Source organism: Aquidulcibacter sp. (genome assembly GCF_049239865.1).
In the GTDB taxonomy this organism is placed as follows: domain Bacteria; phylum Pseudomonadota; class Alphaproteobacteria; order Caulobacterales; family Aquidulcibacteraceae; genus Aquidulcibacter.
The window spans coordinates 1-57,671 of the sequence record NZ_JBMLTR010000224.1 but is presented as its reverse complement, the minus strand read 5'-3'; the positions used below and the strand labels follow the sequence as shown (position 1 = coordinate 57,671).

At 55.9% G+C, this 57,671-nt stretch carries 49 protein-coding genes and 1 tRNA gene (1 of these 50 running past the window's edge); 20 read left to right on the top strand and 30 right to left on the bottom strand.

Annotation, left to right across the window (positions count from 1 at the left end; translation table 11 throughout):
* Nucleotides 1-789: the 3' portion of a CaiB/BaiF CoA transferase family protein gene (locus tag ACOVRA_RS16920; protein WP_421721312.1), read on the top strand. The gene continues 417 nt to the left of window position 1, outside the view; the window shows 789 of its 1,206 coding nt (coding positions 418-1,206); its start codon lies beyond the left edge, outside the window; it ends in the stop codon at nt 787-789.
* Here the strand turns inward: ACOVRA_RS16920 and ACOVRA_RS16915 are convergent.
* The 3 genes from ACOVRA_RS16915 to ACOVRA_RS16905 all read right to left on the bottom strand — a co-directional run bounded on the left by ACOVRA_RS16915 (nt 786) and on the right by ACOVRA_RS16905 (nt 2,523).
* The gene (locus tag ACOVRA_RS16915) at nt 786-1,223 is read right to left on the bottom strand and encodes a hypothetical protein (RefSeq protein WP_421721311.1); all 438 of its coding nucleotides are present in this window, start codon (nt 1,221-1,223) and stop codon (nt 786-788) included. The two genes, ACOVRA_RS16920 and ACOVRA_RS16915, sit on opposite strands and share 4 nt — an antisense overlap.
* 5 nt (nt 1,224-1,228) lie before the next feature.
* A complete protein-coding gene (locus tag ACOVRA_RS16910; RefSeq protein WP_421721310.1) occupies nt 1,229-1,618 on the bottom strand; it encodes a limonene-1,2-epoxide hydrolase family protein in 390 nt (129 codons plus the stop codon).
* Between the two features lie 68 nt (nt 1,619-1,686).
* Nucleotides 1,687-2,523 carry a helix-turn-helix domain-containing protein gene (locus ACOVRA_RS16905; RefSeq protein WP_421721309.1) on the bottom strand — a complete coding sequence of 279 codons (837 nt, stop codon included), beginning with the start codon at nt 2,521-2,523 and terminating at the stop codon, nt 1,687-1,689.
* Between the two features lie 125 nt (nt 2,524-2,648).
* Between ACOVRA_RS16905 and ACOVRA_RS16900 the strand changes: the two genes are divergently transcribed.
* Together ACOVRA_RS16900 and ACOVRA_RS16895 are read left to right on the top strand one after the other, a co-directional pair.
* Complete coding sequence (locus ACOVRA_RS16900; protein ID WP_421721308.1) at nt 2,649-3,068, top strand: hypothetical protein; 420 nt, start codon at nt 2,649-2,651, stop codon at nt 3,066-3,068.
* A 37-nt stretch (nt 3,069-3,105) separates the two neighbouring features.
* On the top strand, nt 3,106-4,023 hold the full coding sequence (locus ACOVRA_RS16895) for a haloalkane dehalogenase (RefSeq protein WP_421721307.1): 918 nt from the start codon (nt 3,106-3,108) through the stop codon (nt 4,021-4,023).
* Here ACOVRA_RS16895 and ACOVRA_RS16890 read toward each other — a convergent pair.
* The 3 genes from ACOVRA_RS16890 to ACOVRA_RS16880 all read right to left on the bottom strand — a co-directional run bounded on the left by ACOVRA_RS16890 (nt 4,020) and on the right by ACOVRA_RS16880 (nt 8,013).
* Nucleotides 4,020-4,775, bottom strand: coding sequence for a class I SAM-dependent methyltransferase (locus ACOVRA_RS16890; RefSeq protein WP_421721306.1), 756 nt, complete (start codon nt 4,773-4,775; stop codon nt 4,020-4,022). The two genes, ACOVRA_RS16895 and ACOVRA_RS16890, sit on opposite strands and share 4 nt — an antisense overlap.
* Before the next feature lie 105 nt (nt 4,776-4,880).
* Entirely contained in the window at nt 4,881-6,548 is a 1,668-nt protein-coding gene (locus ACOVRA_RS16885) for an MFS transporter (protein ID WP_421721322.1), read from the bottom strand.
* A gap of 43 nt (nt 6,549-6,591) precedes the next feature.
* Complete coding sequence (locus tag ACOVRA_RS16880; protein ID WP_421721305.1) at nt 6,592-8,013, bottom strand: DcaP family trimeric outer membrane transporter; 1,422 nt, start codon at nt 8,011-8,013, stop codon at nt 6,592-6,594.
* Between the two features lie 206 nt (nt 8,014-8,219).
* On the opposite strand from ACOVRA_RS16880, the gene acs reads away from it, so the two are divergent.
* Nucleotides 8,220-10,145 carry an acetate--CoA ligase gene (acs, locus tag ACOVRA_RS16875; RefSeq protein ID WP_421721304.1) on the top strand — a complete coding sequence of 642 codons (1,926 nt, stop codon included), beginning with the start codon at nt 8,220-8,222 and terminating at the stop codon, nt 10,143-10,145.
* 5 nt (nt 10,146-10,150) lie between these two features.
* Nucleotides 10,151-10,771, top strand: coding sequence for a response regulator (locus ACOVRA_RS16870; RefSeq protein WP_421721303.1), 621 nt, complete (start codon nt 10,151-10,153; stop codon nt 10,769-10,771).
* Here ACOVRA_RS16870 and ACOVRA_RS16865 read toward each other — a convergent pair.
* The 17 genes from ACOVRA_RS16865 to ACOVRA_RS16785 form a co-directional block, all read right to left on the bottom strand.
* Nucleotides 10,706-14,122: a PAS domain-containing hybrid sensor histidine kinase/response regulator gene (locus tag ACOVRA_RS16865; protein ID WP_421721302.1), complete on the bottom strand. Its 3,417-nt coding sequence runs from the start codon at nt 14,120-14,122 to the stop codon at nt 10,706-10,708. The two genes, ACOVRA_RS16870 and ACOVRA_RS16865, sit on opposite strands and share 66 nt — an antisense overlap.
* A 55-nt stretch (nt 14,123-14,177) precedes the next feature.
* Nucleotides 14,178-14,978 (bottom strand): DUF2189 domain-containing protein, encoded by an 801-nt coding sequence (locus ACOVRA_RS16860; protein ID WP_421721301.1) that lies wholly within the window; start codon nt 14,976-14,978, stop codon nt 14,178-14,180.
* Between the two features lie 20 nt (nt 14,979-14,998).
* Nucleotides 14,999-15,151 carry a cbb3-type cytochrome oxidase assembly protein CcoS gene (gene ccoS / locus ACOVRA_RS16855; RefSeq protein WP_421721300.1) on the bottom strand — a complete coding sequence of 51 codons (153 nt, stop codon included), beginning with the start codon at nt 15,149-15,151 and terminating at the stop codon, nt 14,999-15,001.
* Between the two features lie 4 nt (nt 15,152-15,155).
* Nucleotides 15,156-17,267, bottom strand: a complete 2,112-nt coding sequence (locus tag ACOVRA_RS16850; protein WP_421721299.1) for a heavy metal translocating P-type ATPase — start codon at nt 17,265-17,267, stop codon at nt 15,156-15,158.
* A 122-nt stretch (nt 17,268-17,389) separates the two neighbouring features.
* The gene (locus ACOVRA_RS16845; RefSeq protein WP_298230251.1) at nt 17,390-17,893 is read right to left on the bottom strand and encodes a FixH family protein; all 504 of its coding nucleotides are present in this window, start codon (nt 17,891-17,893) and stop codon (nt 17,390-17,392) included.
* Nucleotides 17,886-19,424 (bottom strand): cytochrome c oxidase accessory protein CcoG, encoded by a 1,539-nt coding sequence (gene ccoG / locus ACOVRA_RS16840; protein ID WP_421721298.1) that lies wholly within the window; start codon nt 19,422-19,424, stop codon nt 17,886-17,888. Before ccoG ends, ACOVRA_RS16845 begins: the two co-directional genes overlap by 8 nt.
* A gap of 25 nt (nt 19,425-19,449) precedes the next feature.
* Complete coding sequence (gene ccoP / locus ACOVRA_RS16835) at nt 19,450-20,319, bottom strand: cytochrome-c oxidase, cbb3-type subunit III (protein ID WP_421721297.1); 870 nt, start codon at nt 20,317-20,319, stop codon at nt 19,450-19,452.
* On the bottom strand, nt 20,309-20,476 hold the full coding sequence (locus ACOVRA_RS16830) for a cbb3-type cytochrome c oxidase subunit 3 (protein ID WP_290810605.1): 168 nt from the start codon (nt 20,474-20,476) through the stop codon (nt 20,309-20,311). Before ACOVRA_RS16830 ends, ccoP begins: the two co-directional genes overlap by 11 nt.
* A 10-nt stretch (nt 20,477-20,486) precedes the next feature.
* On the bottom strand, nt 20,487-21,227 hold the full coding sequence (gene ccoO, locus ACOVRA_RS16825; protein WP_421721296.1) for a cytochrome-c oxidase, cbb3-type subunit II: 741 nt from the start codon (nt 21,225-21,227) through the stop codon (nt 20,487-20,489).
* 11 nt (nt 21,228-21,238) lie between these two features.
* The gene (ccoN, locus tag ACOVRA_RS16820; RefSeq protein WP_421721295.1) at nt 21,239-22,771 is read right to left on the bottom strand and encodes a cytochrome-c oxidase, cbb3-type subunit I; all 1,533 of its coding nucleotides are present in this window, start codon (nt 22,769-22,771) and stop codon (nt 21,239-21,241) included.
* Between the two features lie 457 nt (nt 22,772-23,228).
* Nucleotides 23,229-23,387, bottom strand: a complete 159-nt coding sequence (locus ACOVRA_RS16815; RefSeq protein WP_421721294.1) for a hypothetical protein — start codon at nt 23,385-23,387, stop codon at nt 23,229-23,231.
* A gap of 16 nt (nt 23,388-23,403) precedes the next feature.
* Nucleotides 23,404-24,408, bottom strand: a complete 1,005-nt coding sequence (locus tag ACOVRA_RS16810) for a hypothetical protein (protein WP_421721293.1) — start codon at nt 24,406-24,408, stop codon at nt 23,404-23,406.
* Between the two features lie 110 nt (nt 24,409-24,518).
* The gene (locus tag ACOVRA_RS16805; protein ID WP_421721292.1) at nt 24,519-25,688 is read right to left on the bottom strand and encodes an acyl-CoA dehydrogenase family protein; all 1,170 of its coding nucleotides are present in this window, start codon (nt 25,686-25,688) and stop codon (nt 24,519-24,521) included.
* 46 nt (nt 25,689-25,734) lie between these two features.
* Nucleotides 25,735-26,793, bottom strand: a complete 1,059-nt coding sequence (locus ACOVRA_RS16800; protein WP_421721291.1) for an NAD(P)/FAD-dependent oxidoreductase — start codon at nt 26,791-26,793, stop codon at nt 25,735-25,737.
* Between the two features lie 107 nt (nt 26,794-26,900).
* Nucleotides 26,901-26,977: transfer RNA gene (locus ACOVRA_RS16795), tRNA-His, on the bottom strand.
* An 87-nt stretch (nt 26,978-27,064) separates the two neighbouring features.
* On the bottom strand, nt 27,065-27,628 hold the full coding sequence (locus ACOVRA_RS16790; RefSeq protein ID WP_421721290.1) for a hypothetical protein: 564 nt from the start codon (nt 27,626-27,628) through the stop codon (nt 27,065-27,067).
* Between the two features lie 123 nt (nt 27,629-27,751).
* Nucleotides 27,752-30,697: a M16 family metallopeptidase gene (locus ACOVRA_RS16785; protein WP_421721289.1), complete on the bottom strand. Its 2,946-nt coding sequence runs from the start codon at nt 30,695-30,697 to the stop codon at nt 27,752-27,754.
* A gap of 113 nt (nt 30,698-30,810) precedes the next feature.
* Between ACOVRA_RS16785 and ggt the strand changes: the two genes are divergently transcribed.
* Both ggt and ACOVRA_RS16775 read left to right on the top strand, forming a co-directional pair.
* Nucleotides 30,811-32,619: a gamma-glutamyltransferase gene (gene ggt, locus ACOVRA_RS16780; RefSeq protein WP_421721288.1), complete on the top strand. Its 1,809-nt coding sequence runs from the start codon at nt 30,811-30,813 to the stop codon at nt 32,617-32,619.
* A gap of 187 nt (nt 32,620-32,806) precedes the next feature.
* A complete protein-coding gene (locus ACOVRA_RS16775; RefSeq protein ID WP_421721287.1) occupies nt 32,807-33,442 on the top strand; it encodes a beta/gamma crystallin-related protein in 636 nt (211 codons plus the stop codon).
* Between the two features lie 74 nt (nt 33,443-33,516).
* On the opposite strand, the gene ACOVRA_RS16770 is transcribed toward ACOVRA_RS16775, so the two are convergent.
* Nucleotides 33,517-36,042 carry a TonB-dependent receptor plug domain-containing protein gene (locus ACOVRA_RS16770; protein WP_421721286.1) on the bottom strand — a complete coding sequence of 842 codons (2,526 nt, stop codon included), beginning with the start codon at nt 36,040-36,042 and terminating at the stop codon, nt 33,517-33,519.
* 245 nt (nt 36,043-36,287) lie between these two features.
* Between ACOVRA_RS16770 and ACOVRA_RS16765 the strand changes: the two genes are divergently transcribed.
* Both ACOVRA_RS16765 and ACOVRA_RS16760 read left to right on the top strand, forming a co-directional pair.
* On the top strand, nt 36,288-37,829 hold the full coding sequence (locus tag ACOVRA_RS16765; RefSeq protein ID WP_421721285.1) for an acyl-CoA synthetase: 1,542 nt from the start codon (nt 36,288-36,290) through the stop codon (nt 37,827-37,829).
* Nucleotides 37,822-38,664 (top strand): class I SAM-dependent methyltransferase, encoded by an 843-nt coding sequence (locus tag ACOVRA_RS16760; RefSeq protein ID WP_421721284.1) that lies wholly within the window; start codon nt 37,822-37,824, stop codon nt 38,662-38,664. Before ACOVRA_RS16765 ends, ACOVRA_RS16760 begins: the two co-directional genes overlap by 8 nt.
* An 11-nt stretch (nt 38,665-38,675) precedes the next feature.
* Here ACOVRA_RS16760 and ACOVRA_RS16755 read toward each other — a convergent pair whose 3' ends face one another.
* Together ACOVRA_RS16755 and ACOVRA_RS16750 are read right to left on the bottom strand one after the other, a co-directional pair.
* Complete coding sequence (locus ACOVRA_RS16755; protein WP_421721283.1) at nt 38,676-40,346, bottom strand: NAD+ synthase; 1,671 nt, start codon at nt 40,344-40,346, stop codon at nt 38,676-38,678.
* 31 nt (nt 40,347-40,377) lie between these two features.
* Nucleotides 40,378-41,274, bottom strand: a complete 897-nt coding sequence (locus ACOVRA_RS16750) for a Gfo/Idh/MocA family protein (RefSeq protein WP_421721321.1) — start codon at nt 41,272-41,274, stop codon at nt 40,378-40,380.
* Nucleotides 41,275-41,586: 312 nt separating this feature from the next.
* Between ACOVRA_RS16750 and ACOVRA_RS16745 the strand changes: the two genes are divergently transcribed.
* Both ACOVRA_RS16745 and ACOVRA_RS16740 read left to right on the top strand, forming a co-directional pair.
* Nucleotides 41,587-42,594 (top strand): NADP-dependent oxidoreductase, encoded by a 1,008-nt coding sequence (locus tag ACOVRA_RS16745; protein WP_421721282.1) that lies wholly within the window; start codon nt 41,587-41,589, stop codon nt 42,592-42,594.
* 145 nt (nt 42,595-42,739) lie between these two features.
* The gene (locus ACOVRA_RS16740; protein ID WP_421721281.1) at nt 42,740-43,630 is read left to right on the top strand and encodes a cobalamin biosynthesis protein CbiG; all 891 of its coding nucleotides are present in this window, start codon (nt 42,740-42,742) and stop codon (nt 43,628-43,630) included.
* Nucleotides 43,631-43,645: 15 nt separating this feature from the next.
* On the opposite strand, the gene ACOVRA_RS16735 is transcribed toward ACOVRA_RS16740, so the two are convergent.
* The 3 genes from ACOVRA_RS16735 to ACOVRA_RS16725 form a co-directional block, all read right to left on the bottom strand.
* On the bottom strand, nt 43,646-43,840 hold the full coding sequence (locus ACOVRA_RS16735; RefSeq protein WP_298230904.1) for a hypothetical protein: 195 nt from the start codon (nt 43,838-43,840) through the stop codon (nt 43,646-43,648).
* Between the two features lie 84 nt (nt 43,841-43,924).
* Nucleotides 43,925-45,316 carry an MATE family efflux transporter gene (locus ACOVRA_RS16730; RefSeq protein ID WP_421721280.1) on the bottom strand — a complete coding sequence of 464 codons (1,392 nt, stop codon included), beginning with the start codon at nt 45,314-45,316 and terminating at the stop codon, nt 43,925-43,927.
* Nucleotides 45,317-45,319: 3 nt separating this feature from the next.
* Nucleotides 45,320-45,613 (bottom strand): hypothetical protein, encoded by a 294-nt coding sequence (locus ACOVRA_RS16725; RefSeq protein ID WP_290802507.1) that lies wholly within the window; start codon nt 45,611-45,613, stop codon nt 45,320-45,322.
* 71 nt (nt 45,614-45,684) lie between these two features.
* On the opposite strand from ACOVRA_RS16725, the gene ACOVRA_RS16720 reads away from it, so the two are divergent.
* From ACOVRA_RS16720 to ACOVRA_RS16705, 4 genes are all read left to right on the top strand, one after another.
* Entirely contained in the window at nt 45,685-46,350 is a 666-nt protein-coding gene (locus tag ACOVRA_RS16720) for a ribonuclease HII (RefSeq protein ID WP_421721320.1), read from the top strand.
* Nucleotides 46,351-46,439: 89 nt separating this feature from the next.
* Nucleotides 46,440-46,862 (top strand): hypothetical protein, encoded by a 423-nt coding sequence (locus tag ACOVRA_RS16715; protein ID WP_421721279.1) that lies wholly within the window; start codon nt 46,440-46,442, stop codon nt 46,860-46,862.
* Between the two features lie 221 nt (nt 46,863-47,083).
* Nucleotides 47,084-48,166 (top strand): site-specific DNA-methyltransferase, encoded by a 1,083-nt coding sequence (locus ACOVRA_RS16710; RefSeq protein WP_421721278.1) that lies wholly within the window; start codon nt 47,084-47,086, stop codon nt 48,164-48,166.
* Between the two features lie 114 nt (nt 48,167-48,280).
* A complete protein-coding gene (locus ACOVRA_RS16705) occupies nt 48,281-50,206 on the top strand; it encodes an ATP-binding protein (RefSeq protein ID WP_421721277.1) in 1,926 nt (641 codons plus the stop codon).
* 4 nt (nt 50,207-50,210) lie between these two features.
* Here the strand turns inward: ACOVRA_RS16705 and ACOVRA_RS16700 are convergent, their stop codons facing one another.
* Nucleotides 50,211-51,296: an A/G-specific adenine glycosylase gene (locus ACOVRA_RS16700; protein WP_421721276.1), complete on the bottom strand. Its 1,086-nt coding sequence runs from the start codon at nt 51,294-51,296 to the stop codon at nt 50,211-50,213.
* Between the two features lie 77 nt (nt 51,297-51,373).
* Between ACOVRA_RS16700 and ACOVRA_RS16695 the strand changes: the two genes are divergently transcribed.
* From ACOVRA_RS16695 to ACOVRA_RS16675, 5 genes are all read left to right on the top strand, one after another.
* Nucleotides 51,374-51,916 (top strand): DciA family protein, encoded by a 543-nt coding sequence (locus ACOVRA_RS16695; RefSeq protein WP_290808565.1) that lies wholly within the window; start codon nt 51,374-51,376, stop codon nt 51,914-51,916.
* A gap of 83 nt (nt 51,917-51,999) precedes the next feature.
* Nucleotides 52,000-52,680: a DsbA family protein gene (locus ACOVRA_RS16690; RefSeq protein ID WP_421721275.1), complete on the top strand. Its 681-nt coding sequence runs from the start codon at nt 52,000-52,002 to the stop codon at nt 52,678-52,680.
* An 84-nt stretch (nt 52,681-52,764) separates the two neighbouring features.
* Nucleotides 52,765-53,496 (top strand): thioredoxin domain-containing protein, encoded by a 732-nt coding sequence (locus ACOVRA_RS16685; protein WP_421721274.1) that lies wholly within the window; start codon nt 52,765-52,767, stop codon nt 53,494-53,496.
* Complete coding sequence (smc, locus tag ACOVRA_RS16680) at nt 53,493-56,945, top strand: chromosome segregation protein SMC (protein ID WP_421721273.1); 3,453 nt, start codon at nt 53,493-53,495, stop codon at nt 56,943-56,945. The genes ACOVRA_RS16685 and smc overlap by 4 nt, the downstream gene beginning before the upstream one ends.
* A 239-nt stretch (nt 56,946-57,184) precedes the next feature.
* Nucleotides 57,185-57,671, top strand: a 487-nt coding sequence (locus ACOVRA_RS16675) for a TonB-dependent receptor plug domain-containing protein (RefSeq protein ID WP_421721272.1), incomplete at its 3' end; no start/stop codon positions are given.

Genomic DNA, 57,671 nt, shown 5'->3' with positions numbered 1-57,671 from the left:
GTGGCTGCGTTCTGGTCGCGCTCTGGCTGGGCTCGGCTGACGGCGCCGAAAGGCGTTGAGCCCTTTCCGATCCGCACCGGTGTCGGAGATCACATCTGCTCGCTTTCAACCGTTGCCGGCATTTTGGCGGCAGTACATAGCCGTCACAGCACGGGTAAGGGGCAGCATGTTGATGCATCCCTCCTGCGCGCCGGCACATATACATTGGGCTCGGATATGTCGATCCAGATGCGTTTTGGCCGGCTGGCGTCGACTCGCCCTCGCCCTGAGGCCGTCAATCCACTGGCCAACTTCTTTCAATGCCGCGATGGTCGCTGGCTGACTCTCCTGCCCCGGCAAGGAACCGCCGATTGGCCGGGCTTCTGCAAAGCCCTGAGCCTTGAAGACCTGCAAAACGATCCCCGTTTTGCCACTTCGAAAGCACGACGAGAGAATGGGCCAACCTTGGTTGCCTTGATGGATGAGGTTTTCGCGTCCCGCGACTTCGCCGATATTGCGACCCGATTAGACGCCCACGATCTCGTCTGGGCTCCCGTGCAAAGCCCCGCTGAAACCGTCGCCGACCCGCAATTCTTGGCCGCCGGTGGCATGACCCAGATTGAGGATGGGCAAGGCGGTTCTAAGGCTTCTCCCTCAGGGCCAATTCGCTTCCCCGGCATCCCAGAGGCGACCAAGCGGCCGGTGCCCACACCCGGCAAGGATGCACGCGCGGTCTTGGCCGAGGCAGGCTTTAGCGAGAACGAAATCGAAGTCCTTCTGGCGAAGAATACAGTCGCTGAGAAGCTCTAGCCCCCTGTGGTCGCCTGTTCACGGACAGGCCACCATAAGGGGCCAACGGCGACTAGCAGCACCAGCATATTGAACAGAGCATTGGACGGATTGCCCGAGGCAATCGACCCAGCACTGTCTAAACAAAACCACGTCAGAATGCCCGCCAGTGCGGTACGTCGGACGGCCTCTGGCGCATGATCATAGACCCAAACTGATAAGCACCAGATCATCACGCCCCAGCCTGCCAAAAATCCCCCCGTGAGCGCTGAAAGAAAGCGGGTATCGGGAGAGGTGTAGGTTGTCCCGCCATCCAATGGCCAACTGAGCAGATCCAAGGTCCATCTGGCAGGCTCAAGCGTCGCCGCCATGGTTCCTAAAAAGAACACCGGACCAAATGAGCCCACGACCACAGCCGTGACTTTCAGCCAGAATTTATGGAAGGCGTGGCTCATCGCCCTCACCCGGTTGGCCATTGCGCGAGGATAGTTGCTGCATCGAAATAGTCCCGCCAATAGGTGATCAAGCCATCTTTGACTTCAAAGACCCCAGTCACCGGCAACTCGACCCATTTGTCTTTCAGACGATGGCGATCCAGCCGCTCTAAAAACACAATCCCGCCGCTGGCAGACTCCCGCAGAATTCTGAATTCATTCTCCAGAGTTGGCGAAAAGAAGGGCTCAAGCACGGCGCGAATGCCCTCAGGCCCCGTGACTTCGCCAATGGGCGGGGGATTAATATAGACACAAGTTGGCGAGACGAGAGCTAAGGCAGTGTTATAGTCCAAAGGCTCCATCGTCTTTAAGAAGCGGCGGACAATATCGAGCGCTTGGGTGCTTGTATCTGTCATAATGTTCTCCTCTCGGGTGCGAACCACAACTTCACCGAGATCGGCAGCGCGTGCAATTACGTCGGGGGTTATTGCGAGCGAGCTTGCGCCGCGGCGCGGAACATGGCCTCGGTTTCTGAGTCTGCTGGAAACAAAGTCTCGAGTCGCAATTCATCGGCCGTAATGTCCTGCGCTGTCCCAAAGGTGGCTACAACAGCAAACATCGAGACCTTGAGACCGTGAATGTCCATATTGAACGGGATAACGGGCACCAGCGAGGCCTCTGCTGCAGACCATAAAATATGTGGATCTTGATAGGGGGCGAGCTCCTCCAAGACTGCCTTCATGTCTGTCCCTGCCAAGGCTTCCGCCTCGCGCTGTGCACGTTGCCACATCAATGGGCCAACTGCCGCCCAATTGGTGACGAAGGGCCGAATGCCGTCTGGATGAAAAAACAAGCGCAACAGATTGCGACCCTCACCACCGACCCGTGACCAGATGTCATCGCCCAACATGGCATTTAACTGATCGAAAGATTGGTTGGACAAACGGACATTCCAAGCCCGGTCCAACGCAATCGCGGGAAAAGGCTCATGCGCTGTCAGCATCATCCGGATAGCAGCCATGACTTGCCCCATTTGCGGGTCATCCAATTCACGGGTCTTAAAGATGGGCGCAAAGCCGGCGGCGGTCAGCCAAGCATTTCGGTCGCGTAGCGGGACTTCCAATGTCTCGCTCAATTGTAGGATCATATTGCGACTAGGATTGGCCCGGCGCGATTCTAGAAAACTGACGTGTCGTTGCGAAACACCAGACATAAGTGCCAGATCTAATTGGGATAAGCGGCGCTTTTGTCGCCAGTCGCGTAAAAGCTTGGCGAAGTTGCCATCGGCCTCGGCCTGTCGGGTTTGAACAGTGATTGTCATCGAATATCTCCCGCCTGCCCGCTGAAACTGACATGACCGTGCAGGCAATTCAATGATGTGAGAGGTAATTGCCCGCTAGCAGAAACGGGATCAATCTGCCGCCCATCTGTTTGGGGAGGTTTTTCATGTCTGCTTTCTGGCGCGCCTATTTCGGCGCATTTTGTGCATCCTTGGTGTTGTTCGGCGCAGTCTTGTGTGCCGGTGCATTCGCGCCGACAAACGGGCCGGTCTCCCTGCTCATCAAGACTCTTTCTGGAGGCAATGCAGCAAACTTTGAGCCTGCCCTGCGCTTTAGCTTGGGTCTTATGGGCGCGCTGACGATTGGCTGGGCAGTTATGATTTATGGCGTGATGCGGGTGGCCTTCACATTGGGCCCGCAGGGCCGACCGCTATGGGACGCGATTACCGCTGGCCTGATCAGTTGGTATGTCATAGACGGAATCTGCTCGATCGCGACAGGCTTTGCCCTCAACATCATCCCCAATACCGCTCTGGCAGCCATGTATCTGGTCGGCCTTACCCAAAGTGGGGCAATGAAGCGCTGAATGGCTCTTCTGCTTCAGTCACAACATAGGACATCCAATGAACGCGCTCAGAACCCCCGAAGACCGCTTCGAGTCCCTGGTCGATTTTCCCTACAGGCCACAGTATGTGACTGACCTTGCAGGCTATGAAGGCTTGCGCGCGGCTTATGTGGACGAAGGCTCAGTTGAGGCAAATCAAGTCTTCTTATGTCTCCATGGCCAACCGACTTGGAGTTATCTCTACCGGAAAATGATCCCGGTGTTTGTGGCCTCGGGTGGCCGTGTGGTTGCGCCTGACCTTTTAGGCTTTGGACGATCCGATAAGCCTGAAGACGAAGAAATCTATGGCTTTGATTTCCATCGTAACTTCCTGATCGCATTGATCGAACGGCTTGATTTGCGCAATATTACCTTGGTCGTGCAAGACTGGGGCGGGCTGCTGGGCTTGACGCTGCCGGTAGTGCCACGTGTGGCCGCGCGCATTTCACGCCTCATCATCATGAACACGACGTTAGCAACAGGCCATCCGCCCAGCGACGGGTTTATGGCTTGGCGCGCCTATTCCGGTTCCCGTCCAGATTTGGCGGTCGGTGCGCTCATGCAGCGTTCGACCCCGCAATTGAGCACAGATGAAGCGGCTGCCTATGACGCACCCTTCCCTGATGCCAGCTTCAAAGCGGGGGTGAGAGCGTTTCCCAAGCGCGTCATGACCGACCCAGATATGGCTGGCGTTGACGTTTCGCTGGCCGCTAGGACATTCTGGGCCGAACACTGGCAAGGCCAAAGTTTCATGGCTTGGGGCGCGGCGGACCCCGTCTTTGGGCTCGACATCATGAACGACATGCAGCAACTGATCCGGGCCTGCCCGACCCCAATGATCATTCGCGACGGCGGTCATTTTTTGCAAGAATGGGGTCAGGAGATAGCTGAAGCAGCGCTGAGGAGCTTTGACGCTGGCCTTGGTCGGGCTGGCTAAGGACGCGATACAATCAGCCGCAATTGACAGGTGATAAAGGCTTGGTCACGCAAGTGGCCATATTTTGTATCCCAAGTGCCATCTTCAAGGTCGGCAGAAAGCTGGGCAACAAAACGGTCTTCAACACCGTCGGCTAAGAAGTTCCAAGCACTTTGAGAGCGCCGCACAGCCTCCACCAGAAAAGCCTCGGGTCGCCCATAAAGCGCAACCTGAAAACGATCGGTGCAATCAAGCGCCACGGGCAAGTGGATGACTTGGCACGCCCCGCCAAAACCCGCTTCGATCCGCTCAAGGCTGGGATAGCGCCTTTGTTCAACGAAGCGCATTTCCGGCACATAATCAAACATCCAGAAGTCAGTATGGGCCTCGGGATCAAAACTCATCACCAAGCAGGGCCCCCGCGTCACGCGGCGCATTTCGACCAAGCCTTTCGCGAGATCAGGCCAATGATGGATAGTCAACATCGCCATACTTGCTTCAAATGATAGGTCATCAAATGGGATGGAGTCGGCTGTCCCTATGAGCGCTGGGGCTAAATTTAGCGAACGTTGGCTGCGCATTGTCGCCGAAGGCTCGATCGCAACCACATAGCGATCCACTGGCTCATACGATCCCGTGCCAGCTCCTAGGTTTAGCACCGTGCGCGCATCGCCCAACGCTTGATGGACTAAAGCCTCGATCCGTGGATCAGACTTTCTAATTTGGCTGTAGGCTTGGGCCTGACGGTCATAATCGGCAATTGTATCGCGCATACAACGTTCAAAGCGCAGACCAATCCAGAAGGCAAGAGGCCTATAAAATCGAAAGACCGGCCACCCTCGGCAGCCGGTCTTCCAAATTAGGAATGATCTCTAACTCTACTCGTCCAAGCGGCGCTTAAACGTCTCCGGCAAGAAGAATAGCCCAAGGATTGCTGTCAATCCGGCAATCAGAACGGGGTACCAAAGGCCGTAATAAATGTCCCCTGTTGCCGCAACCATGGCGAAGGCCGTGGTGGGAAGGAAGCCGCCGAACCAACCATTGCCGATGTGATAAGGCAAAGACATGGAGGTGTAACGGATCCGGCTTGGGAAAATCTCCACCAAGAGGGCCGCGATTGGTCCATAGACGGCGGTTACCAACAGCACCAGATAAACCAAGATGGCGATCACCATTGGCTTATTCATGGCAGCTGGATCGGCTTTGGCGGGATAGCCTGCTTTGGCCAAAGCAGCTTTCACACTATCCTGATAGGCTGCAATAGCCGCCTTCTTATCGGCCCCTGTCACTAAAGCTGGATCAGGTGCCGTGAAGGTTTCACTGCCGATCTTGATCGAGGCAATTGTGCCTGCAGGTGCATCGACCTTCGAATAGCTGACACCGCTTTTGGCCAAGTAGGATTTGGCAATGTCGCAGCTCTTGGTGTCGAACTTATTCTTGCCCACAGGGTCGAACTGAACCGAGCAATCGGCATTATTGACGACCACGGTTACTGGCGCACTCGCCTGTGCCTGTGCCAAAGCTGGGTTGGCGGCTTTGGTCAAGGCATGGAAGGTTGGGAAATAGGTCAGCGCTGCCAACGCACAACCAACCAAGACGATAGGCTTGCGACCAATCTTATCAGACAACCAGCCAAAGAACACAAAGCCCGGGGTCCCAGTCATCAAAGCGATGGCGATCAGGATATTGGTGCTAGCCCCATCGACTTTCAGCATCTTTTCCAAGAAGAATAGTGCGTAGAATTGGCCTGTGTACCAGACGACTGCTTGACCTGCGACCGCGCCAAAAAGGACGATGATCACCCACTTCAGATTGCCCCATTTGGCAAACGCTTCGGTCAAAGGTGCTTTCGATGTTTTGCCTTCGTCCTTCATCTTTTGATAGACAGGGCTTTCGTTCAGTTGCATGCGGATCCACATGGATACAGCCAGCAGGATCATCGAGACGAGGAAAGGCACACGCCAGCCCCAAGCCTTGAAGACTTCCTCACCCAGCAATGTGCGGGTGCCAATCACGATCAAAAGGGCAGCAAATAGGCCCAAGGTCGCTGTGGTCTGGATCCAGCTGGTATAGAGGCCACGTTTTCCTTCTGGCGCATGTTCGGCGACATAGGTAGCTGCACCACCATATTCGCCGCCCATTGCGAGGCCCTGCAAGAGGCGCAGGCCGATCAAGATGATGGGAGCTGCGACGCCGATGGTGGCATAGGAAGGCAAAAGACCGACCGAAAAGGTTGCCAGGCCCATCAAGCCCATGGTCACCAAGAAAGTGTTTTTCCGGCCAACCATGTCGCCAATTCGGCCAAACACAAGCGCCCCAAATGGGCGGACAGCAAAACCAGCCGCGAAAGCACCAAGAGCGAAGATGAAGCCCGTTGTTTCATTCACGCCCGAAAAGAATTGGGCGGAAATATAGGTAGCCAGCAGGCCATACAGGTAAAAATCATACCACTCGAAGACGGTGCCGAGCGAGGATGCCGCAATCACCAGCTTCTCATTCTGCCCCTTCGCCGGAATAGCCGCTTGGCCTCCAGCAGTTTTAGGCATGGGTTCTATGTTAGCCATGTCTCTCTCCCTCCATTTTTTCCAGTTAGAAACTATACTTCGCCAATAACTCGAGCCTGTCGAGTGAGCCGTCCGCGCCGCTAACGACTTCTCGAACGCCGTGGCGATACTCTGCTCCCAAATCCACGCCTTTGACGGGGGAGTAGAATAGATTGGCCGAGACGCTCCAAGCCTGCTTGTTGAAATTGGCTAGGCTGGCCAAAGCCAGTCCACTGTCATAATCGACCGTTTGGATACTGCCGGTCAGCGTGGAGCGTAGTTTGGGTGTCCAATTGACCTTAAGGGCCGAGTACCCACCCAGAATATCGACATTTTTGAGCTGGCCAGTCGCAGGCACAAAGACGGCATCCGGGGCAAAATTTAGGCCGACATAGCGACCAATGCCGGTGCCATAGGTGGCCATGAACTTCCACTCATAGCGCTTCGCAGCATCCAAATTGACCTTACCGGTGACGCTAACCCCATAGCCTGAAGACGTGTCGCCAATCGCACCATTGTCGACTGACAAACGCCGCGCGATCCCTGCGACCGAGATCTCACCAGCAGCAAAGCTATGGTTCAATCGAACGATGAAGTCTGGCACCGAGTCATCGTCATTCTCAATCAGGGCGGGCGAACCAAGATTAGCACTTGCGGTTTCAGGGTTTTCCACCGCGACATGCAACGTAGTGGTTTTGCTCAACGGATAAGAATAACGCACCAATGCCTGCCGGGCGAAGACAATGCCTTCTGTCGGGCCAATATAGTCGGTGGATTCCGGCAAGGTCGCCACATTCTGGAAGGTCGTCCAATCCTCGCCAAAGGTGAAGCGGTCATATTGTATATAGGCGCGGCGCAGCGCGAAGTTATAGCCATTGGTGGTGCGCTCATTGCCCTGGGTACCAGGTGAAGTTTGGAAATCGCCTTCGACATAGCCCTTTAACGTGTGACCACTGATCGCAGTTTCGGTGGTCAGCCATAGGCGGGTCTGCTTGGCATTAAAGTCATTGTCTAGGCTTTCTCGCTGGCCGCCAATAGGCGTGGACTGGGGCAAATAGAAGTCTCGCCCCAAATTGCCGGTCGCCACATCGCCATCATTCCAACGCGTGAAATCCACGGTCGTCTTAAAGAACCCGCCCAATTTCACCGTCGTTGCGCCAACTTTAAAACCGTCAGCCGTAGCAGTTGGTCCGACAGGAGCAGCCGCTGGCGTGACATGAATTGCGGCAACGCTATTTGCCAACTCTGCCGTTTTGGCCTGGGCGAGTGCCGCATCTGCGCGCAGTTTCTGATTCTCTGCCTGCGCACTGGCAAGCTCTGTTTGGACGGTGCCAAACATCCGCTCTAAAGCTGCAATTCGCGCCTCAAGCTCTTGTTCCTTTGGTGTATCCGCTTGCGCGGAAGTGGCTGCAAGGGCAAAAAGGGCAATGCCTGACAGCAAGTGATGACGCCGTTTGATCGTAAGCATGGTGGTTCCCTCGGTCGTTGTTTTGACAGGCCGCAACCGTTACAAAGCGGGCCCTTGGGTCTAACCTCTCAGGTCACAGCTCCAGGCGATAGCTAGACTTTAGTCGTAGTCCCGATAGACTTTGGTCTAGGGTGCGGTGCGCGCGAAAAGACTTTAAAAAAGACCGAAACATCGCCCAGTCAGATGGGCCGACGAGGGAGACGACCATGGTAGCTGTTTATCCAGTTCCAGCCGAATGGGCTGAAAAAGCACGCATTACGGAACAAGGTTATCGTGAGGCCTATGCTGCATCTATCGATAATCCCGATGCGTTCTGGACCACGGAAGCCCAACGCCTCACGTGGATAAAGCCCTTTACCAAAGTCAAAAATACCAGCTTCAACGAAGCCGACTTCGGCATCAAATGGTTTGAAGATGGTGTGCTCAATGTTTCCGAGAATTGTCTCGATCGCCATCTAAAGGATCGCGCAGACCAGGTGGCGATCATCTGGGAAGGTGACGAACCGAGCCAATCACGCAAGATCACCTATCGCGAGTTGCATAGCGGTGTATGCCGGCTGGCCAATGCAATGAAAAATCTCGGCGTAAAAAAGGGCGATCGCATCACGCTTTATCTGCCCATGATTCCCGAGGCTGCAATGGCCATGCTGGCCTGTACGCGGTTGGGCGCGATTCACACCATCGTCTTTGGTGGCTTCTCTCCTGAAGCATTGGCAGGACGCATTCAAGATTGCGATTCCAGCATTGTGATTACGGCCGACGCCGGAATGCGCGGCGGCAAGACGGTGCCTCTCAAAGCCAATGTCGACGCAGCCCTCACCCATTGCACATCGGTTAAGCATGTGCTGGTTATTCAGCACGTCGGCAATGAGATCACGATGCAAGGTGATCGCGACCATTGGTATCATGAGGCAATTGCAGGCGTTTCAGATGTCTGCGCACCTGAGCCCATGAGCGCCGAGGATCCTATGTTCATCCTCTATACCTCTGGCAGCACGGGCAAGCCGAAGGGCGTTTTGCATACAACAGGCGGCTACCTCGTCTGGGTAGCCATGACTTTCTCCTACATCTTCAACTATCAAGATGGGGAAGTCTTCTGGTGCGCTGCCGATATCGGTTGGGTGACGGGCCATTCCTATGTCGTCTACGGCCCACTGGCGAACGGCGCGACAACGTTGATGTTTGAGGGCGTGCCAAATTATCCAGACTTCAGCCGCTTTTGGAAGATTGTCGACAAATATGAGGTCAACATCTTCTATGGTGCCCCGACAGCGCTGCGCTCGCTGATGCGCGAGGGCAATAGCTATGTCACCGCCACCTCGCGCAAATCCTTGCGCCTTTTGGGCAGTGTGGGTGAGCCGATCAATCCTGAAGCTTGGGAATGGTATTATCACGTCGTCGGCGAAGGCCGCTGCCCGATTGTCGATACTTGGTGGCAGACCGAAACGGGCGGCGCGATGATTTCGCCCTTGCCCGGCGCGATTGCCCTTAAACCTGGCTCCGCCACTTTGCCCATGTTTGGCGTGAAAACGGTATTGCTCGATAGCGAGGGCAAAGTCCTCGAGGGGGCAACCGAAGGCAATCTGTGCATCACCGACAGCTGGCCCGGCCAAATGCGGACCGTTTGGGGTGATCATGACCGTTTCTTCCAAACTTATTTCTCAGCCTATCCGGGCTATTATTTCACGGGCGACGGCTGCCGCCGCGATGAGGATGGCTATCACTGGATTACAGGTCGGGTCGACGACGTTATCAATGTTTCGGGCCACCGCATGGGCACCGCAGAGGTGGAAAGCGCTCTTGTCGCCCATGCCAATGTGGCAGAAGCCGCTGTGGTCGGCTTCCCGCATGATATCAAGGGTCAGGGCATCTATGCCTATGTGACCTTAAATGCCGATGCGACCGAGAGTGACGAGGTGCGCAAAGCCTTGATCCAATGGGTACGCAAGGAGATCGGTCCCATTGCAACGCCTGACGTGATCCACTTCGCGCCGGGGCTGCCCAAAACCCGTAGCGGAAAAATCATGCGACGGATCTTGCGTAAGATTGCCGAAGGCGATGTGTCCAGCTTGGGCGATACCTCCACCTTAGCCGATCCTTCAGTCGTTGATGCGCTGATCGCCTCGCGGTAGCGATCATGACACGCACTATCTTGATCGCTGACGACCACCCCCTATTCCGCCAAGCGCTAGCTATGGCGGCAGGCAATGTCGCCAAGGATGCGCGTCTGGTTGAGGGCGCCACTTTGGCTTCCGCTTTGCGAGAGGCCCAAGCTGCCGACGACTTGGCGCTCATCCTTTTGGACCTTAAAATGCCGGGGGCAGAGGGCTTTTCAGGGGTGGCGCTTCTCCATGCTGAAAAGCCGGAGGTGCCGATCCTTGTGGTTTCAAGCGAAGCAGCGGCAGGAACGGCACAAAATGCGCTTCGCTTTGGGGCAGTAGGCTTCATCGGCAAGGATTCGGACTTATCCGTGATAGAGGCGGCCATTGCCGACGCTTTGATTGGCAAACGTTTGGCTGCTCCGGTCGATCCGCTGCTCGACCCCGTTGCGGCTCAGATTGCGAGCCTGACCCCGACGCAATTGAAAGTAATGCTAGGCGTCATGCAAGGCCGTCTCAACAAACAAATCGCATTTGACCTTGGATTGAGTGAAGCGACGATCAAAGCCCATATGACCTCAATCTTAAAGAAACTAGACGTGCAGAACCGGACCCAAGCGGTCTTGGTTGCCAAGGCTCTCGGACTCGCGCCCGCCTAGATCGGGCGAAACCTGTGCCAGCCAGAGATCGAGTGCTGCTGGATCAACCGGCTTACGGAAAACCTCCACCTGCATCGCCTGCGCACGCTCCAGAAAATCCTGAGGCGAGGCTGCTGTCGTGAGCGCAAAGCGGGCTTGGGGATGGTGCGGACGCAGGGCCTCAATGACATCGAGCCCAGTCTGATCGCTGCCCAAATGAAAATCGACCAATGCACAATCAAATGCCGCTCTGAATTGCATGGCTGAAGTTGCATCACCAGCACATTGATAGGCATAACCCCGACTGTCCAGAAAAGCGCGCATCGCTTCCTGATTGGCTGGATCATCTTCCACCACCAGAATTTTCAAAGACGGACTGACCTTATGCGGCTGGGGCGCAGATCGCGGGCTAGCAAGGGGTACCTCAGTTTGGGTTTGGGTCGCCGCATCCAAAGTCACACTGAACCGGCTGCCTTGTCCTAAATTGGAGGAGAGCGAGATTTGTGCATCCAGCACGCGCGCCGTGCGCTCAACAATGGCGAGGCCAAGGCCGATCCCGCCACCATCGGCGTGTGGTAAACGCTCAAACTCACGGAAAATACGGCCATGATCGGCCGGCGCAATACCGGGGCCGGTATCAATGACATCGAGGCGAATGGACTGCCCACGCGACCGCATCGCCACCACAATGCCGCCTTCACGGGTATAACGAATGGCATTGGATAAGAAATTTTGCAGGATAGAGCGCAACAAAATCGGGTCGGTTTCGACTTGGCGATCGCGCCCAAAAAGCCTGAGTTGCAGCCCTTTCTCCTGCGCCAAAGGCATCATCGTATCGACAAGATCACGCAAAAGCGGCTTCAAATTGATGCGCTCAATCGAAGCGACCACCCCACCTGCATCTAGTTTGGAGATATCCAGCAAGGACCGCAGCAATGTATCCGCTGACTGGATCGATAGATCCAGTTTACGCAACAAATCTTGATCGCCACCGCCAATTTGTCGCGCCAACGCCGATGAAAAAAGCCGTGCGGCGTGAATAGGTTGCAAGAGGTCATGACTGGCTGCTGCAAGGAATCGCGTTTTTTCGGCATCTGCCGTTGCAAGCGCCTGATTAGCTTCGCGCAAATCTTGCGTGCGCTCTTCCACACGGGCTTCCAATTCAGCGCGCGCACGCCTTAAGCCTGCCAATGCCTCCGCTTCGGCAGTGATATCGGAAAAGCACATGACATAGCCGCCACTGGGCATCGGGCCACCGACGGTCTTTATCACTCGGCCATCGGGGCGTACGCGCTCAAAGCTATGCGCTTGCCCACGGCGCATATGGGTAAGACGGCGCTCGACGTGACTTTCAATTTCTCCGGGACCACATTCCCCGCGTTCAGCATTGAATCGAATGAGTCTGGCAACCGGGGCACCAACAAAGACCATCCCATCAGGATAATTGAAGAGAGACAGATAGCGGCTGTTCCATGCGACGATATTAAGGTCGCGGTCGACCACGCTGACGCCGGGATCGATATGTTCTAGCGTGGCGGCCAATAGGTCTTTTGAGAAACGCAGACTCTGGCCCGTTTCATCCAATAGCCGAGAAACTTCATCGGCAGACAAGCGCGCGCCAAAAAGCCGCGAGCCTATAAGCGCGCGCGCCGAGGGCAAGCCCACTACGCCAGCAATCAAGCGCTCGGCCTTGCGTGCACTGGCTTGGCTGACCCCTGCCCCATCTTTAAGATTGGCAAAAGCTTCTTGGGCCAGATTCGGACCAACAAATCTTGCCACTAAGGCCTTCAGATCCTCAATGCGTGCTGATTGCAGGGAAGAATCCGGTGTCGGCGAGCGCAGAAGACCGGGAAGCGCACTGGTCTGGACCCGGCGTGCAGTCACCAACAGATAGACGGCTAGGTTAAGGCCCAAGCTCCACATCGCTCCATGGCTGATGGGGCTCAAATTACCGATGCCAAATAAATGATAGGGATTGAAAAGACTGGTCGATATTTGGGCCAGAATTTGGGGACCCAGAAGCTGTGGCAGGGCCAAGGTGTAAAACCAGACAATTAGGCCTGCGATCAAACTATATCGTGCGGCAATGGCGTCCCGGTTACCGCGGTACACCGCCAGTATTAGGACCGGCACAAACTGCGCCATCGCGGCAAAGGCCACCAAACCAATCGATGCCAGTCTTTGATTATCGGGTATGGCGAGCGCCCACAGGAGCGCAAACACCATGATGGCGGCGATGGCCGCGCGCCGAACCAGCAGCATCAATTTGCCGAAATTGCGCGGCCCATCGCGGCCATCGCGCCCCAACAAAGCGGGTGCCACCAAGTCGTTGGATACCATCGTGGATAAAGCAATCGTCTCGACTAAAACCATGGCAGTCGCCGCCGAAAAACCGCCCAAAAAAACAATCATTGCAAGCACATGCGCGCCTTCGCTCATAGGCAATTGCAAAACATAGAGATCGGGCCGCGCTGTATTGGGCAAAAGCGCAATGCCGGCGGTCGCCAATGGTACGACCACCACCAGCGTCGCCACCATGTAAAACACAAATGGCCAACGCGCTTGATCCACGTCACGGCTCGATTGGGCGGCAATCACCATGAAATAGAATTGGCGCGGCAAGGCGATGATTGCCGCCATCGACAAGAGGGTGATGATCAAAAAGTCCGCATTAATGGCTCGCGGGCTAAATGTTGTCGCGAGGGTGTGTTGCGTTCGGGCAAGCACGTCGGGCGGCGCTTGCAGCAGTAATGCCAATGCAAATCCCGCAACTGCCAGCAGTGCGGCCAGCTTAAAGAAGGATTCAAACCCTGCAGCAAATAGGACGGCATCGTTGCGGGCCGAGGCTTCATAGCGGCGAGTGCCATAGAGCATCGCCCAGCCTGCCAACAAAATTGCCGCGCAAACGAGGATCAAGGGCGAATTCTGCGCGCCCGACACCAAGACATAAGTACTGCTCAAAGACTTCAACTGGAGCGCGATATAAGGGACCGCTCCCAATAGGGCCAAAAGCGTGACTAACGCAGCCACGCTCCGGCTGGAGCCAAACCGCCCACCAATGAATTCAGAAATGGAGTTTGCACCATCTGCTTTCACGGCCTCAACCATGCGCACCAGAAACTTGCGGCCAAGGATGAAAACGAGGATCGGACCAAGATATATGGGCAAATAGGCCCATCCGTCGGCAACGGCACTGCCAACCGCACCGTAAAAGGTCCAGCTGGTGCAATAGACACCCAAAGCGAGGACATAGGTCGGTCGGCGCAAGTGCGCCTTCAAGCGCTGGCCGCCCCGCCCTTCAGCCCAAGCCGCACAGGCAAATAGAAGCGCTGCATAGCTTAGGATGATGATTAGCGGCAGTGAGCCTTCCATGATCCCCCCAGATCCACAGGCCTTTGGACTTTGTGTTTGTTTAGGCGCGACCGTTTCAGGCCGCTTTTTGGACAGTTTCTCCGGTTATCGCTTGATAGCAATGGTAGGTTGCATGTCCGAGCCACGGAAACACAATGATGAGACCGACAAAGCCTGTGGCGAGCGATAGAGCAACCAACATTGCGATATTAAACGCGAAAGAGGCCATAGCGCCTTTGTTGCGGGACACCGCAATCACGGAAACCAGCATGGCCGTCATGGCGTCAACAGGGCGGTTGGCTGCGAGCGGAATCGAGACCACGGAGACCACATAGCCGATGGTGGCAAGGGCACCGCCAACGACAGTACCGATCGTGACCATGATTAGGCCTTCTGGTGTCTGCAAGGCAAAATCCAAAAAGTCCAAATGCATCGCGGGCTCTCGCGCGCTCGACGCAAAGGCGTAGAGGAAGCTGGCCAGTCGCGCCCAGACCATCAAGATCAACATAAGTACAAAGGCGACAATTGCCACTTGGCCCGGCGAGACGATGCGCGGTCTAAAGGTTGCCCTCAGCGTGATCGGCTGACCTAGTACCCGCAACCGCGAAATCTCATAGCAGCCAATGGCTAGAATCGGCCCTACCAACGCAAAGCCACCGCAAACAGCGGGCAAGAACCCCAGCATATCGGCCTGCCAAAGTACCAGAGTCATCACCCACGCCACCACAACGGGGACGAGGCCAATCAACATGCCATAGCGCCACGTCGCTTTAAAGTCGACCCAACCTTTGGCAAGCCATAACCAATGCGCGTCGGGCATCAGACGGACAATTTGCACCCGTTCGTCTTCCCCAAGCGTGATCTCAAACTGGCTCATGTCGGCCTCCGGTCTTGGCTCTAGGGTAAAGGAAAATCATCGTCATTCAGGATGCGCATTGCTGCCCCCTTAGGGTCGTCATATTGCCGGTTCTTGAGGTTCCACAGGAAAGCGAGAAGGCCGATAAAGCCCATGAGCAAGGCAATGGGGATCAAAAACATCATACCATCCATAATCTTAGCCCCCCTTTCTGCGATCTGATGCGAGGCGAAGCGCATTCAAGGTCACGATAATGGAAGACGAAGACATGGCAATGGCGGCAATAAAGGGGGTTACTAGACCCAGCATGGCAATCGGGGCAGCGATAAAGTTGTAAAGGGCTGCAAACCAGAAATTCTCCATGACGCGCTTTTTCGCTGCGCGCGCCACTTCAATTGCCTCCAGCACAGAGCCTAGTTGCTCGCCTTGGAACACGAGGTCTGCCGCCGATTGACTGGCATCGGCTGCAGTACCGGGCGCAATCGACACAAAGGCCTTGGCCAAAGCAGGCGCATCGTTCAAGCCGTCTCCCACCATCAGCACGCGGTGTCCCTGCGCTTTCAAACCATCCAGATGGGCGGCCTTCTCAAAGGGGGTCAGCTCACCCCAATAGGTTTCAATGCCTGTTGCCAAAGCGGCACGTGCGACGGCCCCGTTCCGGTCACCCGAGAGTATGATTGGCTGGAACCCGCGTGCCTTTAAGGCATGGATGGTTTGTATCGCATCAGGTCGCAAGGTGTCTTCAAAGCAGAAGCGCACAGGGGCTTGGCCTTGAATGGCAAAATAGAGTTCCGTCTCTTCTGACTGGGCGTCCTCGACGCCAACCCAGGACGCACGGCCCAAGCGCGCCCGTAGCCCGTCGATCTGGCCTTCCACGCCACAACCGGGCACTTCGCGGGCATTTTCGATTGCGGACCCGGGTCCTGCAGCGCGCGTCATGGCGCGGGCCAAAGGATGGCGAGACGCGCGCGCCAAAAGGGCAGCTTGAGCGAGTGCGGTTTCGGAGATAGCCTCTTGCCCGCTCAGGCGTGGCTGACCCAATGTCAAAACACCTGTTTTGTCAAAGGCGATGAAGTCAATCTCGGCCAAGCGCTCTAAGGCATCACCAGACTTCAGCAAAATCCCCCGCTTAAACAAACGCCCAGATGCCACCACTTGCACAGCGGGGACCGCAAGGCCGAGCGCGCAGGGACAGGTTATAATCAGGACAGCACAGGCATTGAGAATGGCTATGCGCGGCTCGACCCCTAAAAGCAGCCACGTCACGGCGGTCAAGAAAGCAGCCGCGTGAACAACAGGCACATAGAGTTTCGCAGCTCTATCAGCCCAGCGCACATAAATACTTTTGCTTTGCTCCCCCATTTCAACAAGGCGGGCAATCTCGGCTAGAAAGCTATCGTCGCTGCGCGCACTGGCTCCCAGAACCAAGCGCCCCGATAGATTCAATGCCCCGGCCCGCACCTTTTGGCCTTGTCCCAATGCCACAGGAGCTGTTTCACCTGTCAACAATGAGAAGTCAGCTTCCGACACGCCCTCAAGGATGGTGCCGTCAACGGGGATGCGGTCACCCGGCAGGATAATGACATGATCGCCTGGACGGATTTCGCTGACTGCGACACTGATGGCTGTACCGTCCGGTTCAAGCCGCGAAGCCGTAACAGCCTGCAGCGCCAAAAGATCGCGTGCGGCTTGGCGGGCCTTCTGGCGTAAGGCATGGTCAAGATAGCGGCCGATCAACAAGAAGAAGAGCAACATGGCAACGGCATCAAAATAGGCGTGCTCGCCACCGCGTACAGTCTCTACGACGGACAGGCTCGACGCTAACAAAACGCCTAGGGAGATAGGCACGTCCATATTGGCGCGCCCCTTTTTCAAAGCGTTCCACGCGCTTTTGAAAAAAGGCATGCCCGCATAAGCAGCCGTCGGCAGCGCGATACAGGCCGAAATCCAATGGAACATGGTCCTTGTACCCTCTTCCATTTCACCATTGAAATGGGCCGACCAAATGGGCACCGAAAACATCATGATGTTCATGGCGGCAAAGGCCGCTACGGCCATACAGATCAAGAGGTGACGGCCTTCTTGATCGATCACCGCTTGGGCTTTGCTGGGATCAAAGGGCTGGGCTTGATAGCCGAGATCAATCACCCGTTGAACAATGGCGCGCGGATCGATGCGGTCATCCTGCCACGTGACACTTAAGCGCCCGGTGGTTAGATTGAGGCGCGCGTTAGAAACGCCGGGAAGTGCCGTCACACCGGTTTCAATCTTGCGCAAGCACCCTGCACAACGTGCACCGCGAACAAGCAATTCAAGCGACAGCCCGCTGGCACGGTCTTGCTGGACAAAGGCACGCGGGTCCGCCGCCGCAGCGGCCGATGCCGGTGGCTCTAGCCCCGAAGGACAACCAAGAGCGGGCTCGGTGGTGGGGTTTAGCGTAGTGATAGCGTTGTCTCCGTCGAAAATTGGGGCGCGCCGTCAAGCTTGGCAGAGGCGCTAAACTTCCAGCGCCCGGGTCGAATTTGGTGGATCACTGCACGATAAATGCCAGGTGCTGTCTCTGTGAAGCTTAATACTTGGTCCTCGTTCGCATCTGTCGTGCGACCGATCGTGCCCTGCAAGCGTGCGCCAGTGAGCGGCTGCTGAGAACGGTCAGTTAAGCGCGCTTCAAGAACCGCGCCGCCACCCGTTGGCCGCTCCAAGCCCAAAGTCATAGTCCAGCCAAGCTCGGCTTGGCGCGCATTGGCGGCCAAAGTCTCGTTGAATTTCAAACCACTGATATAGGCGTGATCGGTTTCACCCGAGAAAGTCTTAAGCGCCAAAACGACGAACAGAATATTGACAGCCAACATCACAGCGAACAGACCGCCAAACATCGCCAAAACATGCCAGCCGGTTAGACGAAAGGGCTTAGACGGAACGGTAAGGTCAGTCATCGTCGTCTCTCTCCTCAGATTGATCTCCACGAATGAAGACAGATTTGGATTTCGCGATCTCGCCATCCTTGGGAGATGTCACTTCGATCATCACGGGCACCGAACGATGTTCAAGGCGCTCTGGGTCAGCGACAATAAACAAACGGACTTGGGCGACGCGATCAGGTCCGGCAGTCAAAACAACGCTATTGTCGACGACAGGCATCTCATTGGCCTGTAATTGCCCGCCTTCCACGCCTTGGATGCGAATTCTGACCTCGCGTGTATGGTCAGCCTTGTTGAGAACTTTGACGGTATAAGCATTGCGCACTTGGCCGGTTGAGAGCGGCACAAACAAGGGTGCGCGGTCCCGCTGAACATTGACGTCCAAGGTCGTGCGCAAAAACAGGCTGCCGAGCATCAGGCCGCTGATGCCGACAAACAAAACCCCATAAAACAGCGTGCGCCCACGAATAAAACGATAGCCGGACTTTTCCCCGGCCTGTCGACGTTCAATATTCTGGATGGTGTCGTAAGCGATCAGGCCCTTGGGCCGATCAATTTTCACCATGATCTCGTCGCACGCGTCGATGCACAGCGCGCAATTGATACACTCAATTTGTAAGCCATCGCGGATATCAATCCCGGCAGGGCAAGCGGCAACGCATTGGCGACAATCGATACAATCGCCGCGGCCTTCCCAACTATCATTCTTCTTATGGGGGCCACGTGGGTCGCCGCGGTCATAGCGATAGGTAACCGATAGGGCTTCCTGATCGAGCATGGCGGCCTGAATGCGCGGCCAAGGGCACATATAGGTGCAGACCTGCTCCCGCAGGGTACCGGCAAAAACATAAGTCGTTGCCGACAGAAGGCCAGCAAACACATAGGCCGACATCGGGGCCTTTAAAGTAAAAAAGCCAGCAAACAAAGTTGGCGCATCGTGGAAATAGGCCACAAACCAGCCGCCCGTCGCAAGCGAGATCATCAGCCATACCATATGCTTGCCGACTTTCCGCCAGGCCTTGTTGAAGTCCCAAGGCTGTTTGTCGAGCCGAATGCGCTGGTTGCGATCGCCCTCAAACCAATGTTCGACTGCGATGAAGAGGTCCGTCCAGACCGTCTGCGGGCAGGCATAGCCACACCAGATGCGACCAAATAGGGCTGAGGCCAGAAACAGACCAATCGCGCCCAAAATCAAGAGCCCGGTTACGTAGTAAAGTTCTTGAGGCCAAATCTCGATTGGGCCGAAGTAAAATCGCCGCCCCGTGAAATCAAATAACAGGAATTGGTCTGGCGCGGCCCCGGGTCGGTCCCAACGCAGGAATGGCACTAAATAATAGATTCCTAGCAACAGGCCCACGATCAGCCATTTGGTTCGCCGCCAAAACCCGTGCACTGCCTTGGGATAGATCTGCTGGCGCTTCTCATACAGCTCCCGTTGCTGCGCGTTGTTCACCGCAACAGCATCAGAGCGCGCCACACCGTGCGCGGCCTCACCACTCGCAAGAGCGGCAGGGCCTGCAACGTCTAGAGTGTCAATGATCTTCATTTGACCTCAGGGGGAAATGACACGTTTAGGTGCCACCGCCGAGTGAATGGACATAGACCGCCAGGGCATCCAAAGTCGCTGGATCAAGGCGTTGCGACATCGTGGGCATGACCCCACCGCGTCCGAGATTGATCTGGGTGGTGATCTCTTGGGCCGTTCCACCATAGAGCCATTCTTTGTCGGTCAGGTTAGGGGCACCTTGGAGTGGATCTCCCTTCCCTTCGGCACCGTGGCAAGCCACACAATTCGTCGCAAACACCTGTGCCCCCCGTGCGGCGGCATTAGCGTCAGCGGGCTGGCGCGACAGCGTCAACACAAATTGGGTAACATCAGCAATCTGTTGGGGTTCCAACAATTTGTCGCGACCAAAGGAAGGCATTTGGCTGAAACGTGCATCTGGATGATCTGTCCGGATCCCGGTTTGCAAGGTCGAACGAATGCCTTGGATCGACCCGTCCCACAGCCAGACGTCATCGACGAGGCTTGGATAGCCTTTGGCGCCTTGGCCACCCGCCCCATGGCAGGTTGAACAATTTTGGGCAAAGGCAACGCGCCCCGATTCTTGGGCAAACTGGAACAATTCCTTGTTCTTGCTAACTAATTCAATCGGGGTTGCATGGAGTTGGGCAAATTGGGGTGCACGAGAGCTGACGAGCTTTGCCACTTCTTGATCGACTTGGCGCCGGTCCGACATACCCAATAGGCCTTTTGTATTGCCTGAGATGGTTGGCCAAGCGGGCATGGCAATCCAATAGACCACGGCCCAGGCGATACAGGCATAGAAGGTCAGCACCCACCAACGCGGCAGAGGATTATTCAATTCCGTGATGCCATCCCAGGAGTGGCCGGTGGTCTCCACGCCGGTGATGTCGTCCTTTGGTTTCTTATCGGACATGGTCAATATCCTCATTCTCAAGTGGCATACGGGCAGCCTTATCGAATTTGGCGCGATTACTAGGCCAGAAGACGTACAGGCAAACGGCAGCGAAGATGGCCATGAAGTAAATCATGCCCGAGGTTTGTGCGAAGGCAGACAATTGTTCGTATGACATGGACGCCTCCCTAGCGTAGGTTTTCAGCCTTCATGGGCTCATAGGTTTTGAAATCGACCATGGTGCCAAGGACCTGAAGATAGGCCACCAAGGCGTCCATTTCGGTCACTTTGGATGGATCACCGTCAAAGTCGCGAACCGTGACCTTGCCGCCATAGCGGGCCTGCAAGCCCTCGCTATCCGCGTTGGGATCGGCCTGAGCCATCAAGTCCGTCTTGGCATTGTCGATATCGGCTTGCGTATAAGGCACACCGACCCGGGTTTGGGCGACGATATGTTTGTCGACCACATCCTTGATGCCGATTTCGCGGCCTTCCAAGAAGGCGTAAGGCGGCATGATGGATTCAGGCACGACCGAGCGAGGATTGATCAGATGCTGGACGTGCCACGCATCGGAATATTTTGCGCCCACCCGAGCGAGGTCCGGCCCCGTCCGCTTGGAACCCCATTGGAAGGGGTGATCATACATGCTCTCAGCGGCGAGACTATAATGGCCATAGCGCTCAATCTCGTCGCGCAAAGGCCGGATCATTTGGCTATGACATGTGTAGCAGCCTTCGCGGATATAGACCCCACGCCCCGCTAACTCGAGCGGTGTATAGGGGCGCACTCCGTCGACTTTCTCAATGGTTTGTTCGATGCGGAACAAAGGCGCGATCTGGACGATCCCACCAATCGAGACCACCAATAGAATCCCGACCAGAAGGATCATTGAGTTACGCTCGATAATGCCGTGATTTTTGAAAAGCATGATCGTTGCTCCTACTCAGCGGGGACAAGGTTAGGATTGGTGAGGACAAGCGGCTCTTTCTTGGCGACGGCCCCATCGATCGTCCGCCATAGATTATAGGCCATTATGCAGGTGCCAATGAGGTAGAGGAGGCCGCCAATTGCCCGGACGATATAGGGCAGGTGCATGGCTTTGACGGTTTCCACAAAGGAATAGGTCAAGAAGCCAAACTCATTATAGGAGCGCCACATGAGACCCTGTTGAATACCCGACACCCACATGGAGGAAATGTAGAACAAGATACCAATGGTGGAGAGCCAGAAGTGCATCTCAACGAGCTTCAAGGAATAAAGTCGCTCGCGCTTCCACAGCCAAGGCGTCAGGGCATAAAGGGCACCAAACGATACCATGCCGACCCAACCCAAAGCACCTGAATGCACATGGCCGATGGTCCAATCGGTGTAGTGGGAGAGCGAGTTGACCGCCCGCACCGACATCACTGGGCCTTCAAACGTACTCATGCCGTAGAAAGCCAGCGAGGCCACAAACATCCGCAGCACGGGGTCTGTCCGCAACTTGTCCCAAGCGCCAGACAAGGTCATCAAGCCGTTGATCATGCCACCCCAGCTGGGCATCCAGAGGATGATCGAGAAGGTCATCCCCAAGGTCTGTGCCCATTGTGGCAAAGCCGTATAGTGCAAGTGGTGCGGGCCAGCCCAGATATAGATAAAGATCAGGGCCCAGAAGTGCACGATCGACAATTGATAGGAATAAACCGGCCGATTCACTTGCTTGGGAATGAAATAATACATGATGGCGAGGAAGCCCGCCGTCAGGAAGAAGCCCACGGCATTATGGCCATACCACCATTGGGTCAGCGCGTTTTGCACGCCACCGAACAAAGGATAAGACGTGGTGGCAAAGGGTGAGGTTGGCACAGCCAAATTATTCACCACATGCAGCATGGCAATGGTGACGATGAAGGCCAGATAGAACCAATTAGCCACGTAGATATGTGGCTCTTTCCGCTTCCACAGCGTGCCTAGGAACACCAGAAGATAGGCGACCCAAACGACCGTCAACCACAAGTCCACGTGCCAGGTGGGTTCGGCATATTCTTGGCCGGAAGTAACGCCCATCAAATAGCCGGTTGCGGCCAGAACGATGAAGAGCTGATAGCCCCAGAACACAAACCAAGGCAGCATACCGCCGAACAATCTGGCGCGACAGGTGCGCTGAACCACATAAAAGCTAGTTGCGAGCAGCACATTGCCTCCAAAGGCGAAGATGACTGCCGACGTATGCAAGGGCCGTAAGCGCCCGAAGTTCAAAAACCCAAAGTCTTTGAAGTACAGCAATTCCGGAAAGGCCAATTGCGAGGCGATTACCACCCCAACCAGCATCCCAACGATGCCCCAAAAGGTGGAGGCTATCACTCCGAACCGGATCACCCCATCGCTATAGGTGGACTGATCGTTTTGAAGTGCGGTGCCATGGGCCGTAAAAACTAAGCCCAGCGCGGCCGTTATGGCAGCGCCGAGGAAAATCCAGCCATGGACAGTCATGCCCACATCTTCGGCATGCGACGTGGCGAAGATAGCCCAGAGAGCGACTAGGAATGCGACGCCACAGGTAAAAATAATATCGAAGCGAGGCAACGCTTTCGATTTGAGTAGGTTTGGTTCCATCGTAAGACAGGCCCCCCAGAAGCCAGCACGGTTCATCCGTGCCCCGGTCACAGATCCGTGATACGCCCTATTTCCACACAAATAAAAGGGTTATTTTGTCGCAGGGTCTGCGCGCCATTTTTGCTGGATATTATCAGGCCTTTCAGGCATGGTGACAGTATCACAAACACGTGAAGAGGCTTTTGGTTCCATGCGCACTTTTAAGGCTATTACCGATCAAGCCACTGAAGAATCGCCTATTTTGCACGATAATCGCATTATAGCGCTCGCGTTGATAAGTGTCGGCGCTCTCTTAATCGCTTTAGGACCTTGGTTAGCCGGTACGTCCCAGACTTTAGGCAGCTGGTGCCATCATGCCGTTGGCATAAGTGCGCAAAGCCTTCTGCGAGAGCTTATTTGGATCGCCAGCGAGCACTGTGGCTATTGTTATATAGGCGCAATGATGATCGGCACGGGCATCGCCACTGGCGTGCGACGCGGCTTCTAGTGCCATGTCAAAAGGCAAGGGCCTAGATCGGCGCTTTTAGATCAAAGCCAAGTGCAGAATCATCGCCAGAGCCACCACTAGATGCGCCATCTGGCGACAGAATTTGTGCGATAGACTTCATGCTCAGAATCGACTGGATGACATCTAGGCCTGCCTCTTCCTGCTTCCGATCCCCTGCCCCGTAAAGTTGAGCCAGCATGGTCGGATTTAGCCCTGCCAAGGACTTGTCCTCCCCATCGGCAACTTGGCCTAGCATGCGCATGAAGTCATTGGGTTGGCCGTTGAAATAGTCATTTTCAAGTAGGTTCGCCATCAAGCGGCTTGCGAGCGCCCGATCAATCGTCCCAGCGGCATAGGTTTTTGGGCCAAACAAATGCGCAGGCTCGTCGCCTAATTCATGCTGGCTCACAGCGGGTGCTTGCCGGTTAGCAGTCGCGCGCAGATTGTCCAAGACTTCTGCAACCGTGCGCTCGGCCCCCCCATTTTTATAAAAGATCGGACGGTTCGCAGCTGCTGCACTCGGAAACAAGTCGGCAGCGCTGGCCCATGGCCGGTCGCGCGCGGCATTGACCAATTCAGCAGCCCCGCCTGCCCCGAGAAAGTGCGCAGCATAAAGGTCGCCGGCTTCAGGCTCTTGACCGGTGCGACCGCGCAAATAATCTGCATTGTCGCTGGCAAATTCTGCCGCCATCAGGGATGAAATTTTGGGGTCATAGCGCATGTCCAAGATTGCTCGACGCAGCCCAGGGTCCGACACATTTGGGCGGCCATTGGCCCCCATTTCAATCATCGACGCTTCCGCGCCCAAGCCGTGCTTGGCCCCGTGCCGCTTGACCGTTGTGAGCCATGTTGCGTCAAGAAACTGAAACAGGCCCGTGGCGCTAGACGTTTTGGCTTCAGCCTTAGGATTGAGCGAGCTCTCACGGACAGCGGTCGACAACAGAAACTGGAAACTCATGCCCGTGGTGCGCGAGGCGTGGGCAATAGCTTGGCGTACGGGTGAGCCGCCAATGGCTTCAGGTGTCACTTGCTTGTCTCCTACAGCGCTTCAGCCGCACTTCGGGCGACCGGTTCCACAGGTGCAGGATCAACCAAACATGGTTAAGACTCTGTTAGCGTAATTCTAACATGCAGAAATCAATAAGATTTTGGTAGACCCAAAACCTTCTCCGCCACGAAATTGAGAATCATTTCGCGCGAAACCGGTGCGATCCGAGCAATCATTGATTCGCGGAACATGCGTTCGACCTGATATTCCTTGGCATAACCCATCCCGCCATGCGCCAGCACGGCTGCCTCGCAGGCATGGTAACCAGCTTCTGCCCCAAGATATTTGGCGGCATTGGCTTCTGCGCCACAATCAAGGCCAGCATCAAACAAGGCGGCTGCCTTCATGGCCAAAAGTTCTGCGGCTTCCAACTCGCACCAGGACTTCGCCAGAGGATGTGCGACGCCTTGATTCATGCCGATGGGGCGGCCAAACACCACACGCTCCTTGGCATATTGGGCGGCGCGCCCAAGTGCAGCGCGGCCCAAGCCAATGGCTTCAACGGCGAACAACACCCGCTCTGGGTTCAGGCCCGAGAGAATATATTTGAAGCCCTTGCCTTCTTCGCCAATCAGAGCGTCGTGCGGAACTTTCAGATCCTCGATAAACAGCATATTACATTCAACCGCCTTACGACCCATTTTTGGGATGGGCTTGGCATCAATCGCGGTGCGGTCGAAGTCGCAATAAAACAGGCTGAGGCCATCGGTTGGGCGAGCGGCCTCTTCGCGCGGCGTGGTGCGCGCCAAAATCAGGATCTTGTCAGCGCGCTGGGCAGACGTGGTCCAAATCTTTCGGCCCGTAATCGTATAGCCCTCATTGGTGCGCACAGCGCGCGTGGTGATTGCAGCGGTCTCAAGGCCTGCATTCGGCTCGGTCACGGCAAAGCACATCTTATGTTCACCGGTAATAAGTTTAGGCAAAAAGGCCTGTTTTTGGGCCTCGGTCCCGAATTTCTCAATCGGCTTTGGACCAAAGATGTTTAGATGGATTGCCGAAGCGCCTGAAAAACCAGCACCGGACTGTGCCACCGTCTTCATCACAAGTGCTGCTTCAACCAAGCCAAGTCCTGCCCCGCCATAGGCCTCTGGGAAGGCACAGCCTAACCAACCGCCATCTGCCATATCGGCGACAAAAGGCTCTGGGAAACGGCCCGTCTCGTCGGTTTCAGACCAAAAGGCATCATCATATTTGGCGCAGATGCGGCCCACGGCTTCTTCAATCGCACGGTGCTCTTCACTCATTTCAAAGTCGCTCATTCTACTCGTCTCCCGTGCATTTGTCCGGACATTTATGACCCGCCTTTTAGCTGGAAAAGCGCTCGGGTGCAAAGAGGTTCATCAAAACCCCATCCAGTGTTTTGCCAGATATAAGCTGGCTTAAATAGGCACCAATAGCGGGTGCCAGCAGCCAGCCATTCCGATAGGTCCCTGTAGCGAGATAGATACCAGCTGCTCCACTTGCCCCGACCAGGGGCAGATGGTCCGGCGTATTGGGGCGCAGCCCTGCCCACGCCTCGACGACAGGAGACGCATCCAATGATGGGAGGATGGCTTTGGCTTCGGCCAGCAGTGCCAACACTGGATCGATGTCGACGCTAATTGTGGGGGCTGCCAGCGGGTCAGAGGACGCGCCAATGATGAGGCTCCCACCCCGCGACAACAGATAAATCCGGCCAGCACGCACTATAGGGCTAGCCATTCCTGGATGCGCCACGCGCACCATCTGGCCCTTGACTGGGCTTAAGGCTCTTAAGGTCGAGATAGATTGACCCATACTTGCCGCGCCATAGCCATGGGCAAGCACAATTGCTTCCGCTTCAAGGGTACGTCCATCCAAAAGGTGAACACGATGCGGGGCGAGTGTCTCGGCTTGGCCGATGACAAGGTCGCCACCGAGCACTTGAAACTGGTTCAGCAGGCTCTTAAGGGCCGCACGGGGCTCCAACGCGCGCTCGCCTAGCGCTCTAAAGGCCGCCTGTGCGGTTAGGCCGTTTGGCACAGAAACAGGTTCGAGGTCCAAGCCGAGTGTAGCGGCCCGGCGCTGTAAGGCTGAAAGCGCCCCCTCTTCATCTTGTGTGCGAGCTAGGAAAAGGCTGGGTGCTTGCAAATCGATCGCGCAAGTCTGCGCCAATTGTTGCCATTGTTCAGCGCTCTTCAAGGCGAATTGGACATAAGAGTCCGGACAGGCTGGATCAGCTGCCATCTCATAAAGCGGTGCCAGCATGCCGCCAGAGGCCCAACCAGCGCCACGCACGCCTGAATCAACAATCGCAACGCGATAGCCATCCCGGAGAAGCGCGATGCCAGTACAAAGGCCGACAGGTCCTGCCCCGACGATCACAATGGATGATTGACTCGGCATTGTCATTGGATCGGCTGTGTCATGGGGAAGGCTCAACCCTCAGCCAAAAGAATGAAATGTCGAAAGAGCCATCTGGGGCCATAAATGGCCAAAGGGCAAAACTCGCATGGTACCGTGAAGTGGAATTGAACCGCTGACCTCCAGAGCCACAATCTGGCGCTCTAACCAACTGAGCTACCACGGCACACATGCGAGGGGGCGGGAGATATACTGTCCGCCCTTTTTCTTCAAGTCCCCTAGTGTTCAAATCCATGTTTTGCTTCAGCTTGCGCTAGAACAAATAGCCTAATTTTTCGATTTGGACGCGCAATTTGCCGAGCCGGACGCTCGTTCGCGGGATGTCTGTGAACCGGCTAGAATTGCGCAATTTTTTTGAAGACGCCCAGCGGGTCCAGAGCGCCAGAGTCGCGCGGGGGTCATAGCCTGAAGCAAGATGGGCCTTTAGAGCATTGCGGTCCAATTCCTCACCACGGACATTGGTTTGGAGCGCAAGAGCACGTTGGCAAAACCAAGCAGCCACTTCCACTTCTGACTGACAGGCCGCCAGAAACCCAGTCGTCACCCAAGCTTTGCCACCAATCAAAACCTCTGCAGCCACCGCATCGGTTTCGAAAAGGCCGACTTCAAGTGCCTGACTTTTTTGGCCAAGCGTCGACCAAACTAGATTGGTTACTTTGAGAAAACGCTCATGATCTGGCCCAGCTTGACGGAAATTGGCCAATGCCTTCAGCTGTGACCAGTCATTAGCTCTGTATGCACGCGCCCCTGCGTGACTTGTAAAGCCAACCAATCCAATAGCCGCTGCGCCTAGGATGGTACGGCGCTTCAGTGCCACTCCTGTGCCCCGCCTGCGACCTTGACTTTCCGGCACGCTCTCGCCCACGTCACACAACCCTCGCCTCTATCCAGCCAAGGCCGCTACGCCGCCTAGAGGCGCAAATCAAGCCTAGCTACCCCGTCAGGGCTTTGCTGCGGTAGCTTTAGAGTCGGACGGTGCAGGCTTTTCCGGCACAACCTGAATACGGATCGAGTTTTGCGGCACGAGATAGCGCTTGGCGATCTCGTGCAATTGCGCGGGGGTGATCGCAAGAAGGCGGGCCTCGGTTCCTGCTTCGCGGTCGCGAACAAAGCCCTTTTGTGATCCAGGTAGTTTTGGCGCATCCAATTCTGACAAGATGAATGACCAGAAACTATTGCTCTGGCGGGCGCGCGGGCGACCTTTGACGGCAGGCTCTATCACACGTGTAAGCTCGTCTTGGGTGACGCCATTTTTTACCAAGTCTGCCGCGATCCCATCAATTATGGCTTCCACTGGTTTGACTTGATCGGGTGTTACTGAAGCTTGGGCGTAGAAACGCCCAAGGTCGGCGAGATTTGAATATGTCCAACCGCCGTCGGGTGAATAGGATTGACCGGCAGCCTCACGAACTTTGTCAGTTAACCGCAACTGAAGGATGCTAGCCAATACATAATAACGCTCCGTCTCAAATGGATCGATGCCGCCCTTGGTACGCCACGACACATGGACAATTGCCTGTTCTGGTGGGCCCTTATGGTTCAAAACCCGCGCGGCTTGGCCAGTGGGAACGGAGCGGATCGTTGCCAATTGTGCTGTATTAAGCGGCAATCCGGCGCGCTTTGGTAGGGCACCAAAGGTCCTGGCGACAGCGACTACTACGGCATCGAAATCCGCGTCACCAACAACAACGACATGGATCGTCCCCTCACCGAGCAAGCGCTTCAACCTTGCCTTGCCTTTCTCATCATCGCTCTCGAGCGTTCTTTGTAGGTTTGGCTCAGCGTAGATGGGATTCCCGGTTGCAAAATAAGTTGGCTCATAGAACCCAAATACCCCTGAGGCCGTTTGAGTGTAGGAGTCCCAACTTGCCTTTAGAGCATCCCGCGCCAGACGGGCAGGACGTGGACCCATCCGTGGTTCAACCACTTGGCTCAACATGACTTGCAATTGCTCAGGCAAATCCGCGATCGCTGGGCTTGCATACATTTCCAGCGTGTCCGGATCGATCCGGACCGAGGCTAATGAAGTTGACCGACCTGCAAAGGCGCTGATCGATTGATCCAATGTCAAATCTCCAACACCGTCACCACCCCATGCAGCATCGGCAAATGTAGACCAGAAAGGATTATCTTGTGGGAAGGCCAAATGGCCCGCATTAATCCCGATGCGGATATTGGCGCGGTCTTTTGTATAATCGGTATGCATGAAGGACAGGCGCACACCGTTCTCAAAAATCACCACTTTGGCTTTAGGATGCGCGAGTTCTTCGACTTTTTTGACCTTGCCCGGAGGCCCAAGATTGAGGGGTGTAAACTCAGCCTTTTTGACCTCCTCGCGTTTGGGCAGCGGAGCGGCCATGGCGGTTTTCCAAGCATCAAGAACCGTCTTTTCGCCGCCGTTGACTGGTGCTTTAGCAATCAGAATTAGCGCTGGATCCCCACCCTGCCACCAAGAGACGAAAGCACGATTGACCGCCTCTGGCGTTGCAGCTGCAGCCAATTGGTCAAAAATGGCCAAATTATCTTGCGGACTGGTTGTCACGCCATCAGCACCAAGCGCACCGATCAATGAGCCGGATATCCCTGTCGTCCGGCGCGTAGGCTCTTCCTTAATTGCGCGCTCAAGTCCAAGCCTGTTCTCTTTGATCTCTTCTTCAATTTCTGCCGCTGTGAAGCCGGTGGCTAAAGCCTGACGCAATTCTATCACAACAGTCTTCAAGGCCTCTTGCCACGCGTCCTCTCTCGGCAGAACGGCAAAAGTGGCCGTTATTCCATTCTCATCTGTCACCTTTTGATAAAAGACCCCCAAGGTAGGCGGATTATCAACCAATTGAAGGCGGGCGAGCCGTCGTTGGAAGACGCCTTGAGCCAGGGACTGTAAGCCCGACCATTTGCGTTTCGCCTGTGTGTCGAGATCGCCGTAATCGGTCTCATCGGGACGGCTCTGCGCCACCATAACAACAATGGGCTGCTCAGGTTCAACAATGATTTTGGCCCGAAGTGGGCTCACGTCCCACGTGCCATTGTTCGGATCAGATGGTGCTTTGGCCGCTTTCGGCTTCCAATCTGAGAACTTTGCTGTGATGAGGGCCTTTGTGGCTTCCACATCCACGTCGCCTGTAACCACTAGAACAGCGCGCTCTGGCCGATACCACGTTTCGTAGAATTCGCGCACTTTGGCGGCAGTCGCAGTCTCCAAGATTTCCTTCACACCAATAGGATCGCGCAGCGTGCTGATGTCTTTGGGGTACAAGAATTCAGTGATTTGCCGCGATATCCGTCGCCCCGGCCCATCACCGTCATTCATCTCGGAAATGACCACGCCGATCTCGCGCTTAATCGCATCGTCTTTCAACAACAGACGATCGGCCGTCTCGCGAAAAATCGATAGAGCCGTATCCAACCTGCCACCATCGGCGCTGGGGATGTCGAGCTTATACATTGTCTCTTCAAGATTCACATGCGCATTGACGTGGCTACCAAAACTTGCGCCCAAACGCTCCATCGTCTTGGTGAGTTCACCTTCGGGAATATTAGTAGAGCCGTTAAACGCCATATGCTCGATGAAATGGGCAAAGCCACGCTGATCGTCACGCTCGTACTTCGAGCCCGCCTCAATCCGAAAGCGCAGCGACACTTGTTTTTCCGGTAATTTGTTAGGGCGGATGGCATAGCGCAGGCCGTTCGGCAAAACGCCATAGACCACATCTTTACTGGGCTTAAGATCCGATCCTTCCCACGGCCAAACTGCACCGGGCGGCGTGGCCGCGACTGGGCGCGTCTGGCTAATGGCTTGGGCTGCAACCTGTTGAGGTAGAGCGGGCAAGGCAAGCAAAACTGAAATACAAAAAAGCGAAGCGGTGCGAACAATGCAATGTTTAATCATGGAACGATCCAACCACAGGTTAAACCCTTTGCCAAGGTGGCAGATACGCTAGATGACGGAGATGACAATGTTGTTTACAGTAGCTCAAAACGGCAGCTCAGGGGGCTAGGCGCATGCGAATCTCAACTCACTTCTGGCGGAAAATCGGCTCTTGTGCGCTGGCAGGCAGTCTTGCACTCGCGCCCCTCCAAAGCGTGCAAGCTCAAACAAATCCAACCATAGGGATCGTTCGTCCAGGCGACCGTATCGCCGGACCAGCCTTTGCGACCCGCAGCCCTGCCTATGGCATGAATGGGGCCGCGGCCACTGCCCAGCCTATTGCGACCCAGATTGCCATAGACACACTGAAACAAGGCGGAACGGCCGTAGATGCTGCAATCGCCGCCAATGCGGCCTTGGGCCTGTTGGAACCTACTGGCAACGGCATTGGTGGCGACCTGTTCGCCCTGATCTGGGACCCCAAGACGCAAAAGCTTTACGGCATCAATGGCTCTGGCCGCGCGCCCATGGGCATGAGCCTCGCCGATCGCGCAGCACGCGAGGCCAAGATCAAGACCAGAATCCCCGGTAGCAGACCGTCGTTTGGCAGCTTGACCGTCACCGTACCCGGGGCCGTCGATGCTTGGTACACGATGCACAGCCGCTTCGGGAAATTGCCCATGGCCAAAGTATTGGCTCCAACGATCGCTTATGCCGAAGCCGGGACCCCCGTCCCGCCTGTGATTGCTTATTATATGGCGGGAAATCTCAAACGCCTCGAAGAGCGTGCCAAAGCGGGGGAAGTGGAAGAGTTTGACAATGCCCGCAAAACCTATTTCGCCAATGGCCCCGTTAAAGCAGGCGAAGTTTTCAAAAACCCCGATCTGGCCAAGACCCTTAGCTTGATCGCCCGTGGCGGACGGGACGCTTATTACAAAGGTCCTATCGCCCAGACAATTGACGCCTATATGCGCCGGATCGGCGGGCCCCTGCGGGCGAGCGACCTTGCAGCCCATAAGAGTGAATGGGTCGAGCCGATCTCGGTGAAATATCGTGGCTATGATGTCTGGCAATTGCCGCCCAATAGCCAAGGCGTCACCACACTACAAATGCTGGGCATCCTCAATCAGTTTGACTTAGCAGGCGCAGGATTTGGCACAGCAGAAAGCTTACACCTTCAAATAGAAGCCAAGCGCTTAGCGTTTGAAGATCGCGCGAAGTTTTTGGCTGACCCTGCCTTTGCAAAAGTTCCGACTTCGGGCCTGATCAACCCGGCCTATTTAAAAGGCCGTGCCGGGCTGATCGATCCAAACAAGGCAACAGTCGAAGTAAGTGCCGGCGACCCCAGCCAATTTGAGAAGGGCGACACCACATTTCTGGTCACCTCAGATTCCAGCGGCATGATGGTCGCGTTGATCCAGTCCAATTATCGCGGCATGGGTTCTGGCCTAGTCGCCGATGGCTTGGGCTTTATGTTCCAGAACCGGGGGGAAGCCTTCGCGCTCGATCCAGCGCTGCCCAACGTCTATGCACCCGGCAAGCGGCCCTTCCATACGATCATTCCGGGCTTTGTGACCAAGGATAATCAAGCCTTTATGGCCTTTGGCGTCATGGGTGGCGCGATGCAGCCACAAGGCCAAACCCAGATTGTCGTCAATATGATCGATTATGGCTTGGACGCCCAATCGGCAGGCGATGCGCCTCGTTGGCGACATGAGGGCGGTTGCGAACCTGAAGGCGGCTGTAAGCCGGGACTGGGCCGAGTTGCCCTTGAATCTGGCTATCCCGATGCTACGCGCGCAGGCCTTACCCAGAAGGGCTGGACCTTGAGTGGCGCTGACGGTGATTTTGGCGGCTATCAGGCTATTAAGCGCGACCCCAAAACAGGGGCCTATGAAGCCGCCACTGAAAGCCGCAAGGATGGCACAGCCTTGGCCTATTGAGGCTTGGTGCAACTTCGTAAATATCCAAGGGGCCGTGTTCACATGGCCCCTTTTTTCGTTTCGTGCGTTGAGCCAAAGATGAACGCAAATGAAATGGCGACCTCACAGGTCGTTCAGATGGCGCGCTTTAAAAAGAGGGTCATCGCCCCAAGCACTCGGTCTTGGTGCCTGCGTCTGGAGACTGAAGATGAAAAAAGCTCTGATACTTGCCTTAACTGGCCTTGCCACTCTGGCCAGTGCCCCTGCTGCGGAAGCCCAGCGCTTTGACCGTGGCCGCCCTTCCATCACTTTGTACGCCGGAACCGATTTCCGCGGACAGGCTGTGACCATAACCGGCGACGCGCCTGACCTGCGCCAGCTCAATTTCGACGAAGCTGCCGGCAGTTTGGTGGCACGCGGCGATTGGCAAGTCTGTTTGGATGCCAATTATGGCAGCCGTTGCCGGACCTACAGCGACTCCATCCCCAATCTGGAATCCTTCAGGGGTCGCATTTCCTCGGTGCGTTATGTTGGTCGAGGCAGTGTCATAAACCCCGGCCTAGGCGGTGGGTATGGCCCCGGCGGCGGTTACGGCCCTCCAGGTGGTGGCTTTGGCCAGGGCGGCGGGTACGGCCCAGGCTATGGAGGTGGAACACCACCCCGTTACACTGGTCAAACCACATCGGGCCGTGCCACCGTTTTCTTCCCCGGCTCGGTCTCCCAAGGCCAGTTTGGTGGCCGCAATGACGCAAACCAATTCTGCCGCGACCAAGGTCTCCGCGACGCAGTCTATTCCGGCCAAGATCGCAATGGCAATTTGGAAGACGTTCTCTGCCGCCGTTAGTCTGACCTAAACCGAAAACAAAAAGGCCGCGGTGTTCCCACCGCGGCCTCTCTTTTTAACGAGTCTCTCGCCGATTAGAAGTCGAGCGAGACGCGACCGTACACATAACGGCCCGAGAAGCCGAATGGCGAATAACGCGAGAACGCAGATGCGCCCGAGTTGTTCAAGGTTGTGAAGGTCGATGGCGTCAGGACCGTGGTGCCTGGCGTCTTGCGTGGATAGACATCGGTTGCGTTTTCAACGCCCAAGGTCAGGCTGATCTTGTCGGTCAGCTTGTAGCGGCCTTCGATGTCGAACAAGACCTCAGGGGACAGGACGATATCGCGCGCGGCATCGGTGCCGGGCTCAGTCACTTCACCATAATAGGTGGCCTTGAACGTCGTACCAAACTTGCCGAGCGTCCAATTGGTATTGAACGAGGCCTTTTGCTTTGGCTGGCCTTCGGTCAGCGTCAGCGTGTTGATCCGGTTGAACAATTGGGTTGGGGTCAACCCAATGGCGGTCAAAGCTGGGATGACTGGGGTCTTGTCCAGCTTGGTTTCGTTGACGCTCATGCTGCCCGTAAAGTCAAACCGACCAAAGTCGGTGCGCAAACGGTAGCTGGCAACCAGATCCGCGCCCTTGGTGGTGCTGTCCACACCGTTCAAGAAGAAGCGAACCGCGTTGATGCCGACGATGCCATTGGCAGCCAACAAAGTTGTCACGGCTGGCTGGTTCAAGTTTTCCGACAATACGATGCGGTTGGTCAACTCGATTTGGTAAGCGTCCAACGTGACGTTGAAGTCACCAAAGCGCAGAACGCCGCCCAGCGAGTAGTTTACCGATTCCTCTGGCTTCAACTCTGTGCCGCCCAACGCGCGACCGATCCGCGAGGTCGATGGCACGGTTAGGATTTCCAAAGGTACACCTGCAACCACGTTTGTGGATGAGGCGGTAAAGAATTGCTGTTGCAAGCTTGGTGCGCGGAAACCATTGGAAACCGAACCACGCAGCGCGAACATTTCATTGAAGTCATAGCGGCCCGAGACCTTGCCGCTGACATTGTTGCCAAAGTCGGTGTAGTCTTCAACGCGCACGGCACCCGAAACCAACAAAGCATCGGTTACGTTGACTTCGAGGTCGATGTAACCGCCGATGGCGTCACGGGACACACCGATTTCGTTGGATGGCTTAAAGCCGCCAAAGCCTTGCGAACCGGCAACGAACGAACCTTGCTGGAAGTAAGAGCCTGGCTCACCGGCGAAGATTTCATAATGATCGCGGCGCGCTTCAAGGCCGACAGCGACGTTTAAGTCAGACGCCAAGCCAACATTATAGCCCTTTACAGCCGACAAGTTTACGACGGTTTGGGTGTTATTGAAGCCACCAGCGTTGAACGAGGTTGGGCTAGCAACGCCCAATGAACGGTTCAGCGTGTTGCGGATCACGAATTCCATCTCGTTGAAACCGCGGTTTAAGCTCAGATCCACATCCCAGCCATTCCACTTGGTTTCCATGCCCAGAGCGAACGAGTTATCCGTGATCAGTGAGTTGATCTTGGGCAGGAAGCCGTTTGGATAGATTTCAACGACGTTGCGGCTATCGGCTGGCCAACGGAAGAAGGCTGCCGAAGTGGAATCGCGGCCTTGGACACTCGCCCAACCATACAGGCGGGTGGTGTCGGTCAAATCGATGCTGGCATTAGCAAACAAGGTGCCTTGGATCAGCTCACCGTCACCATATTGCTGATTCCAGCGGTTGATGGTGGCTTCACGAGGGTCAAGCGCGCCCCCTGGCAGCAAGTTATAAAGACGGCGGGTGTCATAACCTTGGCGGTTGATCGACTCACGGTTTTGAATTTCCGCAGCAATAGTCAAAGAGCCATTTTCGAACAAAGGCAAACCGACCCAAGCATTGACCGTGGTGGTTGCACCGTCATTGGCATCGCGCGAACGGATCGATTGCCACGTTGGGTTTGCGACGATGTTAGCAGCCGTGAAGTTCGTGGTGCCATTTGGCAAAGCAGGTGCTGGATCGGTGTTCACGGTGGTTTGGCGTTGGCCATAGGACACAGTGACATTGCCGCCTTCGCGACGCTGCTTCAGGCGCAAGTTGATCACGCCGGCGATCGCGTCGGAACCATATTGAGCCGATGCGCCATCGCGCAGCACTTCAACAGATTCTAGAATGCTGCTTGGGATGGTGTTCAAATCAACTGCCGAAGATCCGCGACCGATCGATCCATTGATGTTGACCAAAGACGCCGTGTGACGGCGCTTGCCATTCACAAGCACCAAGGTTTGGTCTGGTGCCAAGCCGCGCAAGGTAGCTGGACGAACAGAGTCGGTGCCGTCGACGATCGCAGGGCGTGGGAAGTTGAAGCTTGGCAAAGCGGTTGCCAATTGTTGGTTCAATTCTGGCGAACCTTGCTGGCTCAATTGTGCAGACGATACGACGTCCACAGGTGCAGCGGTGCTGAGTGCAGAGCGCGCAGCAACCCGAGTACCGGTCACAACAACGACTTCGGCTTCCTTCGTAGCAGGGGCTTCTTGCGCAAACGCTGGCGCAGCCAAAGCGGCAGCGCCCATCGCGATGATCATCGCGCGAATTGAAATTTCCATGATTTTTCCTCTTGAGTGGGTACAAACTCTCGGGGGGGCATGTGACGTCCGATCCCTGAGGTTTCAAGTCAGCGCCTGACACAATCGTGACTTTGAGGGGGTGAATCGCCGCCTTAACAGGACAGATGTTGCACAATGGTCACAATTTCAGGTTCACGCGGAACTGACTTGCATCATTCCGCTTGGGGTGCCACGACTAACGCGGCGCCGAGATCACGAAGAATCTCGCACTTTGGGAGACGTCCATGCATCCAGTTCACCATGCAGCACAAACACCGGATAAGCCCGCCGTCATCATGTCCGGTTCTGGCGAGGCATTAAGCTATGCGGAGCTTAATGCGCGCTCTAATCAAGTTGCCCAATTGTTGCGCGGACAAGGGCTGAAGGCAGGCGACGCCATCGCGGTCCTCTTGGACAATTGCCCAGACTATTTTGAAATCGCGTGGGGTGCCCAGCGCGCGGGCCTTTATTTCACCTGTCTATCCACAAAACTGCAGGTCGATGAGATCGCCTACATCTTGACGGATTCTCACGCCAAAGTGCTGTTTGTTGGGGCAAATCTTTTGGCATTAGCCGAAGAAGCGCTCGGCAATGCAGGGGTGAAAATTCCTGTTCTGGTGATTGGTGGCGATCCAAAAGGGCACTCATCCTTTTCTGATGCGCGTGACGCCCAGCCAAAAGATCCAATTGCTGACGAAAGCGCTGGGGCCGACATGCTGTACTCGTCGGGTACCACGGGCCGGCCGAAGGGTATCAAAATTCCGCTAACCGGTGCGCCAATTGATACGCCCAATGCGCTGCAAATGATGGCGCAAGCGATTTATGGCATCTCAGCAGACAGTCAGTATCTCTCGCCCGCCCCTTTGTATCACGCAGCGCCTTTGCGCTGGTGCATGTCGGTTCACAAGATTGGTGGGACCGTCGTTGTGATGGAGAAATTTGAGCCCGAAACCTATTTGGCCACGGTAGAGCGTCACCGCATCACGGACAGCCAATTGGTACCGACCATGTTTGTGCGCATGCTGAAGCTAGATGAAGCGATCCGCAAAGCCTACGACCTCTCGTCGCTCAAAATGGCGGTTCATGCAGCGGCCCCCTGCCCGGTTGCAATCAAACAGCAAATGATGGACTGGTGGGGACCCATTATACATGAGTATTACGCAGGCACCGAGGGCAATGGCTTTTGCACCATTTCGCCGCACGACTGGCTGCGCAAAAAAGGCAGCGTCGGCAAAGCGCTTTTGGGTGAGCTTCGGATCGTTGGCGAAGATGGCGATGTTGTGCCTACTGGGGAGTCTGGCACCGTCTTTTTCGCCAATGGCCCGCAGTTCGAATATCACAACAGTCCCGAGAAAACCGCTGACAGCCGCAATGCTTTAGGCTGGTCGACTTTGGGCGACGTGGGCTATGTCGATGAGGAAGGCTTCTTATTCCTGACCGACCGCAAGGCCTTCATGATCATTTCTGGCGGGGTGAATATCTATCCGCAAGAAAGCGAAAATGTGCTGGTAACCCACCCCAAAGTTGCAGATGTTGCCGTTTTTGGCGTGCCGAATGAAGAATTTGGCGAAGAGGTCAAAGCCGTGATTCAGCCGATGGATATGGCTGATGCCGGCCCCGAATTAGAGGCTGAGCTGCTGGCGTTTTGCCGAGCTAGCATCAGCCACGTAAAGGCACCCCGCTCCATTGACTTTATGGTGGAATTGCCGCGTTATCCCACCGGTAAACTCTACAAGCGGTTGCTTCGCGACCGCTATTGGGCCGGTCGGGAGAGCAAACTTGTCTGAAGGTAAAAACCAAGCGCAGAAAGAACTCTGGAACACATTTGCGGGAGAACGCTGGACCAGACGGCAGGTCGATATTGACGCCATGCTGTCAGGCTTCACGCAAGCCTTAATGCAGGCTTCTGGCCTTGAAGGCAGCGCCTCTCAAAATGTTCTCGACGTCGGATGTGGCTCTGGTGAAACCTCCTTGATGATCGCAGATCTGGGCCACACGGTGACGGGGGTTGATATCTCAACCTCCTTGCTGGCGCTGGCCCAAAAGCGCGCGGGCGACCGCGCGGGCGTCAATTTCCTGGAAGCTGATGCGTCGGACGCTGTGTTCGACAGCCCGTTTGACCTATTGATCTCCCGCTTTGGTGTGATGTTCTTTGATGACCCGCACGCAGCCTTTACCCATATGGTTCAGCAACTGAAGCCCGGCGGTCGGGTCGTGTTTGTCTGTTGGCGGCCACCTGCAGAGAACGAATGGGTGACGATGCCGATGCAGGTTTTGGTCAGCGTGACCGAACCTCCTGCCCCGCCACCACCAGATGCGCCCAGTCCGTTTGCCTTTGCCAATCCAGAAAGAACGACAGCCATTTTGGAAGCGGCAGGCTTAACCGACATTAAGTTCACCCCGGTGGACGCAGCCATGCCGATGGGCTCAGCCAAAGGGGCCATTGAGACAGCCGATTACGTCATGGAAGTTGGTCCTGCCGCACTGCCAATAGCCCAATTGCCGCACGAGACTGTCGCCATGGTGCGGGAAAAAATGGAAACAGCGATCGAACCCCGCCTCAAAGATGGCTATCTCTCGCTCGGTGGCGCGATTTGGGTGGTTGAGGCGCGTAAGGCTTAGATATCGACGGTTTACGGCTTATCCCGATACTTATTGGTGATGGGATAGCGCCTGTCGCGGCCAAAGTTGCGCGTGCCAATCTTGACGCCCGGCGGCGCTTGGCGGCGTTTGTATTCGGCAACATAGAGCAGATTCTGGATGCGGTGCACCACCACCGGATCATGACCGCGTGCGATCACATCCTCAATCTCGGCCTCTTCTTCGACAAAGCCGTGCAGCATGTCGTCGAGTGCGGGATAAGGCGGCAGGCTGTCTTGATCGGTTTGGTTCTCGCGCAATTCCGCCGAGGGCGCTTTGTCGATAATGCGTTGGGGAATGACTTCGCCCGAAGCGCCAAGGCCGATGTGACAAACATGCGCATTTCGCCACCGCGACAGGGCGTAAACCTCCATTTTATAGAGGTCCTTCAAAGCATTATAGCCGCCACACATGTCACCATAAAGCGTTGCATAGCCGACCGCCATTTCGCTCTTATTCCCGGTCGTTAAAACCATATGGCCAAACTTATTGGACAGAGCCATCAGCAAGACAGCGCGGCTGCGGCTTTGTATATTTTCTTCGGCAACCCCAGTTTGGGTACCGGCGAACTGGCCGCTCAACATTTGCGCGAATGCCTCCACCGCCGGTTCAATCGAAATAACGTCATAGGGGATGGCCAAGCGGCGCGCGTTGTCTGCCGCATCATCGAGGCTTTCTTGACTGGTGAAGCGCGAGGGCATCATCACACAGCGCACGCGGTCTGGCCCCAAAGCATCGGCTGCAACCGCTGCACTCAAGCCGGAATCGATCCCGCCGGACAACCCCAGCAGAACACCTGGAAAGCCATTTTTATTGACGTAATCTCGAAGCGAAAGCACCATCGCGGCATAATCAGCCGCCTCACCTTCAACTTGGTCGAGTTGCTCTGCCTGCTTGCAAACCCAGCTATCGCCGCCCTTTTCCCAAAGAGCACTCGACTGGCTTTCCGAAAAGTTCGGGAGGGATTGCACACATGCCCCGCTCGCATCCAACGCAAAGCTACCGCCATCAAAACAGAGTTCATCCTGTCCACCAATTTGATTGACATAGATAAGCGGCAAAGCGGTTTCAGAAACTCTTGCGCGCGCGCTGGCCAAACGCTCTTGCTTGACTGGGCGGCGATAGGGCGAACCGTTGGGCACGATCAGAAGCTCAGCCCCCTGCTGCTTCAGGCTTTGGGTCACCCGGTCAAACCAGATGTCCTCGCAAATCGGAATACCGACCAAGACCCCTGCAATCTTCACCGGAGTCGGCAAAGGCCCGGCATTGAACACGCGCTTTTCGTCAAACACAGCATAATTGGGCAATTCGTGTTTGAACCGCAGATCGGCGACGCGCCCATCTGACAGGATCGCGACTGCATTATAGAGCCCATCCTCATTCCGCCACGGGGTGCCCATGATCACCGTAAGTTTGGTACCGGCTGTCAGCGCGGCCAATTCTTCCGTCGCTTCACGGCAATCCTTCACCGCAGCGGGCTTCAGCACGAGGTCTTCCGGCGGATAGCCAATCAAAAACAACTCAGTAAAAACAAGAACGTCCGCCCCAACGCTTAGGGCATGCCCCAAGCAGGTCTTGGCTTTGGCAAGATTACCCCAAATATCCCCAACAATCGGGTTCAGTTGGGCGGAGAGGATGTGCAGCTTCTGTTGGGTCTGGCTCATGTGCCTAAACTAACCCGATGCGCGGTTTGGTTCAAAGGTTTGCGCTGAGAATGGTTTCAATTTGAAGGGCCAAGTCCATTGCGGTGAGCGCATCTTGGTTGGACACCTCCGCATAAGGCGCAGAACAAGCAGCTACAAACTGAGCCAACATTTGGGCGACTGGGTCTGAATCTTGGGCCAAAAATGGCCTTGGATTTGGCCAATTAGCCCCATGCGTGACCACGCCGCGCACAAAATCGACGCTCATTTGCGCTTGCGCTTGCCCGGTATCCAACATCCATTGCGTGGTGCGAACACTCGCGGTCCGTGTCGCGCGCAAGCGGGCTTCCCCGCCGCCTTTGAATCGTACCCGCGCTTCAGCAGAATCAATTGCCGCACCGCGACCACCAAGCTTGGTGGCCCGCACCGAAACAGCGCGCGAGCCAAACAAGACGGCTGCCACATAAATATCTTGGATCATCAGATCGAGAATAACGGAAACATCGCTGACATGCTCCCGCGGGGGGGCTTCGCGCACCGCTTCAAAGCTGCGTAATCCAACCATGCTAGGTGTTAGGCCCAGCGCACCAATCATCGGCCCTTCACGGTGGCCGACTTGCAAAATCAAGTTTTTGGCGCGCGCCTCGGCCACCATCTGTTGCGCTTCGTCGCGCGAGGTCGCAATTGGACGCTCGACTAGGACATGGCATCCTTGAGCGAGGGCCTGAAGACTTAAACGACCGTGGGTCCCTGCAGGAGCCGCGATGATCACCGCGTCAGCCTGCTCAAGCAACGTCTCGAGTGACAAGGGCTCAATTCCAAACCGTGCGCATAAGCCTTCAGAGCGCCGCACATCTGGCTCATAGAGACCGAGGAGATTCGCCCCCGGCGTCACGCGTAGCGCAGCAGCATGCCGCTCCCCCGCGACACCAGCACCAATGAGTCCCACCTTCAACAAGCTCTTACCGGCTCCTTTAACCCTCATTGGGCACCCTTGATTGGGCCCCCATCATCGGGTCTGTCGTCCCTATTTGTCACAGTGGCTTCACGCATCTGTCACAAGCGCGTGGTGCTCAAGCATAAAACGCTTGCGTCCATCAATCGTGCGCCAGAAAAAACTTCAGCAAACCAGCGATTTCCCGGAAACATTTACAGCAGGCTCCAAATGCCTTTGCCTGGATGACTTGACCCGCCCCCAAAAAGACCGTCATTCCCATCCTAGAAGCGTACAAGAGTACCACCACATAACAGGGAGAAACACATGCCAGCAGTTACATCTAAAGAAGTGCGCCTGAAGTCGCGGCCAGAGGGTTCGCCAGTCGCTGAAAACTTCGAGATCGCGAGCGTCGAGAGCACAAGCCCAGCTGCAGGCTTTGTTCAAGTGAAGAACCACTGGATGAGCGTTGACCCTTATATGCGCGGCCGTATGTACGACCGCCCAAGCTATGTGCCGCCCTTCCAATTGGGCGAAGCGCTGCAAGGCCACGCGATTGGCGAAGTGATTGAGAGCGGCGATCCTGACTTTCAAGTAGGTGACATTGTCAGCCACATGCTGGGTTGGCGCGAATTTGTAACAGGCCCCAAAGTCCTATTCACCAAGATCGACACCCATGGCATCCCCTTGCAGGCCTTTTTGGGCGTGATGGGCATGCCCGGCATGACCGCTTATTGCGGTTTTCTTGAAATCGGCGCGCCAAAGCCCGGGGACACTGTTTTCGTCTCCGGCGCAGCAGGGGCTGTTGGCTCGCTCGTATGCCAGATCGCCAAGATCAAAGGCTGCAAGGTCGTGGCCTCTTGCGGTTCGGATGAAAAAGGCGAGTGGCTTAAATCTGTCGGCGTTGATGAAGTCGTCAATTATAAGAAGGTGCCGGATCTCTTGGCGGCGGTTCGTGCGGCTGCCCCCCAAGGCATCGATATCTATTTCGACAATGTCGGCGGTGAACATCTCGAAGTCGCCCTCGAAGTGGCCCGCCCCGGTGCCCGCTTTGCTGAATGCGGCATGATCAGCCAATATAATGCGACGGAACCTGTCCCGGGGCCCAGTAATTTGGTTTACATTGTTGGTAAGAGCCTAAAGATCCAAGGCTTCATCGTGTCCAACTATGCCAGCATGCAAGGCCAATTCTTGGCTGAAATGGGCGGATGGATCAAAGACGGTCAGATCAAGTGGGAAGAGACCGTGATGGATGGGATTGATAGAGCTCCAGCCGCCTTCATGGGTCTATTCAGTGGTGCGAATGCTGGCAAAATGTTGGTCAAACTCGCCTAAGCGGACGTCCAACGCCCGAAAAGCCAAGGCCAGTCTCGCATGTGTTCGCAGACTGGCCTGGCGCATTGCAATTCAAGGGTGACGAACGTCGTCTTGCCCTGTAGAAGCCGCGCTTCAATTTTCGACCCTGAATAGGAAACCACCCATGAGCCGCCTTTTCGACAATTATGTGATGGTTGACTGGTCGGCTGCGGCGAAACCTGCAACCGGTGCGGATTCCATCTGGATTGGGACGTTGCGGCGCGATGTGCGTCTCCAATTGCGTTTTGAGGCGCAAAACCCACCCACCCGCAAGGCGGCTTTCGAAGCGATTACCGGCCTACTGGCTGAGTTTGATAAGCGCGGCGACCGCACCTTGATCGGCTTTGACTTCCCCTTTGGCTATCCACAAGGGACTTCGGCTGCCCTGAAGTTTGAGGGCGCCCCTTGGCTGACAATGCAAGCTTTCTTGACCAAGGAAATCAAGGACAAGCCAGATAATGCGAATAATCGCTTCCAAGTGGCGGCCATGATGAACCGCCTGATTTCGGGTGGGCCATTCCCATTCTGGGGGTGTCCACCACGCGACGTTCTGACCACGCTGCAATCCAAAAAGACCCGCCCACATGGCCCAGGCGATGTGCCTGAGCATCGTTTAGCCGAACAAGCAGCAAAGGGCGCAAGCCCGCTATGGAAGCTTTACACGGCAGGCTCTGTAGGTTCGCAGGCTTTGATGGGGATCCCGGTCGTCAAAAAACTGCGTGACGCGCGCGCCGATGCGCGGATTTGGCCTTTTGAAACCGGCTACAAGCCTTTATCGCGTGAGGACCTCGACGGGGTTAAAATCGTGATGGCCGAAATCTATCCGTCTATCGTCAAGGCGACACCTGCCGTTGGCGAGGTGAAGGACTTGGCACAAGTGCGCGCGATAGCCGAACATTTCGCGGCCTTGGATGAGGCTGGAAAACTGGCCGCAGCCTTTGGCCCCGCTAAAGGCCTGACCGACGCGCAAATTGAGACGATTGAGCAAGAAGAAGGCTGGATCTTGGGCGTTTAGCCCCCCCAACCGGCTTTAGCGGCGCAGGACCCAGCCAATAACCGCACCACCGACGACGGATGCGCCGGCATAAAGGGTCCAGTGCGCGGGCTCGCCTTGGCTGAACAACGCAAAGATCGCGATTGGCAAAAGCGCAGCCGACGTGCCGAGCAGACCTAAAAAGGCCGTTGCCCCTGCCGTACGTAATTGCCGCTTGCCAAAAGTGCGCACGTAATCCTCCCATCCTGTGCCGAAACCGTACAGGTGGGTGAAAGACCGCAAGATTGAGACCAGCGCAAATGCCCCAGTCGCTATTTATGGGGATAAGGTCTCATCCGCTTGGGGATCGACTGCTTTTGCGGCCTCAGTTGAGGAGATCGGACCTAACACCAAAAGTCGAAGCACCAAAATGCCCGCTGAAACAATGCTGGCTAGGGCAACGGCCTCAACAAGACCGCGTGCGCCGCGTTCGAAATGAATACAAAACAGCCAGCCCAAGGGCGACATAACCAGCACATATGAGACAAAATGGCTCATTGTGGGAAACCAAGGCTTGCCAAGGGCGCGCAGGGCTTGGGCTGCCACGACTTGTAAGAAGTCGGGTACGGCCATCAACCAGACAAGCCCAACCAATACCGCGCCATAGGCCATCAGGCTCGGGTCGGTTGTAAATGCGCTCGCAATTGGTTTTGCGGCAACCCACGTTACCACGGAGAACAAAGCTGCATAAATTCCAGATAGGCCAAGGCCCATCCAAGCGATCTTGCGCGCACCTACCAGATCGCCTGCGCCACGCGCGTTAGAGGCGATCACAGCGGTTGCAGAGGCAATCCCCATGGCCGGCATAAAGCCAATCGACATGATATTCATCACAATGTTGAACGCCCCGACTTGGACGACACCGGCAAGGCCCGCAATAATGGTGAGGATGTTGAAGGAACCTGCCTCCAAAATCCCGCTTCCAGCAGCAGAAAGGCCGATGGAGACTTGTTCTTTCGCTTCACCTGGTGCGGCACGGGTGGTGAAGTCCAAGAAGCCAAATTGCTTGGCGTCCGGCATGTTCAACAGCCAGATCATTGCGCCTACGGCCAAAAACAGCCGCGCACCCAATGTACTCCAAGCAGCACCATCAGCGCCTTGTAGCGGGACGAGGTAAGAGGCCAAGGCCAAATTGACCACATTGGCCCCCGCCATCAAAGCAAGCGCAACCCGTGGCCGGGACAAGGCTTCTAAGGTTTTCGCGCACGTCAGATAGATCGCATTGGGAAGCAGGCTGAGGCCTAAGATCGCTGCGCACGAGGCAGCCCCCCTGGCCAGATCCGGCTGTTGACCCAAATGGTTAAGTGCCCACAGCGCGCCAAAGTGCAACACAATGGCTAGGATGAAGCCCATCCCGATGGAGGTGACAATGCCGCGCCGCCAAATCAAGCCAATGGAGCGCGGGTTATTCTCGCCATAGCGGCGCGCAGCCAACACTTGTACGCCCACTAACAGCCCGATGGTCGCGACCAGCGCCGTGCCATTCAGGCTCCACGCCAAAGCGAGTTCTGCCAGCTCTGTCGCAGAATGACGGCCAACCAGAATGGAATCGACCAAGCCCATCAACATGACAAGCACATTCGATCCCGCTACGGGTCCAGCTAATAAAAGGAGTTTTTTCAACAGCCCACCTTGCGGCAGAACTGCCGCGTCGGGGGCAGAAGTCATGGTTTACCGGCGTCCTGACACCATTTTCGAGCGCGCCCACTGACGGCACTCGTCGGCGACCTCGAAGGCAGAGCGAATTTGCGCTTCACCTGGCATTTGTGGATCAATATGGGTTGCAGCATCTACGGCTTGCTTAAACGCAATCTCGGCCGCGCCAATCTGGCCAGACCGCAAATAGGCCCAAGCCTCCACCAAGGATGGCGCGATTGGATCACGTGCCAAAAGCGTGAAAAACGGTTCGTCGGTTTCGGCCTTTGAATAGGCGTCAAACTGGCTTGGCTCGGTCTTGCTGCTCATGGGTGCTTCCTATGTGGTTGGGCGACCATAGCAAGCCGCCCAAGATAAGAAAGGGGGCCGATGTGGGAGAGATGCGAATTCTTGAGCGAATCCGCCATAGTGTTGCAGCGATGCCCGACCTGACCCTTGAAACAGCCTATGCCAAACAGTTACGTGTGCCGCTTGGGACGGTGTGCGGCATTGATGAAGCCGGACGCGGACCATGGGCCGGCCCCGTATCGGCGGCTGCGGTCATCCTCAACCCCAAACAACTGCCTAAGGGCATTGATGATTCTAAGCGCTTAACCCACGCCCAGCGCGAAGCCCTGCTCGATGTGATTCAAGACCAAGCCCTCGCCAGTTCCCTTGCGATGATCTCTGCGCAAGAAATTGATTCTACAAATATTCTAAAAGCTACTTTGAAGGCGATGGCGATGGCAGCTCAAGGGCTAAACCAAGTACCCAGTTTCGCGCTTGTGGATGGGAATCGGACACCAGACCTTATCTGCCCTGCGTTTTGCGTGGTCGGCGGCGATCATCTTTCGCTGTCCATCGCAGCCGCCTCCATTCTGGCTAAGGTCGCACGCGACCGCTTGATGGCCGAGGCGGACGATCTCTATCCGGGCTATGGCTTTGCCCAGCACAAGGGCTATGGCACCAAAGCCCATCAAGACGCTTTGGCGCGCTTAGGCCCCTCCCCGATCCACCGGCTCAGTTACAAGCCCGTCGCAAAAGTGCTGCAGTCCTTTCAGGATTAAACTTCTGCAATGTGGCGACAGCGTCAGACGGAATAGCGCCCATCGCTACGTTTCTCATCTCGACGGGACCCAACCGATGGAGATGTAACATGAAACCTATTCCAAGCTTGCTTACGGCTGCCGCTGCCCTCGTCCTACTGGCCGGTGCCAGTGCCCCTGCCTTTGCCAAGGATCGCGACAATAATCCCCCCGGTCGCGCCGGCGGTTCCGGCACAAATTGGGAAAACCCACCAGGCCCGCGCGGTGGCCCGGGCACGTCGCCGGATCGCTACTACCGTCACAAAGGCATACGCTATGCCTTCGCGCCGCATAATCATGGCTATTATTACAATGCCCATTTTGGCTATTGGCACCCGACTTTTGGGTTCTGGAACCAAAAGTCCCGCTGCTGGCTCGACAATGACAACAATCCGCCAGGCCCTGTCGGCGGTCGCGGTACAAATTGGGAAAACCCACCAGGTATCCGTGGTGGCCCAGGTGCCTCGCCTGACCGCTATGGCAAATGCCGCTAGTTTAGGACGTGGCTATCAAATTGGCCCGTCTTAACAAGGGGTCGCGCAAGCCCTGAATCGACCCCCGAGCGCCGCCCTCTGAGCACCCCCTTCAGAGGGCGGCCAAATCGGAAAAAACTTTTACTGCAGTATTGCAGAAAAAAAGAATCACTCTGTCACTTTGTGAATCCTTTTTTAACCCTAATAGATTCAATTGGCCCCGCACACAGAAGGGGCATAACATGTCAGCAGATTATGAAAACCGCATTTTGATTGGCGATTGCATTGAGCTCATGAACAGCCTGCCTGAAGGCTCTGTTGATATGATTTTTGCCGACCCTCCGTACAATCTTCAATTGGGCGGCGATCTTACGCGTCCTGACAATTCAAAAGTTGCTGGCGTTGATGATGAGTGGGACAAGTTTGCCGATTTTGCCACTTATGACGCCTTTACGCGGGCGTGGTTGGCGGCTGCACGACGCTGCTTGTCCGACACAGGCACCATTTGGGTAATTGGCTCCTACCACAATATTTTCCGCGTTGGTGCGACTTTGCAAGACCAAGGCTTCTGGATCTTGAATGACGTCATTTGGCGCAAGACTAACCCGATGCCAAACTTCAAAGGCACGCGTTTCCAGAACGCACATGAGACGATGATTTGGGCAACCAAATCCGCCAATCAAAAGCGTTACACCTTTAATTATGACGCGCTTAAGGTCCTTAATGACGATCTGCAAATGCGCTCTGATTGGTCCATCCCCATTTGTTCAGGCCATGAGCGCTTGAAGGACATAACCGGCAAGAAAGTACATCCTACTCAAAAGCCAGAGGCCCTACTCCATCGCATCATGATGGCCGCCAGCAAACCCGGTGACCTGATCTTGGACCCATTCTTCGGCTCGGGCACCACCGGAGCAGTTGCCAAAGCTTTGGGTCGCCGTTGGATCGGCTTGGAGCGTGATACCGGCTATGCTTTGGCTGCAGAGCAGCGCATTTCGCGGGTAGAGCCCGGTCACCTCGACGATCTCGCCGTTATGAAATCGAAAAAGGACGAGGTTCGCGTACCCTTTGGTACCATCGTGGAGCAAGGTTTGTTGCGCGCTGGTGACGCCATTTACTCCCCACGTGGCGATGTGGCGGCACGGGTCCGCGCCGATGGCTCGATCATGGCAGGTGAAATGGTCGGTTCCATCCACCGCGTTGGGGCACAAGTTCAACACGCTCCTGCTTGCAATGGCTGGACCTATTGGCACTTGCGTACCGATTCAGGCCTTGTTCCAATTGACACCCTGCGCCGAGAAGTCCGCGCGCGCATGGCGGCTTAAAACCGCCAAAGCCCCCAAAAAGCCGTGACGGGCCGCGTCAAAGCGGCCCGTTTGCGCGCAATTGCTTAATCCGTTTTAGCGCAATGATAACCTCAGGGTCGTATACGACAGGTAATGAACCTTCGTACTGTGACCCCTCGTGCATTCAATCTGACAGCCAGCCTGACGGTTGCGGTCGCTGCTTTTCTGGCACCGATCGCGCTTCTGCTTGTCTTGTTTTTGCAAGAACAGCAGAAGGCCATCGACTTTGCTCAAAAGGAAATTCGCGGCGTTGAAATGGCAAAAGCCATTAACGAAGCCGATATAAGCCTTGGTCAAGCGATGTTTCAGACCGAAACAAGCGGTGCGCTAACCTCGCAACTTTTTACGTCGGTATCTGACCTCAAGCGAACCCAAGGGCGCTATGGCACAGCTTTTTCTACGGATTCCACGGTAGAACAAGTCTCCGACGATTTACTCGAGATCGCAGCAAGCGGACGAGCTGAGATTGGTGCGGTGAACACCATTCGCTCAAAACTGCGGACGCTGACCAGTCAAGTTGGGGATGCTTCAAACCTGATCTTGGATCCAGAGCTTGATTCCTATTATCTAATGGATTTGCTGATCGTTCGCTTTCCAGAGACCCAAGCTATACTTGATGCAAAAGCCGCTGCGATGGGCTATTTCCGCAGCGAAGACAAATCCGACGTTACAACTGACGGCAACGAGTTATTGCGACTGAGCGGTGGCTACCGTGTGGCGATCAGCCAACTGGAAGATTCTGCTTCCTCTGCCTTACGCCACTCGCAGCGTGCAGAGCGCCTTGGCATTTTCCAGAATGAATTTGCCGAAGGTATCCGTGCGCTAGACCGTCTAGATACCTACACCCGCCGACTTTTGGGTGGCAGCGAGATATTTGAGCCAAAAGTCGCTGCCTCACTGGAGTGGCAAGCGCGCAAGCAGTTTCATGACGTCAGTCTCATTGTCGCGAACGAGCTGACCCATCTTTTGGAAGAACGCATCGACCGCCTGGAAACGGCGCGCAACCAATCTCTGTTGGCGACATCCATCCTATTTGCGGTGGCACTTGTCTTTGTGTTCGCCTTCTTACGCTTCCGCGTGACGAAACCATTGACCCTTCTCACCCAAGTCGCCGAACGCTTTGTCGCGGGCGATCTGAGCGAGAAAACACCGTTACAAGAGCGTGCGGATGAGGTGGGCGCCCTCGCCCGTGCATTTGAGCGTTTGCGTATTGATGCTGCGGGACGGCTTGAAGCCGAAGCCGAGCGGGCAAGTGCTGTTGCGGCAAACAAGGCGAAGTCGGCATTCTTGGCCATCATGAGCCACGAGTTGCGCACGCCACTCAATGCCGTCATCGGATATGCTGAAATCCTCGAAGAAGACCTTCAAGGGGCAAACCAGGTGCAAAGTAGGGCTGATGCCGAGCGGATTAAAGGTGCCGGGAAGCATTTGTTGAGCGTGATCAATCAGATCTTGGATCTGTCAAAGATTGAAGCTGGTTCTATGGAAACCGAAGCAATCGCCTATTCACCTGCGGCCATTTTACAGGAGGTCGCCGATACCATTCGGCCAATCCTCGAAAACAATGGCAATGTGTTGGCCATTCAAGCTGCCCCGATAACCCAAGCCTTTGGTGACCCCATGCGGTTGCGCCAATGTCTGTTTAATCTGGCATCCAACGCAGCGAAGTTCACGTCCAATGGCGTTGTCACCCTCGAGCTCAAGCAGCGCGGGGATCATTTGTTGTTCCAAGTGAAGGACAATGGGATTGGGATGACCGCCGAACAGGTGACGCGCATTTTTGATCCGTTTGTGCAGGCCGATGATTCCACCACCCGCAAATTTGGCGGTACAGGTCTTGGCTTGGCCATCACCCGCAAACTCGCGCGCTTGATGGGCGGCGATGTGACAGTTAGCAGCGAGACTGACGTCGGCTCGATGTTTGAATTGACAATCCTGCATTATGATGATGCCCATCGCGCGGCGGAACCAATCTTTCAGCAAGAAACCCAACCAAAGAACGCTTCCCTCGCGGCCTAAACAGTCAAGCCGATTTGAGGCTATCGAAGGCCGATGCGATGATCTTCTGCATCAAACTGGGTATGGCCGCTGCGTCCAATTCATCTAATGCCAGATGGTGATAACCCTCCAAGCTTTGGACAAGCCGGTGGCGGACCGCAAAGACCTGCATTCGTAAGTCAAAGTGGGTGAAGACGTGGCGAATAGGCGCACACTCAGTCCAGTGAGCTTCCCGATGAAGGTCGGCAATCACGATTTCGGATGCTTCGTAAGGCGTATCGCGCCAAGCTAAGCTTGGCACTTCCAGCATGCCGCCCAACAGACCTTCAGTCGGCCTGCGCCGAACCAGAATGCCTTTAGGATCTTGATGCACAAAGGCCACGCCGAAGCGCACAGGCTTTGGCTTTTTCGCTTGCTTCTTGGGATAGTCCGCCGCAACACCCTGTGCGAACCCGGCACAGCGCCCGGCCCAAGGACAAAGCCCGCAAGCAGGGTTGCGCGGGGTGCAAATTGTGGCCCCTAAATCCATCATGGCTTGGGCGAAGTCGCCGGGTCTGTGGGTGTCCTCTAGCTTTGAAGCAGCATCGCGAAAAACAGGCTTGCCAGCGGGCAAAGCCGCGTCAATCAGCCAAAGGCGAGACAACACACGCTCAACATTCCCGTCGACGGGAACATGGGGCAGGTCAAAGGCAATGGCCGCGACCGCCGCCGCTGTATAAGGGCCAATGCCCTTGACCATCAGCAAGCCAGTCAGAGAAGCCGGAAACCCGCCCAAGGATGCGACCTCTTGAGCGCCTGCGTGCAGATTGCGCGCACGAGCGTAATAACCCAACCCAGCCCACAGCCCTAAAACATCGTCCAACGGCGCAGCGGCCAAATCTTCCAAGCGTGGATAGCGGGCCAAAAAGGCCGCGAAATAAGGCTTTACCGTCACAACCCCGGTCTGCTGCAACATGATTTCCGAGAGCCATACATGATAGGGGTCAGGACGTCGGCCCGCTTTGCCTTCGGCTGGCGACACGCGCCACGGGAGGCGACGTGCGTGGACATCATACCAAGCCAACAATTGGTGCCTTAGGTCTGCAAATGTTTCTGGGGCAGATGCGCGCATTTTCAGTCCCTAGCTGCTTCGCCGATCAAATACATCAGGGCCTCGCAGATCGGCATTGAATAGGGTAAGCTTCAGTGATGGCTGACCCATTCTCTCCTGATCGCGATGAGCTAGGCTTTGACCCGCAGTTAGAGGTTGCGGCCACAGCTTGGCTGTCACAACGGCGCGGCAAGCCAGTTTGGGCAGGTCCTCCCCCTGTGGCACGCCTGATTGCTAATTTAGTGCCGCAAGATCAACGCAAAGCCGGCATGACCGCCCGTGAGCTGCAGGGCCGCTGGGCAGAGATTGTGGGCGATAAGATTGCGACCATTTGCCAGCCCGATCAAATCAAGGGCGAAACACTCGTCTTAAAAGTTGTGGCTGCCGCAGCGCCTTTGCTTTCCATGCGATCCAACGAGATAGTCGGGCTTGTTCGGCTCGCCGGGGCCAGTAAGATCAAGAAGTTGTCGTTGGTTCGCGCGCCTCTAAAGCAAGCAGTGAAAGCACAGGCTTCGACAACAAAACGAAAATTGAACGCCACTGAGCAGCGAAAACTGGATGAACAGCTTGAACAGGTGACACAACCAAGCTTGAAAGCAGCCTTGACTCGGTTGGCCGAAGCCACCGCATCTATCGACTAAGGGATGACCTTGCCCGATAAAGGCACATAGGATGACAAAGCGGCCTCGCCTCCACGCGATGCAGGCGCAATAGGAGTGACCAGATGTCTATTCAGTTCCGCAATTTTGGTTTTGTAGCCAAACTCGCCGTCGTTGCCACTGCCTTGGCTTTGAGCGCTTGTGGCCCTTCGACAGGCGGCAAGTCTGGAGGTGCACCCAGCAGCGCGCTTGAGAATGCCACCGATTTTCCGATGGGCTCCAAGGATGCCAAAGTGGTGATGATTGAATATGCGTCGATCACGTGCCCACATTGCGCGAATTTCCACACAAATGTGTTGCCCACAATCAAAGAAAAATACATCACGCCCGGCAAGGTGCGTTATGTGTTCCGCGAATTCCCGACCATGCCAGTCGAACTGGCAACCGCTGGCCATTTGTTGGCGCGTTGTGCGGGTGGTGAAAAGCGCGACCAAGTCATCGATGCCCTGATGCGTGGGCAAAGTGAACTCGTCACGCAAGCCCAAGGCCCTTCAGGTGCCAAGCAAGCCCTGTTGAACGTCGCAGTTTCTGTCGGGATGAATGAAGCCCAATTTGATGCGTGTATGGCCAATCAGGATCAACTCAAGATCTTGGTGGAAGTGCAAGAAGGCGGCGTCAAAGCAGGCGTACAGGGCACCCCATCCATCTTTATCAATGGCGAGAAGTTCGAGGGGCCAGGCGGCCGTGAAATGACTGCTGACGATGTCAGCAAGGCCCTTGATGCGGCTTTGGCCAAAGCAAAATAAGGTCATACGCTGTTGCTTCAACGCCGCCCGTTGCTAGATTTTCGTCGTGCTATCCCTTGGCATGTACGGGCGGCTGCTTGCCTGATGGCAGGTCTTGTTGCGCTGACGGCAGCAGGCGGTTTTGCTTCGGCCAAGGAAAAGCCAAAAGCGCCGGTGACTGCAACCAAGTCGCCTGCCGTTTCGGCGCCAGTTGCGGATTGGCCTTTGGGTTCAGAACGGGCGCGGGTGACCCTTCTTGAATATGGCAGCCTGACCTGTTCCCATTGCGCAGACTTCAACAATCAGGTCTTGCCAAGCATAAAGGCAAAATATGTGGACACAGGGCGTGTGCGCTATGTGTTTCGTGCCTTCCCAACCCCGCCAATGGGCCTGTCCTATCCCATGCATAGTCTGGCACGATGTGCGGGGCCTAAAGGCTATCACCGCGTAGTGGACGCCTTCTTCCAAAAGCAACGCCAAATCTTTGATGCTGCCCAGCAAGGAACCGGCGCGAAGGAGGCGGTCTATGCGGTCTTCACAGAAGCAAGCGGCATGAATGCAGCCCAAGCAGATATCTGTTTGCGCACCCAATCTTTTGCCGAAGCCGTCAATCAGCAATCCTTGAAGGGCGAAGAGATGGGGGTTGAGGGCACGCCAACTCTCTTCATTCAAACGGCTAAGGGCGTCACGCTCGTGGCTGCGCCCTATGACGTGGAAAGCGTGAGCCGCGCTTTAGATGAAGCCATTGCCACTCTGCCACCACCAAAAGCTGCCGGTCCTGCAAAAGCAAAACCCAAGACACCGACCAAGACCAAATCCAAGGCTAAAAAGCCATGAGGGTAACCGATCTGCGCGTGGTCGGGTTCAAGTCCTTTGTGGACCCCGTCCATTTGAAGATTGAACCGGGCTTGACCGGCATTGTTGGACCGAATGGCTGCGGCAAATCCAATATTCTTGAATCGCTTCGTTGGGTGATGGGCGCAACCTCGGCCCGAGCGCTGCGCGGCGGCGAAATGGACGATGTCATTTTCGCGGGCACCGATAAACGTCCAGCCCGCGACATTGCCGAAGTTGTCATTAGTCTGGATAATCGCGAAGGCCGCGCCCCTGCCCCATTTGATCAAGACCCGGTGCTGGAAGTTTCGCGGAAAATCCGCCGCGCAGCGGGCTCAAACTTCAAGATCAATGGCAAGGAGGTGCGCGCACGCGATGTCCAGCTTCTGTTTGCTGACGCTTCGACTGGGGCAAATTCACCGGCTTTGGTTCGGCAAAATCAAGTCAGCGAATTGATCAATGCCAAGCCCGAAAATCGCCGTCGCATTCTCGAAGAAGCTGCGGGCATTTCTGGCCTTTATACGCGCCGTCATGAAGCCGAACTCAAACTACGCGGCGCGCAGACGAATTTGGAGCGGCTCGACGATGTGATCCAAGCGATGCAGGACCAATTGAATGGTCTACGTCGTCAAGCGCGCCAAGCTACGAAATATCGCGCCGTTGCCGAAGAAATCCGCACGTTGGAAACATTCCTGTTCGCGCAGCGCTATAATGAGGCCCAGTCTGCCCTCGCCCAAGCGCAAGAAAATCAGCGCAAAGCGGAGCAAGAGCTGGCCGATGCAACTTTGGCTGCCAATAAAGCTGCGGCGGCAGCAGAAAACTCAGACGAGAGCCTAGGCGGTCTGCGCGAAGAACAAGCGGTCGCAGAAGCCATCCTTCGTCGACTGGAGGGGCAACGGATCGCCTGCGAGCGTGATCTTCAAAGTGCGCGGGATGCCTTGAATGCCGCAGAAGCCGATATGATTCGTATCCGGAATGACAAGGCGCGCGAACAAACCCTGTTTGAAGATGCGACCCAAAATCTCCAACTGGTATCGGAGGCTTTGGCAAACCTGCCTGATCGTAGCGCTTTGGATGGCGAGATCGAGCAGGCAAAGACCGCCACGTCTCAAGCCAATGAGCTGCGCGAAGCGGCGGAAGCTGCTTTGACTACAGCTATTTCCCAGCGCGCCGCAGCAGTCGCAGAACGCAATGCGCAGTCGCGCGCCTATGAGGATGCCAAAGCGCAATTGCGCCGTCGGCAAGAAGCGCTTGCCCGCATTGAAGCCGACGTGGCCCGCCTCAAGCTGGCCCTGCCGAATGATGATGTGCTCGCCATTGCGCGCAAGGAAGCAGAAGCCATCGGCGACGCTGCCAATACAGCCGCTGAGCGTGCAGACCAAAGCGAGAAAGAAGCCGAAGAGGCTGCCGCTCAAGAGACAGAAGCCCGCGAAGCCGCCCGTCAAGCGCAAAACCAGCTCGACCGCCTGATGTCAGAGCTCAAAGCCCTCGAGGCCATGACGAAAAAGCCTGTCGCAGGGTCTTGGGCCAAAGTTCTCGACACCATTCGTCCTCAGGCGGGCTATGAGCGCGCAGTGGCAGCGGCCTTTGGCGATGAATTGCAGGCAGCCCTTGACGCAAAGGCGCCATCCGCTTGGACGGGCCAAGAGGTGCGCAGCTTTGATTGGCCCAAAGAGGTCACGGCCTTGACGGACTTCATCACGCAAGTTCCCGTTCAGTTGGAAGCTCGCCTTGCTGGGATTGGATTGATTGATAGCGCTTTGTTTGATCGCCTGACGGACTTGCCGACTGGTGGCCGCCTTGTGACTATGGAAGGCGACATGCGGCGCTGGGATGGGTTTGTTCGGCGCAAGGATGCGGTTTCATCCGCGGCGGTAGAACTTGAACAACGAAACCGCTTGGAATCCTTGCAAGGCCAAGTACCGGCAGCCCAAGATACCGCGCAAGGCCTCGCCAAAGCGGCGGCTGAAGCACGCGCTAAGGCTGATCAAAAACGAGCTCAAGCCCGCCACGCTCGCGCCGAAGCGCCCCGCGCCTTTGCAGCCGTTGCTGGGGCACGCGACCGGATCGCCCGTCTCGAAGCCGACTTTGCCCGAGCACGCGCGAGCTTTGAACAAGCTGAGATTAGCGCCGCCGCTGCAGCAGAAGAATTGAATCAAGCGAGCTTGCTAGTCGATGTCGCCGCTGACTTGCTGGCAGCTTTGCCCCCTGAAGCCGACACGAGCCAGTTGAATGAGATGCAGGGCCAAGCACAAGCCGCGCGCGCCGGGGCAAACCAAGCCCAAGCCAGCTTGAACCAAATTCTATCCCGCGCAGGGGCCCGTGACAGCCAAGAAGCTAACCTAAAGCGCGACTTGGGGTCTTGGCAGACCCGCTTGAAGGCCGCTGAAGCGCGCCTGCTGGAACTGGATCAAGAAAGCGCCAAGGCGATGGCGCGCAAACAGGCCGCCACGGACGCGCCAGTTGACATTGAAAAGCGCCAACGCGAACTCTTGAGCCAGGTCCCCGCTGCCCAAGCCCGCAAAGCCAAAGCCGATGACGCGCTGAGCCAAACCGAGTCCAATATCCGTAGCCTGCGCGATCAAGACAGGATGGCCAGCCAAGCTTTGTCAGCCGCACGAGAAGCCCGCGCCGCCGCTACCATCCGGACCGAGGCCACTACCGAACGTCTGGCTGAACTGAGTGACGAGATCCGCCGCGCCCTACAAATGGACCCAGCCGATTGCGAACGTCGCGCGCGGGCCGCCTTGGGCGAAGCATTTGATCAAACCACGATCCAAGCGACCGAGCAACGGCTTGCGAAGCTGCTTTATGACCGGGAGGCCATTGGCGGCGTCAACCTGCGGGCCGACGAAGAAGTGGCTGAACAAGAAGCCCGCTTAACGGCTCTCGTGGCCGATAAGGACGATCTGACGTCTGCGATTGCCAAGCTGCGCGGTGGCGTCGACCAGATTAATGAAGAGGGCAAGGAGCGCCTTGTTGCCGCTTTTGACACGGTGCATGGCCATTTCCGGGTCTTGTTTGAAGCCTTGTTTGACGGTGGCACAGCTGAATTGCGCCTAACCGAAAGCGATGATCCACTGGGCGGTGGCTTAGAGGTCTATGCCTGCCCGCCTGGAAAGAAGTTGCAAAGTCTGACTCTGATGAGTGGCGGTGAACAGGCGCTGACGGCTTCAGCCCTGATTTTTGCGGTTTTCCTATCCAACCCAGCGCCAATCTGCGTCCTAGACGAAGTCGATGCGCCTTTGGATGATTCCAACGTCGACCGTTATTGCCGCTTGTTGAATGAGATGCGTCAGCGAACCGAAACCCGCTTTATTGTCATTACCCACCACCCCATCACCATGGCCCGTATGGACCGCTTGTTTGGCGTCACGATGGCTGAGCGCGGCGTGTCGCAATTGGTGAGTGTCGATTTGAGTCGCGCAGAAGCCCTGATCTCCGCCGAGTGAGCCAGTGGCGAGGGGTGTCAGCCCCAATCGATTGCACAACTTTCGTGCACACACCTCACAAATTTGTGACTGTTCTGCAACAAGTTTGACTCAAAGTCGTTCCTAAACCGAATCTCGTGCGAAATTTCGGACATTTGGATGTTCCCCGCCTTGTCATAACAATTCAGTGAGATATCGACGGAAAGTCAGTGTTTTTACAAATCTGACTTCGAGAAGTCACAATTAAGGATAAAACATCCATGAAGAAAACGACTAACCTGAGCGGCGCAAGCTTGCTGGCCCTTTCGGTCGCATCCGCGCTGATCGTAGCAGCTCCCCAGTTCGCCTTTGCCCAAGCGGCACCTGCTGCGGCTGACGAGCCCTCCGCAGAAGTGATCATTGTTACGGGTACACGCCGCGTGTCGCGCTCCGCTGCTGACACCCCTGCCCCGGTCGACATCATCGGCGGTGCCGAAATTGCCAAGCAAGGTGAATCCGACACGTCCAACCTGATCCGCAACTTGGTTCCGTCCTTCAACGTGAACACCCAAGCGATCAACGACGCTTCCTCGATCGTCCGTCCAGTCAATTTGCGCGGCTTGGCACCTGACCAAACCTTGGTGCTGGTCAATGGTAAGCGCCGTCACCGCGCAGCCGTCATCAACTTCTTGGGCGGTGGTGTATCTGACGGTGCACAAGGTCCAGATATTTCCTCGATCCCCAGCATTGCTCTGAAGCAAGTTGAAG

Coding starts and splice junctions, on each gene's coding strand:
- ACOVRA_RS16845 (WP_298230251.1), bottom strand. CDS start 17,893: ATGACTGACCTTACCGTTCCGTCTAAGCCCTTTCGTCTAACCGGCTGG.
- ACOVRA_RS16905 (WP_421721309.1), bottom strand. CDS start 2,523: ATGACAATCACTGTTCAAACCCGACAGGCCGAGGCCGATGGCAACTTC.
- ACOVRA_RS16890 (WP_421721306.1), bottom strand. CDS start 4,775: ATGCGCGATACAATTGCCGATTATGACCGTCAGGCCCAAGCCTACAGC.
- ACOVRA_RS16805 (WP_421721292.1), bottom strand. CDS start 25,688: ATGAGCGACTTTGAAATGAGTGAAGAGCACCGTGCGATTGAAGAAGCC.
- ACOVRA_RS16880 (WP_421721305.1), bottom strand. CDS start 8,013: ATGCTTACGATCAAACGGCGTCATCACTTGCTGTCAGGCATTGCCCTT.
- ACOVRA_RS16765 (WP_421721285.1), top strand. CDS start 36,288: ATGCATCCAGTTCACCATGCAGCACAAACACCGGATAAGCCCGCCGTC.
- ACOVRA_RS16800 (WP_421721291.1), bottom strand. CDS start 26,793: ATGCCGAGTCAATCATCCATTGTGATCGTCGGGGCAGGACCTGTCGGC.
- ACOVRA_RS16745 (WP_421721282.1), top strand. CDS start 41,587: ATGCCAGCAGTTACATCTAAAGAAGTGCGCCTGAAGTCGCGGCCAGAG.
- ACOVRA_RS16725 (WP_290802507.1), bottom strand. CDS start 45,613: ATGAGCAGCAAGACCGAGCCAAGCCAGTTTGACGCCTATTCAAAGGCC.
- ACOVRA_RS16690 (WP_421721275.1), top strand. CDS start 52,000: ATGTCTATTCAGTTCCGCAATTTTGGTTTTGTAGCCAAACTCGCCGTC.
- ccoN (WP_421721295.1), bottom strand. CDS start 22,771: ATGACTGTCCATGGCTGGATTTTCCTCGGCGCTGCCATAACGGCCGCG.
- smc (WP_421721273.1), top strand. CDS start 53,493: ATGAGGGTAACCGATCTGCGCGTGGTCGGGTTCAAGTCCTTTGTGGAC.
- ACOVRA_RS16730 (WP_421721280.1), bottom strand. CDS start 45,316: ATGACTTCTGCCCCCGACGCGGCAGTTCTGCCGCAAGGTGGGCTGTTG.
- ACOVRA_RS16685 (WP_421721274.1), top strand. CDS start 52,765: ATGGCAGGTCTTGTTGCGCTGACGGCAGCAGGCGGTTTTGCTTCGGCC.
- ACOVRA_RS16785 (WP_421721289.1), bottom strand. CDS start 30,697: ATGATTAAACATTGCATTGTTCGCACCGCTTCGCTTTTTTGTATTTCA.
- ACOVRA_RS16700 (WP_421721276.1), bottom strand. CDS start 51,296: ATGCGCGCATCTGCCCCAGAAACATTTGCAGACCTAAGGCACCAATTG.
- ACOVRA_RS16720 (WP_421721320.1), top strand. CDS start 45,685: ATGCGAATTCTTGAGCGAATCCGCCATAGTGTTGCAGCGATGCCCGAC.
- ccoP (WP_421721297.1), bottom strand. CDS start 20,319: ATGTCCGATAAGAAACCAAAGGACGACATCACCGGCGTGGAGACCACC.
- ACOVRA_RS16705 (WP_421721277.1), top strand. CDS start 48,281: ATGAACCTTCGTACTGTGACCCCTCGTGCATTCAATCTGACAGCCAGC.
- ACOVRA_RS16830 (WP_290810605.1), bottom strand. CDS start 20,476: ATGTCATACGAACAATTGTCTGCCTTCGCACAAACCTCGGGCATGATT.
- ACOVRA_RS16865 (WP_421721302.1), bottom strand. CDS start 14,122: ATGGAAGGCTCACTGCCGCTAATCATCATCCTAAGCTATGCAGCGCTT.
- ggt (WP_421721288.1), top strand. CDS start 30,811: ATGCGAATCTCAACTCACTTCTGGCGGAAAATCGGCTCTTGTGCGCTG.
- ACOVRA_RS16710 (WP_421721278.1), top strand. CDS start 47,084: ATGTCAGCAGATTATGAAAACCGCATTTTGATTGGCGATTGCATTGAG.
- ACOVRA_RS16770 (WP_421721286.1), bottom strand. CDS start 36,042: ATGGAAATTTCAATTCGCGCGATGATCATCGCGATGGGCGCTGCCGCT.
- ACOVRA_RS16740 (WP_421721281.1), top strand. CDS start 42,740: ATGAGCCGCCTTTTCGACAATTATGTGATGGTTGACTGGTCGGCTGCG.
- ACOVRA_RS16900 (WP_421721308.1), top strand. CDS start 2,649: ATGTCTGCTTTCTGGCGCGCCTATTTCGGCGCATTTTGTGCATCCTTG.
- acs (WP_421721304.1), top strand. CDS start 8,220: ATGGTAGCTGTTTATCCAGTTCCAGCCGAATGGGCTGAAAAAGCACGC.
- ACOVRA_RS16915 (WP_421721311.1), bottom strand. CDS start 1,223: ATGAGCCACGCCTTCCATAAATTCTGGCTGAAAGTCACGGCTGTGGTC.
- ACOVRA_RS16695 (WP_290808565.1), top strand. CDS start 51,374: ATGGCTGACCCATTCTCTCCTGATCGCGATGAGCTAGGCTTTGACCCG.
- ACOVRA_RS16895 (WP_421721307.1), top strand. CDS start 3,106: ATGAACGCGCTCAGAACCCCCGAAGACCGCTTCGAGTCCCTGGTCGAT.
- ACOVRA_RS16815 (WP_421721294.1), bottom strand. CDS start 23,387: ATGGCACTAGAAGCCGCGTCGCACGCCAGTGGCGATGCCCGTGCCGAT.
- ACOVRA_RS16885 (WP_421721322.1), bottom strand. CDS start 6,548: ATGCCTAAAACTGCTGGAGGCCAAGCGGCTATTCCGGCGAAGGGGCAG.
- ACOVRA_RS16755 (WP_421721283.1), bottom strand. CDS start 40,346: ATGAGCCAGACCCAACAGAAGCTGCACATCCTCTCCGCCCAACTGAAC.
- ACOVRA_RS16910 (WP_421721310.1), bottom strand. CDS start 1,618: ATGACAGATACAAGCACCCAAGCGCTCGATATTGTCCGCCGCTTCTTA.
- ccoO (WP_421721296.1), bottom strand. CDS start 21,227: ATGCTTTTCAAAAATCACGGCATTATCGAGCGTAACTCAATGATCCTT.
- ACOVRA_RS16860 (WP_421721301.1), bottom strand. CDS start 14,978: ATGAGCCAGTTTGAGATCACGCTTGGGGAAGACGAACGGGTGCAAATT.
- ACOVRA_RS16715 (WP_421721279.1), top strand. CDS start 46,440: ATGAAACCTATTCCAAGCTTGCTTACGGCTGCCGCTGCCCTCGTCCTA.
- ACOVRA_RS16870 (WP_421721303.1), top strand. CDS start 10,151: ATGACACGCACTATCTTGATCGCTGACGACCACCCCCTATTCCGCCAA.
- ccoG (WP_421721298.1), bottom strand. CDS start 19,424: ATGAAGATCATTGACACTCTAGACGTTGCAGGCCCTGCCGCTCTTGCG.
- ACOVRA_RS16775 (WP_421721287.1), top strand. CDS start 32,807: ATGAAAAAAGCTCTGATACTTGCCTTAACTGGCCTTGCCACTCTGGCC.
- ccoS (WP_421721300.1), bottom strand. CDS start 15,151: ATGGATGGTATGATGTTTTTGATCCCCATTGCCTTGCTCATGGGCTTT.